Below are 57671 nucleotides of genomic sequence, written 5' to 3'. Positions count from 1 at the left end.
CGTTTCCATCGTTTTCTGAGCTCTCTTCCCCTTCGCATATTCAAACGAAAAGTAATAATCGGCAGTCAGTTGAAGCAAACGCTGAACCTCATCGTTTCTGGCTGAAGCACTAAGCAACCGTTTGGTTGCCGTACGTCCCGGACGACGTTTCCAGTTGCGCGGCTTGCCCCGCCCTCCGCATAGGTCGTAGTCGTCTGCAGCTGCAGCTGGCGTCATTCCACGCTGAAAAAAACGCCTGACAACTCGGTACAGCGTGTCCTGCGAGGCATGCACGACCTCTGCGCAGCGTGAGATGCGCTTAGCGCGCGTTTCGCGATGAAGCAGCTCTTCGAAAGCATCACCATGGATAGAATACGGCGCCGGTGAGCCGTCGTCACGGAGTGGTTGATCAAACGTGAGCAACGCCTTAATCAATTTCCAGCCCTTCGAACGAGTCGGATCTTTGGCTATTTTGCGATACTTGCCGGACCGCCTCGTGTGCACAAAACAGGTCTCGCGTCTACGCTCAGAGACGATGACAGGCAGTCCCGGCAGCTTCTCTAACGCATGCTCGGGCTCCACACTTGGAGACAACCTGAGAAGCACCTCGTCGGTTCTTAGTTTGAAAGGCTGAGCATGGTGGTGTGCAGCGGACGCCTTTTGATACTCAGTGTCGATGAGATGGGTCCATCGCTGCCGAGCGCCCGTCTTCAGCACAATAAATATACGCTCGCCATTGCGCTCTTTGAGCACATCGCCGACTGCGATCTCTGTCGGAAACGTTGCGCTTGGTGACATGATCACCCCCTACTCGTTCAGAGACGACTTCGGTCGGATGCAACCCCTGCCGCAGATGCCCAAATAGCTTCCAGTCGAATTCTGAGTGGGTCTACGGTATCCAGGTCGAAACGAATTAGCTTCCTTGCCGCTAGCTGCCGGAACGCCCTTACTCCCGACCCGGCAGGGATACCAAGCGAGCGGTCAACTTCACGACACGCCTCTAAAACGGACATCGGTGGGCGACGTCGAACAAGCTGATACAGGGCTCGTTGCGCGGTCAATTCTGCTTCGCTAAGGACGCGCCCCAGCATGTCGTTGGCCGCACGGAAGATCCACGCCAAGTTCTTCGACCTGTCTGCGTGCATGCCATAGGCCGCCACCGCCTTGTATCTCGCCCCGTCGTTCTCCCATGTCCTTCGTTCAATTTCCTGAGAGCGTGTCAACGGACGGATTCCCCGCGACCAAACTCCCTTTACCGAAAGCACCTCACGGTGGTACGAGTTTCCACTTTGGACGAGAAGCACTAGATCGGTACTCAGAACGGCAGGCTCGCCCGTCCGTCGATATGTTGGATGGTCGATGTTGAGCTCAGCAGCAGCCCGCTGCGTCTCGTCCCGATTGAGGGCGTACTGCTCAAGTATTGCAACGACATCAGGCCGCCACCATGCCTCAAGGAATACAGCATGCTCCGCCTCGGACATCAAATGGAGCTCGCCGGCAGCGGCCTTCTCACAAAATAGACGTGTCTTAATGCCCGAGCCAGGCATGTCTCTTGTGTGTATCCAGCGTCGGTACTCACCGGACGCCTTCGCCCGATCCTGTTCCGCGAGCTTTCGAGCAAGCGTACCTTTTCGCATCGCCAGCGTTCTGGAACTCATGATGACCCTCCTAGGTTCATCTGAACCAATCCGATCCTTACAAGCTCTTGGCGATACCATGCCAGTTCACGGCGGATCTGTTGGCCCCTCCGCGGAATGGAGTCTAGGTTTCACTGCAAGCATTTCAAGATCGACAAATGTTGCGCGCGCTTCCATGGCAACGTGGCATGATGCATATATCAGATCAATGCCCCCATCAAAACGGCCAGACAAGCAGGTCTAGAGTCGCTCCACTGCGTTCTGATGAAGGTCGCAGTCTTCGTTAACTAACGCGGTCCGTCGATAGCACGGACAAATTTAGATCAACAACGGGGGGCGTCAAAATTCGTAGTTGTTGTCTTCGCCAAGTGGCATACCGCCATTGACCTTGGGCGCGCCTTTCCACGCCAAACGGTGCTTTCCGGGAAGTTAACTGGAGTCACTGTTGACGACATGTGAATTTCACACGATCTTATCGGTACTCGACATTGCACCTGAAACGCCACGCCGACGACTCACTTCGCCCCGGATAGTTTCTCTCCTCACGCTTTCTGACGACATTTTGCGCTTACCAAGAAAATCAATTTATTGGGGAAATAGTTACGGGAAATATAGTAATATTATTTCTTGAATAATATACTGCATAGATCGAAACATCATCCTGTGATGCGGCGCGAAAATAATTCCGCAGTGCGGAATAGATTATTAATTTTCCTAATATCCTTTTAACAAACAACTGAAAAGCCGCGTTACCCCCAAAGTCCATAGCGGAGACTCGGGCGCACACGCGCGCCAGCTCATCTCCAACCAACAGCCAGACGCTGCTACTTAAATTGGCAAGGAGGAACTCGCGACCAAACACCCTGGCCCCCACCGTCGAGATGCACGGAGAGGCTATAGCTTGAAGTTGTCCGCACTAAACGCCCGACCGAACTGTCGAGCTCGCTGCACTTCGTCGCTATGCAAATAGGTCAGCGTCGTCGAGATTGAGGCGTGACGCAGGTTGTCGCGAACCCTGATCCACTCACCGCCTCGTGCACGTAAGTGCGACGCATGTCGCATCCGATGGAGGCTCGCGCGACGCAGCTTTTCAGTCGTCGCACGCTCCTCATCCTGGATAGCCTTCGCCACCAGCCAGAAAAACCTATGCAGCACAGGCTAAAGCCGAGTGCTGTCGATGCCGGCTCCACGCTCAGCGCGCCTGCCGACATGCGGCGTCGCCAAATGAAGGAAATAATATCGCAACTGACGGCACAAATACGTTGAGACGCCCTATCGGCGCCCCAAACTCGGCGCGTCAAAATACCCGTGCGAAACAAGATTTAGACGCGTTGCCTCTTCATCGACCGCACAGAAGAACCCACCACGCACCTTTTCCCATCCATATATTTGCATGTACTTCCACGTCACCAAGTTTTCACGGAGTGACGCTGTCTCCGGGCATGTCGTTCGTGTATCGATTGTCTCGACAAGTGCGACGGGTGCATGAACCTTCGTCCATGCTGCTCCGTGCCGCCCTCCATGCTGCCCTATCCGAAACGTTGGGATTTTTTTTGTGAGACCAACATAAAAATTCCCCCCCTCTAGCCGAAGTACATAAACATAGTGCGTCGCGTGATCCCGATCATCGATGTCCTGCCGGCCCGGCGAACAGTCGCCCTTCGCGGCCAAATCACTATTCCCCATGGTTTCCGCCAGAATCTTTGAGTTGTCGAACATATACTGTGGCTTGCTATAGGCGCAATCATCCCGAACATCATCAAATGAATACCCAAAGCACCATAAGCGGCCTATCGCTTGAAGTCCCCTGCACTGAACGCCTGATCGAACTGCCGGGCCCGCTTCACTTCGTCGCTATGAAGATAGGTCGACGTCGTTGAGATTGAGGCATGACGCAAGTTATCACGGACCATGATGAGCTCGGCGCCCCGCGCCAGCGCGTGCGACGCATGCGTATGCCGCATCCAATGAGGACTCGCACGACGCAACTTTTCAGCCGTCGCAGGTCGTTCGCCCTGGATAGCCTTCGCCACCAGCACGAAAAACCTGCGCAGCACTCGCCAGAGCCTCGTGCTTTCGATACCAGCACCGCCCTCTTCGAGACTCGTAACGAGCGGTGTCGCTGGGTTCCAGCGCGCAGGCGTGACCGGCAGTCCGCGCTGTACGAGATATTGTTCTAGTGCTGTCCGAGCGAGCGAGGGAAGCGCCACCTTGCCCAGCTTGCCGCCCTTGCCGAATACGTGCAGCCAGTGATCGCCGTGCTCGTCCCTGCGGACGTCACCGAGCGTTGCACCAACCAGCTCGCTCGCGCGCAGGCCCGTCGCATAGCCAAAATCCAACATGAACCGCAAGCGTTGCGCGGCCGGTACGCTCCAGCCGTACGACCATTCGAGACCGTCAGCAAGCGTCCGGATCAACAGCCATTCGCCCTCGGAGAACCCGCGAGACACGTCCAACCCGGCACGCTGTGCCTCGCTCTTGACTTTCACGCCAGCAAACGGATTCGCCAGCACGTAGCGTTGCTCGACTAACCAGCGAAACAGTGCCGACAGGACGTTCAGGGCGTACGCCGCCGAGCGGGCTGACAGCGGGCCTGTGAACGGCCGCCATTCGATGCTATGCCGCGGTCGCGACAGCCCGATCCAACGTTCGACAGGGGTTGGGCGGCGCAGGAAGCCCCGGTAAGCGATTGCGTCGTCGGTGTTGAGCGACGACAACGCGCGGTCTCGCTCGACGATTGCCCACAGAATCAGGCGTTCTGCCTCCTTCCGATAGGCGCGCTTCGTGGCGCCCGATTCGTGCAGCCTCAGCCAGGACTGGATCGCCTCGTAGTCGTTCGATGCGTTCAGCAGACAAGCGTCTTGGGGCGCACGAAACCGCCCTTGAGAACCATCAACGTCCTGCGGGACACGCAGTTGCTCCCACGGCACGACGTCGCCGGCCGGCGCCGCCACAATCAGTGCGCGCGCTCGTTCCGTCAGCGCCGGATGGGCGGCGAAGAACTGCTCAATGCGACGTGCACTGGCCACGCCAAGCCCGACAATGGCCACCCACCAGCGGCGTCGGCGCGGAATTCGCACGGTCAGGTCGGCCAGTGTCCGGATGCCGTGTGCGCGTAGTGCCGCGACAACGCGTGGCGGAAACCATGCGTCCAGCGGGTCGCTAATCAACGGCATTGGTACGGGGAGACTGCGTAACGTTTCTATCGCACGCACCACCGCGTCGGCCAACGCTTTCGACGGACTGTCGACGAAGACCGCCGCCAGATCCTCGCGGTGACGCCGCATAGCGAACTCGACCAGCCTCCGGCGGATGCGGCCCAGGATACTGCGCGACGATGTGCCAGTTGCCCTTCGGTCACCCAGATAGCGTACGACAGCAGCCCGCGCACCCAGGCCGGCATACCAGCCACGTAATGCGGCCAACTCCGCTTCGTCTGGGAAGTCGGAGTCGTCGTCGACAGGAAGGGGCTCACGCGTTTTCATGATCACCAGTTTAGAGCAGAAACGATGCTGGACCGATAATGTTATTTATCTGCCCATATGCGCCTAAATTCCAACAAATTCCTTTCAATCGTTGTGGTCAGGCGTCCGATGCGGTGGCTGGCTTTTCTAGCTTCCCTTCACTTTCGGCCCCGTCGCCCTTTCACTACGCTATACCCTGGTCTAACCGCACGGACGACATTTGACGACCATGATTGATTTCACGGAAGAACAGATAGCTGCCAGAGAGCTCCGAAACACCGCATACCACGAAGCGGGCCACAAGATGCTCTACGAGCGCTTCGGCGGCGCTGGCGACGCAGTCGTGTGGAAAAACGACAGTGGCAATCCAGACGAGAGCGCGTGGCTGGGCCAGTTCCGTCCCCGCACCTGCCCCGAGGTGATGCGCACGATTGCTTTGAACCACGGGTTTGCCGCTCCCGAGCTACCTGCAAACTGGAAGATGCTCGTCGGCATGGCCGGCCTGTTGGCCGAAGAAATCCTGAGCGGCGAGACGGATGATGCCGGCGCTATGGCGGATTCCCTGGTCCTCAAAATTTCGTTTGGAGATGCATCGGCCTCCGACCTCGCGCTCATGGGCGTCACGGACATCGAGAGCTGCGGATTGAGCTATGAGGTGGTCGACGAAGCCGTGCGGATGCTGCGCGAGGGATGGCCGGTCGTGCAGGAAGAAGCCGAGTATTTGATAAAGTCCGCCGCAAGCTGACCCGGCGCGCTACGGAATGGTGAGAGACATTACCCGCCTGCGGCATGTGATGCGGCGTTTTTTCGACCGACTACCCACGTGATCGGCCCGGACCATCCCGTGTTCACCGAAAAGTTGCGACGCGTGAACTCGCATCGGACCCGCCACACCCACGAAACACGCGCTCTCGCCCCACGAAGCCGAACTGACGACGGTGCACGATAACCTGCGTCATGCATCGATCGCGACCACCACTATTTAACTGCGAGCGCCGGACTGCTCAGATAAATCAGGCGTTCGGTATTCAATAGCTACTTGGTCCGCATCGACTCGTTGCCTCAGTTCGACCCATTGCAGCCCGTCGATGAGCTTCTCCGAATGTCTCGGCCTCACCAAAAACGGTCCTTACCGTCTCGACTACGCCCCGCGGGGGCCTTGACAACTCTTGTTTAAGAATTAGCTCTATTCCGTCGAACGGTGGCGCCAGCGAATATCGGATGGATCCGCACCGAGTGGAAAAGCTTTGCGGATGGAAGCCAAGCTTGGCATACTCAGCGAAACGAACTGAGGTGCCCTCGCGCGCGACGCAGCACCTTCCCGCCGTCACCGAAGCCGACTCCTTTTCGTTTTTCAGATCATGGTGGTTTGTTCGTTACACACTTTCCGATATTCTGTACGCTGAAAGCCTTCGTTTGCAGAGTCACGCCATGCGCCAAGCGAAGTGATAAAACGACACAAAAACTCGAACTGAAATGATAGAGACCAATCACGGCTTTCACTTTCGGCTTCGCCGCGGCGCATCAATCGGCGAGCTTGACGCCGAGTCAGACGGCGATTTTTTATCGTCCTGTTTCGTGGATACGGGAGACTTCGAGACGCTGAAAGACTGCCGATCTCCACACCGCATAATTGTCGGGCGGACGGGATCAGGGAAGACTGCACTGATCAATCATTTGATTGAAAATATAACGAACGTCATCGTAGTATCTCCGGAAAACCTTTCCCTTAATTATCTTTCAAATTCCGATATTCTTGTTACCCTGGAAAAAGCTGGGGTTAAGCTGGATATTTTCTACGGATTGCTTTGGAAGCATGTATTTGCCGTTGAGCTACTAAAGCGACGTTGCCACCTCACTAACGAAGAGAAGACACGCAGCTGGATCGCGGGGTTTATTCCTACACTGAAGCGAAGAGATCAAGCCAAGGAGCGCGCTTTTAACTACTTGTCTACATGGGGTGATACTTTTTGGCAAGAGACCGAATATCGGGTGAAGGAAGTTACCGAAAAGCTTGAGGGGGAAATCACGTCGAAGCTTGGGGCGGAAATCGGCGCATTGAAGGCGGATGTAAGCGGTAGCCTCAAAAGGATGGATGAGCGTAAGACGGAGGTTGTTAACAAGGCGCAGACCGTTATAAATTCGATTCAAATTAAAGCGCTTGCCGACGTGATCGCATTAATGAATGAAGAAATATTTACGGACCCTCAGCAAAAATATTACCTTGTTATTGATCGCCTTGATGAAAACTGGGTTGATGACGATCTCCGGTATAGGCTAATTCGTGCTTTGATTGAATGTGTGAAGACCTTTCGAAGTATTGTGAATGTAAAAATAATTGTGGCTTTGCGTCAAGATCTTGTTCAAACAGTGTTTTCAAGGACCCGCGATGCGGGGTTCCAAGAGGAAAAGTACGCTGCGCTTTTTTGCAACTCCGATGGGAAAAAGCCCTTTTGATAAAGATGCTCAATGAGCGCATTATACGGCTGGTGCGGGAGCAATATACTTTATCACCAATTGAGTTAGTAGATTTGTTTCCAAAAACGGTTGGAAAAGAGGCGTTCGTTGATTATCTACTAGAGCGAACTCACTACCGCCCGAGAGACGCGATCTCATTCATAAACGAATGCTTAAAGCGCTCAGAGGGTAAGGGGCAGGTTACAGTTCAGACAGTTCGAAATGCGGAAATAGAATATTCGACGGCACGGATGAATGCACTAAGTTTCGAATGGACTTCTCATTTCCCAGATTTCTTGGAATATTTGCCACTGATAGAGCAAATGCCATCTAAATTTAGATTATCTCAAATCCACAAAGATCGTATCAATGAGTTTGCTATTGCCAAGTGTTTCGACGGTGAGCATGCCGTCGACCCGGTAATTCGTGCCGGATTTGCGTTTATAAATAATGATAACATTCATGCGTTCCGTGTTGAGCTTATAAAAGCGCTTTACTCAATAGGCGTGGTGGGTCTAAAGCTGGCGTCTTTTAATAGTCAAATTTGGGCGTATATGGATATCAACGCGCCTGGTGACGGGCAAATCCGGGCCAACTCGGAAGTATTTATTCATCCCATGGCATGGGCGAGACTTGGCGTGAAGCCGAACTAGATAGAAGATGAGTGGGGCGTCACAGCGGTGAAACTTAAGCCCGCTCAAGCGGAAATCACCATCGGGCGTAGGTCAGTCCGCCGAATCGTCGGTCGTCGCTTTGCAAAATGGCAACTCGTCGCTCGTCAACAGACGTTCGCCAATCCGAGCGCCTCAACGGGATCAATGAAGCCTCCATTCAAAAAGACAGTAATTGGTGCCGCTACGGAATTGCCTGAAACTGGTGTATTTGACTCGGTGAAGTTCCCCGCTATGGTCGCCCCTATCGAACAGAAAATAAAAAAAGTCGGGCCGTTTAAGCTTTCGAAGGTGACGGACGAATATCCGTATTTCTCAGACCTCTTGAACCGAATCGTTCAACAATCGATTCGAGAGCTCCCAGACTTCTCCGACGATAGCAAGATCGCGGTAATGTCAGACTTCGGCGGCGAACACTCGAGCGCGAAGTTTCACACCTACTCGTTCCTTTTTCTTGCATACAATAAGGTTGGGCCATTCGAAGAGAAGATAAGGGAACTGCGGAAGAAGTATGGTCTGCTCGAACATTACAGCGAGTTTGCGTACAAAAATCTTTCATCAGGTGCAAAGGCACGTGCGCTTCCCGAGTATCTGCAGTTGGTCGATAGTTTCATTCACGGTGCGATCATTACAATCGCAATCGACAAGCGGATTGAGACCGTATTCGGTGCACAAAAGAAGCAGGCTCAATCGGTCATGGTGGCGCAACTGAAAGAGGAAGGCCTTGGTGAATGGCATGGCCCGGGAGCCGAAAAGGTTCTACGCATAGTCAACATCATCGCAGCATTTGCGTCGTTGCTGACACAAGAGAACCAGAGATTGCTCTGGTACAGCGACAGGGACCTGATCAACGAAGACGGTAAAAAGTGGAATTTCACGCACACCCAGAAAATCTTGGTCCGCGTGCTTGGCATGTACCTGTCGCACCGACTCGACGTCGTCGGATTTGCGAAGTCCTTCAAGGAGAAAGGCCATCTGGACGATCTGTTGAGCGTGCCTGATCTGGCTGCAGGTGTGGTACAGGATTTACTGCTTCAGAATGAGACCGGGGAAGATATTCCAGGCGGCGATGAAAAAGCGATGATCATGCAATGGATTGCGACGCCTGCGAGATATCTCTCGAAACTCACCATTCAAATAGTGCGGACGGCTGACGGTGGAATTGGCTTCGGACGCGTTGATATGGCCGTCAAGCGATAGCCCTGGCAGCAGCCGAAACGTGCGATCGTTCGGGTGAAAGGCGCACTTCCCCGTGGAGCGGAGATCGGGCCTCCAAAGCGCCGTGCCCGCCTAACACCGAATCCGCACCGGAAAGCAGTCACTGACGACCGACCGTTCATGGCCGATCTCGGCCGCTTCCACAGACCCGGTAGCGGCCGTCGACGGGGCAGCTTACGAGGCGTGGCCGGTGACGAACTTGTTTCTCCCTGTCCAAACCGTTGCCCAGCAAGACTCTGCCATCTTCGACAAGCGACACAATCTCGAGTTGACACATTTATTGTCCCAAGGGTGTCAGATTTAAGACGGACAACACGAGCAGACTACCGCTGGAAGGAAACAAAAGCAAAACCGCCAGTAAGCGGCGGTCTTCAAAACGATCGGCCGACGTCAACCATGCCGGCGTCGCAGAGAAATAGAAATTACTTCCTACTCTCACCATTGCGTCGGAGAGACAAAACCGTCGAACCTTTCAGAACATGCTCAATGGAAGAGTCAACTGCATCCAGCCCACGCCGTTCTTGCGCGCGGTGGATTGCAGCGCCGCAGAGAGCAGCACGTATTTACCGACGACATGAATGGCCCCGCATTCCGTAGCACGCGCCACCGGCACTGTCGTGATGAGATAGCCACGCTTGCGCAGCTCGGACACTCGAGCCCGCGGATCGATGATGTCAAGAAAACGCGTGGCCTCTACCGTCGTGACGCCACCGAAGACAGACAGCGCGCGCAGCAGGCGTTCACGCTGTCGACGCGCGCTATTGCCGGGATGTTGCATCAGGATCGCAGTCAATGCCGCTGCCATCTTTGCCGCTTTCGTTCGTGCCATGCTTTTCCTTCTGGTTGTACGCATGGACGCCATGATGGGCCAACATCCCGGAAACCCAGCTACGCGAATCTGGCAGTTAGATGGATGGAAAGCCGCCGGAGGAAATAGAGGGCGAAAACGCGCCCATTTCCTCCGCACCGTCAGTCCATTGGCGGTGGCTCAAAGCCAAACTCGTCGGCCAAGTCCGTGAGCGTCCCGACCATCACGGTCGCGGCTGTGCGATTGGTTAACGTTCCGAGCATACGCAGAGCGTCGGCCAGTTTGTCGTAGTCCGGTCGATTGTCGACGACACCTGCCCCGCTCGAAACCGGGTTCACGCTGACCCGGCTAATCAGACGATGCGCGACGCTTTCACTGTCGATGCTGGCCGCACGATCAGCTTCCACCCGCGCGGCGATTGCCTCCCTCGCCTCTGACGAGAGAATCTGGCGGATCGTGCGGTCGCTGGTCTCCTCCCAACCGAGCACCGTGGCGACCATCAGGAACTTCGTCGGAAATCCCGCGCTCAGCGCATACAGCGAGTGCGCCAAGCGCAGAACGAAGGCACGCCGGTCACCCTGGGGTAACCGGCCTGCAGTTCTTGGAGCCATTTGCGAAGGCTCTTCCCGGAGCCGGCGAAGGGGCTCGCGAAATGCCGGACTGCTGCCTTCAGCGATCAGCCAGGAGCCGGCAGAATCAAGTTTCGCCTCAAGGGCGGACGCCGTGGCCTGGAGCGCGCGCACTTGAGCACCGGTCGGCGCAATCTGCGCCTCGCGCGTATCCGAGCACGCCAGATATGCCTTCGCAACCTCCTCCGCCACCTTTACACTGAACATCGTTGTGCGCGTAATCGGCCTGGCATCGAAGAAAGTGCGGCTGTCGCGGTCTTGGCGGAGGTAGCGGCACCATTCGTCGGCCGCTCTCTTTCGAGGATGTAGAGCGAGGAACGCACGCGCTCGCTCAAGGGCATCGGAGAGGGACTGATTTTCAGTGTCAAGGACGGTCACAGCGCTTCCCGGTTCTTGTTGCGGGTCAAACGGATCTGAAACGGGAGGATTGTAACGCGGAAGGATGTTCATCCCATTTCGACGCATATTCGCGCGGCGCTTGAGAATCGGTATTCGCGTCGGCTCCCATGGGCCGACAGTGAGGCAAGGAACACGTTACCGAGCGATGTTGCCCAGGAATCTCAACTGCCCTGAGCTGCACCCCGGCGTCTCCCTGGCCATACTCCGCGTAGATTCGGCAGAGCGGACGCCAGCCGTTCCCCACCGCCGCCCCCATCGAACTAGACGTCGATTGGCACCAAAACCACCTCGATCGAGACGGCGCTGCCCCGAGCGTCGATCCAGAAAGTCGGCGGGCCGGCCGTAGGCAACCGAGCCCCGGAGAGCACGGGGTACGCCAGCCGAGCCCGGTCGCACCCGTAGCGCAACAGGTAGGCCAGCACTTGGCGGGCGTCATTGTCGGAAACGCCCCAGTCGGCACGGGTCGGGTCGAGCCACTTCCACTTCGCGTCGACGATGGCCTCGGGCGAATCTCTGTCGCGATTGGCGTTGCGCGCCCAAAGCGAGATGTCCGGCATTTGCCGGAAGACCCTTGCCGGCCCCGGGCCGGCCGGCTGGCCTGCGGACGCCCCACCCCAGCCGATCGTAGCAAGTTCGCGCGAGCACCCTTTTAGGGCGACAGCGACATCCTCGGGCGCCCTGGCCCGCTCGTAGCGGACAACCCAATGCTCAAAGAGGGCTTGCATATTGAAGAGCAGTGCTGGAGCCGACGCCGCCCCGCCGGCAAGCGTCGGAGAGAGCAGCCCGAGAAGCAGCCGCGCCCAGCGCAGCGCCTCGTCGTAGCGGGCGCTCTCTCGGCCGTGCTTGAGCCGGTCAATGAAGTCCGGCTTAACCCGGAGCGGGGAGACCCCACCAAAGAACGCCCGAACCTCGAGCCAGAGCCGCTCTGTGGTTCGGCTCCGCGCGTGCGGGCGCACGCGCTCGATTGCTGCGAGTAGCGCCTGGTTGTAGGGGTTGTCGACGGAGAGATCGTCATGCGTGCACCGCCAGTAGCCCGGGCGGGTTCGTGCCAGACGCTCCGACTCCACCATGTGGAGCCGCCCGCGGATCACCGGCTGATCGTCAGTGACCTCAATGTAGCGGGTCAACAGGCCACCCTTGGCGACGCGCAGCGCCTCACGCAAGAAGCTTCGGACGAAGAGCTCGAGCAGCGGCGTCCGGTCAACGTCCTGCGGTGCCGAGTCGATTGGGGAGATCGGCAGCTCGCCCCTAGCTTGCAGCAAGCGCAGCAAGGCGCGCCGCGCACGGGTGAGTGCCTGGCGCGCATCCTTGCCGCTCGCGTCGCGCAGGCTCGTCTCATCGGCGCCTTGGCGTTCGATCGCCCCCCAGATCTTTGGCAGAACCTCTAATGTGGCGCCCTCGGAACCGCCGTGTGACTGGCCGCCACCCGCACGGGCGTCCCCACGACCGATGCCAGCACGGGATCCGCGCCCCCTTCTGCCACCACTGCCAGGCAACAAGATCAGACCGCAATGCATAGCCAGGCTCAGCCGCGTCCCCTCGCGCTCGCAGAAACCCTTCTGCGTTTTGTTGAGCTCCTCCAGAGCGCCTGCTTCGGCTTCGGTGATCAACAACGTCCCAGTTTCGTCGCGACCCGAGAGTAGATTAAGCGAGCCCCCTTTCGCCACCCCCTGCGCACCCACAGCACTCTCGGCGGCCACAGCAGGCAAAGCGCTCACCCCGCCCGTGTCACTAGCATGCGCCCCTCGGAAGTCCAGCCCGTCCGCGCTGGGCCTGGGCCGCGAGGCATCCCGGGCTAGGCGGCGCAGGCGCGCCACCATCTCGTCGGGAGCAACGCGCAGCTTCTCGCGCTCGAAGACGGTCAGGTTGAGCATGACCATGGCGGAGCTCAGGCGACGCGCTCGTCGGCCGCGTCGGCCGGATTGCCGGTGTCGGATCCAACACCGCCAGTCTCAGGATCGCTGTCGTTAGCGGCCCGTGCACTGCCGGCCTCTTCCGCTGATGTCCGAGTTTTGCGGGCGCGATAGCGGAGCTCTTCATCATCCTCATATTCCTGGTCGATGCCAGGCTCCAAATCCGGCGTCATTTCTTGCGGTAACTTTGCGACGGCGGCGCCCAATTCCTCACCCCGGAGGTAGATCGCCAGAAAGCCAGCAGCGTCCCAGGTCGACAGATCCGTGTTGGGGCGGATCGACACGCGCAATTCTTGGTCATCGAGATCGGCCGAAGCGTCGAAAAGCGAGCGCGCGTCGAGCATTCGCTCCTCGAAGAAGACACTTTCCTTACTCGAGCCCGTAAGCGCGAGCTTGGCCTTTGAGAGGTCCTCGAAGAAATATTCCTGCAATAGCGGGATCACGCGGCGCGAGAACGCTCGGCGCAGGTCCCAGAGGTTGTCTACACCCATCAAAAGCGCGTGGCCAATTGCGTGGTCGCCATCGAGCAGGAACTCGATGCGATCGTTGATCGCTTGCAGCAGACGGCTCAGATCGATGCCGGCTGGACCTACTTTGGGCAACAGGCTCGAGTTTGCCGGAGTCTCGATGAACTCGAAGCGTCGGCGCAGCGCGCGGTCGATCGCCTGCACCGAGCGGTCGGCCGTATTCATGCTGGCCACGATATCCAGGTTCGCCGGCACGGAGAGGATTTCGCCGCTATATTGGAGCCGCGCTGAGCAACGGGCGGCCGAGAAGTCTAGCGTCGGGTTTGGGTCGCAACGCTTGCTCGGCTCCAGCAGCGTGATGAGTTCGCCGAAGACCTTGGCCACGTTCGCGCGGTTGATTTCGTCGATAAAGAGCGTATGGCGAACCATGGGGTTCTGGTGCGCCATCTCGCAGATTTCACGGAACGGGCCCCTGACCACGGCGGTGGTAATTGCGCCGTCCTTACCCGGTGCCGGGCGGTAACCCTCCACGAAGTCCTCGTAGGAATACGACGGGTGGAACGAGACGAACATAACGCGCTCTCCGGCCTCGTAGCGGCGCGCCCGAATGTCTTCCAGGGCCGTGGTCTTCCCGGAGCCCGGGGGGCCGAAGAAGATTCGATTGCGGGGCCGCCATGGCACCACCGGTTCCGACGCGTCATCCGCCTGCACGCCCGCGGGCTCCATGAAGTCAGTGACGGGCGAGGTGGTCATCGGACTTTGGGGCGCCACCGAGCCGCGGGGTGACCGCAGGAGGTTCGGAAACGTGAAATAGTCGATTACCTGTCCGGGGTGGGTCCTCTCAATGCGATGGCGCGCGTCAAGGAGCGCCTTGTCTCGCGGCACGCGGTGACGCATGGCCGCACGGGCGATGCCGAGATCCGGGTGTCGCGCGAGCGCCGATTTCGTCTTCTCAGAGAAGACGCGCTCGAACTCGTCAGGGAACATCAGGTGGCAAAGGACGTGGTAAAGCTGGCGCGACTTGGTCTCGTCGATCCCCTCCATCCACTCGCCGAAGGCCCAGGGGTCGGCGAGTAGCGCCTGGCGCTGCGCGAGATCCTTCTCAGCGAAGTCCTTGAACAAGCGCACCGCATAGACCAGTTCGTTCCATAGGTAGATGTTGTAGCCCGGCTTGGTTGATCCGAGCCCCCGCAGCGCGCGGTCATCGAGCAGAGGCGAGCTAGTGTCAAGCACAGGCACACCTTTGGATTCGGCCATCGCCCAGATCGTCTGTAAGCCCTCGATCTTGGTGGGCACGGTCATACTGCTCGAGGCGAGCGTCACAATCCAAAAGATCTCAGCGAAGAGTGCCGCGCTCTCCCCCGGACACTCGACATGGCCGATCTGGAACGGCAATTTATTCCAGAAGCCTCCCACGTCGTTGCTCAGGATAAGGTTCTCGACGTAGTGCTCGACCAATGGCTCAAAACGATCCGGCGTCCAGAGCGAGACGCCCCCAGGCAGGAACAGGGACTTGCCCTCCAGCAGCGCGACTCGCTTAAATGTGTTGACGGCCTCGTAAGTGAGAGGCGCCGTGGGATGGTCAGGGATATTCCGGCTCATGATCGTGGCAATTGAGCCGCCCGGCGGGGCGGCGCCTTATTGGCGATCGAGCATCATAGCCCGATGGACCCCGCTGGGGTTGGCGATTTAGTTCCTTCGCCGAGGCTACTGCACCCGGTCCGGTCAAAAACTCCGAAGTTCGTCCCTCAATGGCATTGGCCGGATACGCTGATTGACTACCCCTTCAAAGCTGCAGCCGTAATACCCCCAACGGTAGATGACCACCAATCAAAGCCTTTTCCCGAGAAAGCCAAGAACGAACCTCCCAGAAATACGGCAAAGACCACGACCATCCGCGCCGGCCTGAAATTGAATGTCAGGCCAACCAGCTTGACGGCCATCACGCCCCCAGTACTCTGAGCCATACTTTCCGCGCACTGGAAAACTGCCATCAACGCATTCGAAAGCAAGACACCCACAATCGCGGCCGTTCCAACGATGTTCTCGAGTACTACGCGATGTCCGTATTCCGATAAGCCGTTCCAAAAGTCACGCGCCTGCATATGAGTTGCCATCTGAATAACGTGCTCGTCCAATCGACCATAACCAAAGTTGAGCAAGCTCAAAACGATGATCGTAACAACAGGGTTGATAAACAATTTGACCATATCCCCCCATGTTCCCTCTTCAGTGCGAAGTCGCCAGAGAAATCCGATGACAAGAGGCAGGACGGGCAAACTCGACAGAAGCGCAGCCTTCGTCAGGACGTCATAAATTCCATCGATGTGTCGCACGTACAGCCAGCACATGACGATCGACACCACGGCTGCGAGGACGGCAATCTCTCCACCCGCGCTCCCGCCACCGCCACTACCGCCCGATCCGCCAGACCCTCCACTATTGTTAATCCGCGCGTTATTGGTAACGCTGATCGTGCGGTTACCATTTCCGACAACATTCCCATTTCCCACGATGTCAACATTTACGTTTTTCATACGTTATCCTTATTAATATGTCGATTTAAGTGCTCAAAATTCAGAGTGTCGTCTCACCAACGGCCATGCCGTTAAGGCATCGGCAGCCAGGCATCGAGCCACACCGAATCAGGCCGCGTATGCCCGAATATCGAGCACGTCGTACCGAATGTCGAAACCGGCCATGCAATCGCTGACGTACCGATGCACTCGCCACTCCCAACCTTCGGGCCCGCCGCCGCCGATGAGCATCAATGGGCGTGCAAGCTCTGCTTCCCGATGCCGGGCAATACCTCGCAGTGTTCGCCTGTCGAGCCAACTCATATGTGGCCTTCCATCAGGGTGCGTATGCCAGTCTCCCAGATAAACCGCGCGCCCCGATGATGCTGTGAAAATATCGTCGAGCCGACGGCACTGCCAGTCATGATCGGGATGAAATCGCTGGCGCTTGTGCCGAGCGCCTGGCCCCGGTCCGATAACGTGCTGAACTACCGGTTCATTGTTACTGGCGACATATCCAACTAGGACGCCCCCCGTTTCGAGCGGATACGCGCGACCAGCCTCGTCAATCATCTCGTCGAACGCGGGCGCATCAATCCAAAGCTGGCTCATACCCGCGAGCTGCAGACCAGGCAGTCTTGTCTCGCAGACAAAACATAAGTCGTCCAATCAGGCGCAATTGACATCCCTTCGCTCTGGATATCGGCAACCGCGACGTCCCACGAAAAGTCTGGATATCCGTCATGCGCTCCCGCACATAGAGTCGCGACCGCCAAACGGCTGGCGAGGTTGGCAATCGCATCACTATCGATCCCTGCACCAATGAACGTGGGTTGGGAACACCCGCCGGGCTGGATTTCATCTGTGCCGGCATCTGCCGGCAGTCGGATCGTTTTATCCTTGAGACCGCGAAGAAAACAATGCCAACAGCCGTTCGAACTGCCCGGCCTCACTCGACCGACGATGCCGCCTGCAGCGCCGTGCGTCGTCGTCAGCCAAACATACGGCTTCCCGAGCTCACGAGCGAGATCAGCCAGGAAATGACTTACCCGGTGATTCGCGGCTGCGTCAATGACGATATCTGCCTCGGTCGCCAAGTTCCGGAGGATCGCATATTCAGAAACACGGTTGTCTCCCGGGAGTGAGGGTATTCCGATGCGGAGATTAAAGCCGCGCACGGTCGTGTATGGATATTCATTGCCGATGTGCGACGCCAGGGCGGTCGTCTTCTGGAGACCCGCATACTGCCATCCCAACGCCCACCGCACCGTATTTCCGACCTGCAAGTTGTCGCAATCGACGAGTTCCATCCGGCCGATTCCTGCCCTTGCCAGTTGGAGACAGACGGGCGATCCCAAGCTGCCTAGCCCAACAATCAGGGCGGCCTTGTCGCGCATCGGTGTCAAAAATGGCGCGCGACGCAGCCAAGCGTGCTGGCCTCCCCAATCCGCTCGTACAAAGTCCACGCGAACGTCGGCCGGACGCGATCGCTTTCCTTCGCGCGTCACACATACGGACAAGAATATCCAGTCATCTGCGGAGTGCCGCCAAGACACTTCGTCCGGATAAACCAGACCAACTACGATGACGTCGCCCCGTTTCGCGGACGAAAGCATTTTTCCCAGTTCGGGAAGCTTAGCTTCTATCTGGCGGAACACATCTTGCGTGGCGGTCTCGAAGGAACTGACCTCCGGCCTTCTCTCCAGCCTCAGCCAAAAACCGTTCGAACGGACCGCGAAGGCCGGTATCTTCGCCGCGAAAGTCACGAGCGGCTTGTTGTGCATGTCGCTCATCGACGCAACGACGCCATTGACGAAACACCGATCCGACCATCCGGGCGGCGCAGCACGAAGCAGTAGGTTAAACCGCCCTGCTGACACCTCCGCCGGCGGGGTTTCGTCCGGAACGATGACCGCACATTCCACCGCATACGGCAAGAACGACGACAAAGGCTCGCCAACGTGATCCTCAGCCTTCGCGACGGCCTCAGCAGCTGCGCTACTGTTGTTAACTTCCAGAATCGCTGGCAACTGCTCCTGGATAAGCGTCACCAGCGAATCGTGCCCGGGACGCCACTCCTCTCCCTCTCGCGCCAAAAGACAGAGATTTTGCCCGAGAGGGTGCTGGTGGCGCTGAAACCGACCGGGATTCGTCGTCACCGCTGGCACGAAGTACGGATACATATCCGGGTAGATTGCCGTGAGCGCCAACACCTCATCTCCGTGCGGTACGTCAACATGCACCACCAGTTGCCCCGCGTCCATCGCGGCTGCGTCAATCGACCAACGATATCCCAGTCGCTCCAGCGCCTCCTTCTCCCTGGAGAACGCAGCCGGATAGCGGTCCCACCAGGCTTCCATGATTAACCCACCGGCCGATGACCAGGAGGCTTCGGCGCACCGGATCCCGGGTCCGGCCGCCCCGGCGGGTTCGGCGGTGGTTGGTGGCCATGATCATGATGGCCGTGATGCGCGTGGTCACCATGGTGACCGTGCTTGGAACCGTCTTCATGGCCGCGCTGTTCGTGCGCGCCCTTCTGGTCATGCTCGCTCATAGTCGCTTTTCCTGATAGATCGCCGGCAGCATCTGTCGATGCTGATCGGCCGCCATCTACGGCCGATGGAACCATTCTATCCGCCCACCAGGAAAACACAACTACTTTTTATGACCACATATTTTAAGTGACGACATAAAATCAATCTTAGCCTACAATGCGGTGCGGAGGACTACCTATATGAATCTGCCCCGAGACACCCAGCGCGAGCGGCTGTACTACATCGAATTTCTGGCCCTATTTTCTGGACAAGTGAGCAGGAAGGATCTGACTTTCCGGTTTGGGATCAGCGAACCTGCTGCAACCAAGGACCTATCGCTCTACGCAGAGCTAGCCCCTTCGGTGCTGAGATACGACCTGCGCCGGAAATGCTACGTTTTTGACGGCGGACAGCCATACTTCGAACACAACGTCGAACAGGCTCTGCATGCGTTAGCGGGCGACGGCGCTGTCGATTTCGATCCTTCGAGAACAAAGCGAATCCCAGGTTGGGTAAGCACAAGCATCAAGCGTCAGGTTCCGCTGGAAATCGCTGCGACTCTCACCCGCGCCATCGATCAGCGACAGTTTGTTGTTGCTGAGTACACCTCACTAACGACTGGATCTCACCCCCGAAAACTCTCACCGTTGGCTCTCGTGAATGACGGCCTACGCTGGCACATTCGGTGTTTCGACCACGAAAAGGAAGAGTTTCGGGATTTCGGGCTCACGCGATTCGCGAGTGTCGAGGAACGTGGCGGTTCCGATGTCGACTTGTCAAAAGATCGTGACTGGAACACCGAAATAGTATTGCGTCTTACCCCTCACCCCCTGGCGCTTCACCCAGAAACGACATGCGCCGACTATGGCATGACGGATGGGGCCAAAACGGTCACGCTCCGTGCTTGCCTAGTGGGGTATTTTTTGCGTCATTGGCATGTTGACTACTCCCCAGACGCATCCGGTAACCCGCGCGCGCAACAACTCTATCTCGCGAATCGGAGTGAAGTGCTTGACGCCGGCACTCCGGCATGGGCGCTGCAACCGTAGGAGACTTCCTTTCATCGGTTTCGCGGAATCGCAATTTGGACCGGCCAGAGTTTCATAGACAGTCACGAGCCGTTTAGCGCGTAGCGCCGCTCAACTCTACAGGTGACAGGTCGTCGGCAGAACCATGCCGGCGAATCGGGTTGTAGAACATCTCAATGTAATCGAATACGCCCGTGACAGCAGTAGCCCTGTTCGGGTACCGACGAACCGGCGTGGATCGCGCAGTATGCGGAGCAACTGGCCCTGGATCGGGCGCCGATGCATCCAGACTGATGCCAACGCCCGTCACCGCGCGAACCAGTAGCGGGTATTCCGTTCGCTTGCCACCCTCATTCATAGGCAATACGACGCGGGCCGAGCCATAATCAATGGAAATTTTCGCCAGACAGCTGGAAAATCAGAATTCGTCCGGCATCAAATCAACCGCGCCCGGAATGCGACGCGTCGACAGCAGCAGATTAACCGCAATTGCGAACCGCTCGATTTCTTCGAACAGCGTACCGATATCTGCGTGTGTAACAGTCACCGGCTCACCCGTCTTCGTCCGCCCGCAGCGGTGGACAATGTCGTGGCGCTTGAGCAGTGCGGGCTCAAAGGGTTTCACGCTCGGAAGGCGCACGCCCAAGCCTTGCTGGAAGATTGGCGCCACACTGTCCCACCGATGCCAGACCAGGTTCTGAAGGTAGCCGAGCACGTGCTCTCGCAGCTTGTTATGCCGAGCGAAAATATCACCCAGTTTCATCGGCTCATCGCTAAACACTTTCAGCTTGGTAACGACGCTTTGCAACGCGCTGTCATCATGCTTAAACCAGAACTCCGCGGTTTCCCAGAGGAATGATTCGAGTACTCCGAGCGCATTGCTGAACACGAGCATATCGGCGAGTGACTTCGCGTGAGGACTACCTGTCAGCGTCAATACCTGCCGTGCCTGCTGAATCCGATCTTGCAAACGCGACATCGGTTCATTTGGCGTATCGACATCAAGGTCGAACCGATCGTCGTAGTAATCGTCTGCCGGAACCGCGCGAATCGGCGCCCACTCGTGACCGACTCCGCTATGCAATTCGTCAACTACTTCCTCGATGACGTCGTCGTCAACAACGTTTGCGAATCGGCTAGGAATCTCATCGGCCGGATCGTATGGCCCACCGTGGATATATTGGTAACCACCTTCGCGCCCGTTATAGGGCGTGTCTTCCGCAGGATCGCAAAAACGGGCGAGGAACCACTCGCGGATCGCGGTAAGTTGCTCGTCGCGGTCCGCTGTTTCAAGCCAGGCGTCGCACGGGTCAAACGGTCCGTCAACATCGAAAACATTTCCATATGCTTCGGGCGGCAGATTCGACAGTTCGCTATCGTCCAGGTGGTCATTCCAGCCCATTTTCGCGTTTCCCTAGTCGGGTTGTCGGCAATTCCTGACTCGATCGGAGTGTACGTCGTCGAAGTCACAATTCGGCGAGCGTACCAGTGCAGTCGACGCATACTACCGCATCTCGGTGGTCGAATTCTCGCCCCAATGGGCTACCGAGGCTGGGCGTTGTCGCACTTCCAGAACCTGTCCGCATTTTTGTGGGCGAGGCGGTTGAACAACGCGTTATCCGAGCGCCTGCGCAGTTCGTCCGGGCGCACGATGCAAAGCAGTTGACCCCAAACGATCAATTGCTCGCAGCCTTGATGCGTTCGAGCACGAATTCGCCGTAGGTCTTGAAGTCAATGCCGGGTTGGTTGGCGCACATTATGTTCCATATCCTGGCGTTGTTCGGGCTGAACTTGAAGTCGCCATGGGTGCTCGTGCCGACCGCATATTCACGGTTCATGCCGCCAAAACCATTGCGGGCGAAATACTCGACGCACGACACCAGGACCTTGTCGTTGTCGGGGATGAACACCGAATGAAGTTTGAACGAGTCCGGGTCCCGCAGACTCGTATAAATGTCCCAGATTACCCCATAGGTGATGACCTGCATCTTCTTGCTTTGCTCGTCTCGCTGCCGCTTTTCCTCTTGCTGCCGTACCTCTTCCTGGCTTGGCGCGGCAGCTGCCGGCGATGAGCGTGAGCCCCAGCCTCGAATGAGGCCGCTCAAGGTGGTGAGAATGCAGACGACCAGCACGAGCCCGATGGCTTTGTGTATCATTTTCCCCTCCCACTACCCTCAGAAAGCCGACCGCAAGACGGCTTTATCAAACGCGAGACCTCGCGCCATAAAGGTCTCGTCAGGCACGCCACTCAGCGTCAAAACCTGCCACGTGCCACCCCGCGCATCAGCAAAGACGAACAGCACCCCGGCTGCTTGGCCGGCCGATCGCACAAGGACGGACCACACTGTGTGGCCGTCAAAATTGCTCGACTTCGGAGGATTCGTTGGCCAATATCCGTCCAAGTGCCTCGAGGCATACGCGGCGAAGACCTGCGGGCTCATCCTGGTTCGGTCCCGGCCAACTACCGCGACGTCATTTGTGCCTTCGTAGTTCAGGTAGGTCGTATCCGGACGGGCATCGGTGGGCGGCGTAATCGGATGCCAATGGCTATCGAGAAAGGCCGCCCGTCCCAGACCATTGTCCCAGGCGGTGAACGTCGTGGCTGGCGTTGCAACCGTCGGCGCTGGCACAGGTTCGGCGGGGATGGCCGCGGGCGGGGCGGCCGGGACGCTTTCGGCAACCTGGCTAGGCTGCGTACTGCGCAAAGTGGAGTCGATAAGTTGGTCGCCAAACTCGTTCGCGTCCTGACGACCCATCGCCATGTTTATCGTGACGAACCCGATGAGGGCTACCCGTGAGGCACGGCGCCAGAACTGATGGTCAACATTGGGCGCGCATCGCCAGGCCACCCAGATCCATGTCAGCCAGTCGGCTACCAAGACGCCCCCAATGCAAAACACTAGGGCAAGCGGCGTGCCGAGTGGGTCCCTGAGGATGACGCTCTTGAGCCATGCAATCACAAGGTTATTGACGACAAAGAGAGGTGCCCCGATGAGCCACCATACTTTCCACAGGCGCTCTTCCCCCCTCCACGCTCGCTTGAGCATTTCCATGTCGCCACCCCGTCAGCTTTTTCATTCTTCCCGTGGTATTGATTATGTGGGGTGAGCTTGCAGGTCGTAGCGCCTATGCGTAAATCCTCTCCCCTATCTCCAAGCGTGCCATGCGATGTGTTCCAGTGGTATTGGCGTAATCCATTGGCTGAAAATCGGTTGTAACTTCATCAAAGGGTATGACCGTCGAACCGTGCGGCGGCAATATAAAACGGAATATGCAAGAGCTTTTGCTCTACGTCTTAGTGACGTTCAGCAAACGGCTGGAATTGAAACCCACCAAGCCGGTTACAGCCTTTCGCGCGCTTGCTAGATCGAACTATGAAAATCAGTCAGCTGCTCATGGCCTACAAATATGCGGCGCGCAAGCTGCTCTTGAGCGGCGTGCCCCACAAATGTCAGGCGTCAACACTAGGCACGCGCGTTGAGCGGACAATCGCGCCACTTTGAGCGCTCGATCGCAAGCTTTTACTGTGTTTGTGAGCAAAAGCTCAGTGCAGGTGGATGCGCTCAGTGGTCGCAGCCCGCAACTAAGCGGAGGCCAATATAAGCACTGCCATGCCACGGCCATGCAGCTATACCTGCCAAGCCCACTCATCCACGTATCCCATGCAACTCAAAGCAGCTCGAGAAGCCCACGCTGGAACCGTCGACGCACTGGTCTCTTTCATGACCGACTGCCGGATCGACGCATCCAGCCTGACCGCCGCAACGCTTTCCCTCGCGCTTGAATACGTCTACCAGCCCCACTCACGCTTCTGGCGGGACTTCAACATGGCATTCCTCGTCCGAGCGCTCACTCTGTGTGTCCCTGATTGGCGCGCCGCCACCAATAGCGCGGGTCATGCCTCAGGAGGAGCGACCAGGCTGCTCGCGGATGTCGAGGAATACACGCGCGCCAATGCCTTCGACGAAGCGAATGCCGAAATGCTGCGGGCGCTGCCCGGCCACATGCGACCAACGGATGGCGCCGCCGCGTTCGACTGGATTTCTGCCCAGCTAGCCAGAAAAGGAATGACGGCGGAACTCGAATTCGCGCGGCGAGACGGCGATGTCTGCGGTGACGGCGCGCTCGATGTGTTGCATTGCATCGAGGAAGCCGTAGCCGGGCGAACCGTCGAAAGGACTGGGACGCTAGTGGCAAAGGTGTATCGCGACGCGGCGATGAAGGAGCATGCAGCTCACTGAGCAGCCAGGACGCTACGCGCAGCGCATCGTTCTGGTAGCGATACACAGACGTGCCGCCACCAGGACGGGAGCGCGGGTGGCGCGTACCATCCGCGATGCCATCATTACGCAGCATCGCATGTCTCAAGCCCGGTAGAGTCCAAATTTCTGAAGCTCAGCAAGCACAAGACGCGGCAGTGTCAGCAGCTCTCTGTTCATCGAGCGAAGCCGGAGCCGCAACGCCGCGGGAGAACGGGGTGCCGACCGGAATAGACGACTCACTTCCTTCGCAGCTACCCGCGACAAGCCAAGACTCATCGCTTGAATCATCACGGGGTCGGATGCCCCCAGTTCAAGGAAAAGCGGAACGGCCGGAATTTCCGATGCAGCATTGATCCCACGCTTGGAAAGTGCATACTGAAGAATGTTGATGTAACACCCCAGATACTTGACGTAGTGGAAACGCAGAAATTTATCGATACTTTTCAGCGTTTCTCGAATCACCGTCCCCGAATTGACGGACTTTTCATCCCCATCCTCCTCCCTCTTCCTGATCTCGTAATCGATCTGTATTTGGATGATATTTTTTAGACCCGTACCATTCATCCAGAGAAGAGAGAACCATCCGAAGAAATTTTCTTGCTTATTTTCCACCCCTTCGAGATACGTTCTCGAGATACGCATGATTTCAGTCATACGTTCCTTGGCACTGTCAGCCATTGGATGAGGTGGAATGAGGTCACGGTATTTACCACGCTTTATCGAACCTTCGAAGAAGTCAAATAGAACTTGCTGCCGAATAGGGGAAATCAAATTGTTCTTGGCGATGATTTCGATCGGAAGCGTCACCTTGTCAAGTTGGTCATAGATTGCCCGCTTCACTTCGCGAACATCGGACACGTCTTGGCCGAACGTCGCACGTCGAATCGTCTCATCGAAACGATCAAGCTTGGCGTCAATAAAAAGCCTGCAGAAGACGCTCTCAACGAACTGATAGTCCTTACTTCCTGACGGGTGCTTCGGATCACGCGCATAGTCGACAATCTCGCCTTGCCTAGACTTCAGAGCATGGGAGAGAGAAGACACAACCTCACGACGCTCGTTCTCGTCGACCGGCTTCGATTCCCAGTCCTCGTATTCGATCAAGAACACGTTACCGTGAGTGTCCTTCTGCATGCGTCCAGCGCGACCAGCAAGATTCCAGAAATCGCTTCCATTGATTGGCTTGCCTTTTCCCTTCGTTGGTTTGTGCAAAAAGATATTTCGCGCCGGCAGGTTGACACCTTGAAGCAAAGTCGAGGTGCAGACAAGATACGGCAGTTTATTTTCGCGGAAGTATTGCTCAACTGCCGAGGAGATGGCAGATGGCATGTGTCCATAGTGATACCCAACCCCGTTCAGGACCGAGCTTACGAGCGCGTATTCCGGATGCACATGCTCAGCGACGAATTCCGACAAGACCTCGAGATCGGCGCTTGCGGGCACTGCATCAGTCCTGTGCTTTGAAATGGCCAGCGCAATCTTTTCTGCTGAATCTGGCCCACCAACGTAGACGAGGCTTTGCCCGCCTCCACCAAGTTCTATCGCCGCATCTATCAGTCGCTTGTCCTTGGTGAGAAATCTACGCTGCGCTTTGTAAGTTCCGATCTCTAGGGGCTCGAGGCCGGGGCGATGCAGTCGAAGAAAAATCTCCTTTGCTCTGGCCTGGAATTTCACATAGATGAGGTTCTGCCTAACCGGCTTCAGGTCGCTCTGGATAGACAGCAGACGCTTCAAATCAAGGAGCCCGTTCATGGAGGCTGCCGACTTCGAGTTCGGCGTAATAAAAAGCAGCCTGACGTCCGGTGAACGTCGGATGGCCTCCTCCAGGCAATTGAGCAGTAGCATGCCCCGCTCATCATCGGCGATCTGCTGCGCCTCATCAACGATGATGATCGCGGGCTCAAGATCAGACCGGTCGAGCGCAGTCCTCAAGCGCTCCTGCGTGTACACAAGGACGCGTGACTGAGCATGGTTGAGCTCATCGTCAATAAGGGGCACGCTCGACACAACCACTTTTTCGCCCAACGATGCGAGCGATTTCCCGAGTGAGGCAGACACCTCTTGGATGAGCGAGCGCGTGGGGACAAGATAGACGATGTCCTGAAATCCATCATAGGACTCAAGCGCGTCAAGAATGAATGCTTGGAGAACAAACGATTTGCCTGCGGACGTCGGCGCAGAGACGCTCAGATAACGGTTACTCTTCAGTCCATTCCAGATGTCTGCCTGGAAATCCGTGAGCACCGCTTTCTGCCCCATCACCTCGATCGTGTTGTCTGCCTTTCTCAGCCCTTCATCGATCTGTAAAGCCCATGGAAGTGCCTTGCTCGTCGATTCTGGGAGCAAGAAATCGGACGCTGGGAAATTTCCCAGCGTCGCAAGAACGTGACTGCACACCTCCCTTTGCTCTTCAGTCAAGTGCAACGATGCCAAGGCATATGCAATGTCTTGTGCAAGCATCCAGTTCTTTGTGTCGCTCGCCTGCGCCAGAATAAGCGCTGATTGTGCGAGTTTATAGACGACATCGACGCTCAGAAGAGCTTCCTTCCCGACTACATCCGATAGGCTCGCCCGTTGCAGTGCTTCGTAAGCAATTTTGAATCGTGGCGCTTGAACTACCCGGGTCGCCAACAAGTTTCCGAAGTTACTCACTTAGCGCCCTCTCAAATTGGCTACGGAAGTCATCAACGGAAGGAATCGGAAACATGAACAGATCAACGCTTGCGAGGTCAATGCCTCTCGTCGAAAGATTGGAGGATGCTGTCCCAATTGCCTTCTTCGCACCAGATTCGTATAGTTGCCTGAACTTCTCTTCAGCTTCTTGCAAACTCAATGAAGCCACTTCGTTGTATTGTTTAGCATCAAACCCTACCAGAACTGCAAATCGCTCAAGACGGCGATTTCCCTCTTCAGTTTCGAAAGGATTCAAGAATTTGATTAGATATTCTTTTATATCATTCGGAAATCCATCAAGATCGATGTGATTCAACGTCAATAGAAGCTCATGATCATATCGGCCGCCTACGTTCTTCACGAACTCCTCGAGTGATTCTGCCGCGTCCGCCACCGCACTTGAAAATGACTTGTGTAGCTTTGATTCTCCAAACACGGTGACCAAAGTATTCCTCTCGTCATCCCAAAATGCATGAACTCCATCGGTCCCATGAACCGGCATATTCGCATTCGTCTTCAATCGCATCTTTGACAGGACAATCGGCGCCTGCAAAAAATGCTCGATAAGCACGAACAAAAGAAGTTCTCCTCCCTCCCCCGACCTTGACTGATTTTGGCGCGCATCCATGAACAGCCTTCGGGCTCTCCGGGCAAGCCTATCCATAGCAGGCGCATCGTAGGGAAGATTCTTGTCTGCGAGTTTCGCCTTCCTCCTTTCCTCCTTCGCGATGCAGAACGCAGTAATCTCCCCCATGAGCATCTCGATGAGCGGCCCTACGGTCGGCTTTCCATTCCGAAACGCCGGATAGAGGAAATATGCGTTAAATTCGGCATCGTGACCCGTGTCGACGGTCAAACGTCTGATCCGCTCGTCGACCAAATGTCGCCCGATCAAGCGGCGGATGTGCTTCGACACGTCACTTCCAGACACGGGCGACTTTCTGTTCATGTTATGCGTTTACGTTTCTCGTGAGGCTACTGCGCTTAGTCATCGACAGCTCGGTTTCCGCTGTTATGTATTTCTGCCGGAATACTAGGAACGCGCCCGAAGGCTCCCGGCCTCTATTCATTTCGCTAGCGTCTCTCTTGCGCCAATGCGACCATAGACTTTCCGTTGAATCACCCACAGACACGGGTAGTTCACGGGCAAGCTGAACAGCGCCCCCATGTGCATAGGTACGGTGCAGCCCGCTTCGCAAGAAGCTAGGCGATACTGCAACGAGGTTATGTGACGCTGCAATTCAGTATTTCATGGTATATCGGCAACACTAGCCCATCCTAAAGGCAATGCACGTTACTTTGCCTACCAATCCTACCCCAAAGACGCCCAATCGTGCTGCCAAATGCATGCCGCCGCTTATTCGAAGCTTGCACTACTACGCCCTACTCAAGTAGCTTTCTCAAACTCAAGCATCAAAGGACACCAGCCGAATACTACGGCCTGAACTCCGGGAAGATAAGGTACAGCTCTCGCGAGAGTGATTGACTGTTCGCGGCCCACAGAAATTGTGAGTGAGCAATGACAGGAGGGAAGCGAAGCAGCACTCGGATGGCCGCCCCGCCCATAGCAGCGTCAAAAGCGCTTTACAGAATGATGTCCGTGATCTCGTTGAGCGGCAAAACAACCGGCTCGCCGCTCTTGATCGCCGCTCGTCCTTCGGTCGTCTTGTACAGGGGATCGGCCTTAACGTAATCGCTGAAGTCGTAGCCTGTGGCCTCCGCCAGGTCGGCAATTGCCACCTGGAACGTACGGTAAGCCCCTAGAACCACCCCCTCCAGAGCCTCTGTACGCGACCGCTTCTCAAGCAGATTGCGGATAAGCTGCCCTTGGCTCAGCACATAGGCGGTGGCGTGCAGCGCCTTGTCCTTTTCGTCCAACGTGGCCACGACCTTCCAGAACTCGAGCGGCGCGATCGCTCCGTCAATCTCGATCTCCTCCTCGTCTCCATCCGGGTCCCGCAGGATTGGACCAGTAAAAACACAGGCCTTGAAACCATGTGTCCGAGCGTTGTCAAGAATGTAGTTCTCCAGCCCCTGCCAAAGTGCTTTGCCCTGGTTCAGTCGTGAGTGTTGTGCAGCCGCGTTCACGTAGTGAAACGTGTCGTCGTTCGCGAGCTGAGCCTCGGCAGCTTCGCCCCAATTCGGGTCCTCGCGCCGCACCATGTGGCCGCGGTCGATTTCGCCGTCCTTGAAGTTCTGCGCATCGAGTTGGATGGCCCTCGGAATGCGCTCGTCGGCAAACCACCTGTCAGTGCCACGCTTGATCCGCACCGCTGCCTCACCGTCAATATTGACCGCGGTAATCAGTGGCAATTTGAGCTTCGCAGAATACTTCACGCCGAAGTGCGTGTAGCGGAGTTCGTTTGCCTCGGGTGGATTGTCAGAAGGCTTCGCCAACTCCGTGGCCAAATGATCGGGAAGACCCGGCCAGGGAGTCTGAATCACCCGAGCGCGTGGGCTCTTCCTGAGAAACTTCGTGTTGAAACCTTCCCTGTGCTCGAAGTGCGAGGCTGGGTGACTGCCATCCTTAGCCTCTTCGCTTACAGGTTGTAGAGCAATCGAGACTGGCCGAGTTCCATCGAGCAAAGCGCTGAGAGTTTTCGCGCTAACCGCGGTGTTAGCCTTTCCGTAAACACCGGAGAAATGCAGCCCGACAACCTTGCCGTCCTCAAGCCGAATCACGGGGGAACCGGAATTGCCGCCGAGGCTCGTGCAATCGTACGTCAGAATCCCGCCATCCGGCTTCCGAAGGATCTTACCCGGCGCAAAGCGCTTGACCTCGTAAAGGTCACGAAAATAGCGTGCCTGTGCGTCAGCGTCGTTGCGGGAATCGTACGCCGGGTAACCAATCAGCGCGACCAGGTCACCCTTCTTCAATTTGACTTCTTCGCCGACAAGCTGAAAGGGGGTGGGCAATTTGAAATCAGCAGCTTCAATCCTCAGCAAGGCCACGTCAGCAGACGTGTCATCGGCCAGATATTCAACGCGAGTCAGTTCGGCCGTGCGGCTGTTGTCGTCGACCTTGCTCTCGACTTCCTCACCAAAATCGATGGCGGCTCCGTAGCGAGCACCGGAAGGTGCACGCATGAAGACCGCTGAGCCGTCCGCCTTTCGGCGCGCCACGATTTGAGCTACGTGGCGGTTCGTCACCACCAGCGCGCTCTTTTTCTTCTGCTCCAGCACCCAGCCGGTACCGCCCCACGCCATGTCGTGGTTGCGGAATTCGATGCGCCCGACGGACGGGACCCATTTTTCGACGCCTTTGATGAGGGTTGCGGTCTCCGGCGGCAGTTCCGGCAGATCCTCCAACACCACCGTATCATTTCGAATGAGCAACGGCGGGCGTCCAATTAACGCCACAATCGCCTCGAGCCCCCAGAGCGCCATTGTTCCTGCCACTGCGACCGATTCCAGCGACTGCCCGTTCTTCAGCGCATCCACGCTGGATCTCGACAGAGCCCCCATCAAGGAGCGCGGAAGCCGACCCGCGTCGAAGGCAGCACGCACCGCAGTCTCCATCTCCGGTGTCAGCCGCTTCTTCAGTGCCTCGAACCGCTCATTGTCCGCCATAGCATCTCCCTTCAGAGTTCACGGTGCACGAGAAGCACCGCCAGTGGCGGCACGAAAGCTGCTGGCGCACCGTACACCAGCAGCCGCCGAGTAATGACGTCAACCGCCTCACCCTCCGCCACCAATCTGGCTCCCTCCGACAATGCCCCGCGTAGCCGTCGCTGCAAACGCTGCAGCAGCGCGTCCGTTGGAAGTCCCACGGTCCAGATGTCAAGTTGCTCCCGCGCACGGCTCACAGGGTTTGGCGCTTCCATGAGTTCACGCAAACGCCCGCGCAAGGTTTCGTCAAGCCGCGGCAATCTGCGCCATTCTCCGCGCCGGATACCGATCGACCAGTCGCCCGCCATGGTTCGTCGCCAACGTTCTGCGGCGCGACCAATGAGCCCGAGATCTTCGTTTCGCAAGACGAAGCTGGTCGCCCCAGCCCACTCGGCGAACAGACCAAGGTCTGCCAGCCATGCGATTTGTCTGCCTGTCCGCGACACGTTGAGCTCCAACTGCCGGTCCCCAAGCAGCCCTCCGTTCCTCGCAATTGCCTCTGCTGATGACTCTGCTGCCCCGCGCAGATCGGCGCTGCCCTCCGAAAACAAGAGGTTGTCGGCGAAGGTCGAGTACGGAGTAAGCGTGGCGAGAATCCGTCCGGGAAGTAGCCCTGTCGCATCCTCAGCGTACCGAGCTGCTTGCCCAAGCCGCTGGCGGCCAAGCTCATCAGCATGTGCCGCCTCGCGCCCCTCAACACCAACCCAGCGCTCATTGGCTGCTGCGGCCAAATCGCTCTCGCGAGATTTCCTCTGCGAGAAATGGAATGGTTCTGGCAAATTCGCGAGGAGCAGTGCGAGCGCGCCGTGGCGCGCGCAGTTGTCGGTCGCTGCAGTTGCCGTACCTTCAAGCCGCGACATCAATGGCCGCCACGAACGCCACTGCCGGCGCAGTCTCTCTGGCTCGAACTCTGCCCGCATCTCCAGTCGCGCTAGTGCAAGCGGCTCGGGCAAGTCAGCGAGATCCTCGTCTGACTCATCGAAGCGGTTGCGCTCGCGCAGCCAGAGGCGGGCTTTTGCCCACTGGCCTGATCGCCACAGGAACGTGCGAAGTGCGTCTGCAGCCTGAGAGCGAACGTCCAATCCGCCAGCATCGAGCATGCCTCGCACGAGATACTCGCCCTCACGCCAGTCCTGACGCTGGATGATCGCCAGCAGTTCACGCGTAACACCGGCATCGTCCCCGCTTGCGCCGACCGTCGATTGTGAACCTCGGAACTGACTGGTTCGCTCGCCACGGGTTGCCAGCACCAGATCGGCCGCGGCGCGAGGTAACTCGTCAAGGGCTTCCAAGTCGAATTGGGCGGCGACTTTGAAGGGCACGCTTGGCGCGGCACGCCCGACGCGGGTCAGTTGCAGTTCGTGGTACACCGCCTCGACTTCCGCCCAGGGCTGCGGCTGCGCCGCGAACCAGCGCAAGGCCGCGGCATCGATCCGAGCCGATTGCTTCGGCGACGAGTTGTAAAGCAGAGGCAGCAGCAACGTACGCATGTCGCTGCGGTGCTTGAGGAAGCCCGGAGCACCGGGGTCGTTCTCGACCAGCCAGTGGTGGGCTGCCAACTGATTCAAGAGTTCGCTTGCCCGGTCCTGGGTGATGGCCCCAAGGCCAAGCGTTGGAGCCATCACCCTGCGGATGACGTCAGCGTTGATCCGTCGAACGATCAGGCCGGGATGAGCGAGCCGCCTCAAGTCGGGTTCATCAATGCGTGACAAAAGCATTCGATAGAGGAAGGCGGCACTAACCTCGCTGCCACGCTTGCGCTTCGGTAGGTGCTCAACGCCTAACCGTCTGCCTATCTCCGCGGCAAGGCGAAGCTTGAGCGGATTGCCTTGCGCGATTTCAAGCATCTCATTCTGGAGGCCCGACGGCGTGCCCAGTTTGGCCAGCAAGGCCCTCGCCGCATCGGCTTCAAGGCCAAGAAGTTCCATGCGAGTAACCCGTCGAGTTCCCCAGTCGGCGGTTGTACTACCGGATCCTACGCTGCCGATCTGCTCGAGGCTGTCAAGCGCGTCGCCCCGGCCGGCCGCAAGCACACACATCGGCTTTACACCACTCGCCACAAGGCTGTCGAGCCAGCGAAACAACGTAATGGGGTGAGTCTCACCTCGGCCGCGCAACACTTCCAGCGTATCAAGCACAACCAACACCGGTCGTCCCGCCGCGACCACAGTCTCGCCGAGCTTTGCCACAAGTGATTCCGGCCCACGTTGGCGGAGACTGGAATGCCGGTTCACGTCCAGATCAAAGACAGTTCCTGCATCGAGCCGCGCATTCAGCAGGTCATCACCGGTGGCGCCCAGTTGTTCCGCCAGTTGGCGCGCCGCCTCCATAGTCAGCCCGAGTTGATCTTGCACGTCGAGCCCTGCTCGATCGAAGTCGAGCCGGAGAACTAGCGGATTATCGCGCTCGTGGTAGCGGCGCACCGACTCAGCAAGCAGTGTCGACTTGCCGATGCCTGGTCCGCCGGTCACGAGCAAGCAAGCGACCGGAGCTACTTCGATGGGACGCGATAGCCATTCCGCGATCCCGGCGGATTCACTATCGCGCCCGAAGAAGCCTCGTTCAGCGATGCGACGTCGGTTCTCAGCTCGGTGGAATTCTGACAGGGCTGAACGTGCCGACTGCAACAAATCATTGGAGGGTGCGACCTCGCCGGCGCGGTCGAGCGCCACGATGACACGCTCAAGCTTTGCTTGGTCACTCTGAGCATCGATGATGGCTCGGATGTCGGCGCGCGCAAGCGGTGGCTCATCGAGCAGAACAGCTAGTAAGTCCGTAGTTTCCGAGTCGGGGACACTCTTGCGCCGTTCGACCACTGCTGCGACGAGTTCCGATGGGGCTAGCGATTTGAGCAATGAGTGTCGCGCCGGCGTACGCATCAGCCAGTGGCCGCCGGCACCAATCGGGCTCGTGTCGCAAACTTCAGCAAGACGAGTTGCCACCATGGCGAGGCGGTCCAGGTTGTCACGCGATGTCCACGGCTGAAGGGCTTGCTTCGGCACGAATGGACCGGATAAAGCGGCGAACAGCCGAGCGTAATCAAGCGTGAGGTCGTCTGCATTCATACGTGGCCTCCTTCGTCGCAGAGCTGCTTGAGCCGCGGCTGCAGGCGGGAAGCGATTTCGGTCCGTAGGACGCTGTCATACCTGCCGTTGACGGGGTGAAGGTCCCTCAGTGCCTCGTCAGTCCATTCATTGACGCGCTCGGGACTGATCGCACAATTCATGTCCTTGGCAGCAGTTTGGATGAGGTTACGGACATCTTCTTCACGTACATCGGTGAGGTATTCGACAATCAACCCGGGTGCGCCTTCGCCCTCAGCGTCGAAGCGCGTTTCGAACTGAACGCCCGGCATCTGAATAGCCTCGTAGCCGGCGAGGACGAGGCGCAGGTGCTCAAGCCGAATCGCTTGATCCACGAATGCGGTCAACGCCCAGCGGGACTCGTCGCCAAACACCACCGACGGATGGTCGAAGAACACCCAGAGTCTGATGCCCAACTCTCGTGCCTTCTCGTTGAGAGCCTGCGCCAACCGCAGGCTGCGGTCGGCGACCACGGCCTCGGGCTCAGTCTGATCCACCGCGACGCCGTTCTTGGCCTCTGGCTCTTCGACCTGCACGCCAGCGGCTGACGCCCGGCGTGCAATTTCGCTTGGCAGATCGTGAACCATGGCATCGAAACTGACCCGGACCAGCTTGGTAGCAGGACTTCGCGCCACCAGCTTGTCCAGCATCTCGAATGAAAAAGGAAGACCCGACAAGTCGTGTCTGAGGTCGACGCGGCGAATCCACATGCCCCGAGCACGTGTCGGCCCACGCATGGCAGCATGATAGCCAATGAAAAAACCGTCGCGGCCCACCACCAGACCGCTCTCCGGTGAGCCGTCGAGCGACCACAGTTTCTCGGGCATCTCGTCGTCTGCGATCGCTTCACGCACAATGCTGTCGAAGCGGACCAGCGGTACCAAGCGACCGCCACCATCTGCGCGCCCTTGGTGAATACCGGCTAGCGAAAAACTCGTGTCGAAGCATCCTCCGCCCGACGAGCCGCCCCGCGTACCCCGCACATCATAGCCCCACCGCGCCGTCAGGTTGCGCAGCTTTCGCAGGTTGGTAAATTCCACACCACGCCACTCGCCTTCCGGATATGAGATCAATACAACTGCCGCGGGGCCTCGATACTCGTACGCTGGCGACGCCAAGGTGGCGAACGTCAAGTGGATGCCAACAGGTTGCTTCAAGCGCAGTAACACAACGTCGTGACGGCCTTCGACCTCAGCATCGGATTTCGGCGCGCGTCCACCCTCAGGAGGCCACTCAGCATCACCGCAGGGAGACGCGCCGGGAAGCATGACTGCCGGGATCGTACGTCCGTCCGTGAGCACCACGTCAATCTCAGGACGCTCCCCTGGCACGTCGCTCGGTCCCGCCACTGCGGTCACGTGCCACGCCGTCAAGACCGAGCTGGGACCAACTAGGATACCGGTACCTTTGACGCCGCCGCCTACACGCACTTTGCACCGAAAGACCCTCGCCCTGGCCAAGAAGTCAGGGAGCTTTACATCATCGAACATTAGTTGTTGGTGGTCGAGGTCCCAAGCCTCGCCGACCAGACCACGCATGCGCAGCGCTTCGACGAAGGTTGCCAGGTAGCCCTTGCGCTTGAGAGTCGCCACCCAGACCTGCGCGCGATCATCACCAATCAATTCCGCTGCGGCATCCAATCCTTCCGCACTCGGCACATCTTCTTCGCGCCCCACGCGAATCTGCGCCAGCGCCTCGGCAACCTGCGCACGCGTGTCTGGATTGCGAACGACGAGCTCGATGTCCTCATCCTCAAACATCAGCTCGGACACATGGTCTGCCGTCGCCATCAGACAACGGAACCCGTCAGTGCATTTTCAAATGCCGCCGAGTGACCGTCTTCGCCGCTGGCGACCACCGGACACCGAGTCGGCATTCGAATAGCGTTCTCACTGTCACTGGTTTCCCATTTCCGGCACATACCGAAAAAATGAGATGTCGCTACACCCCGAATTACCGAATGGTCTCGTCCAAACATCTCTTGACCCCATTGTATTTGTATTGTTGTGCGACGCTTACGCGCCCGTACAAGCCAAAGGCGTAGCTGCGTTCATCGAACTGTCACACATCTGGTCGGTCGACTGTAACCCCACAGCAACTATAGCAGCGGATTCTGTTAATCGTCCCGCCACAACGCACATTTTCTCTCCCATGTCGACTCGGCAAGCAAGCCGTCCAACCCGGCAATCTCCAAAATCTCTCTGAATAGCAATGGGAATTGAGAAAGTGCTCGTCGGTGTCGAATCATGCCCCTCTCTGCGACGTATACTGACAGCGACCCACTGCTTCAGGGTTGCCGCGTGGCTGGTCGGGCAGACAACGGCAGCGGCCACGGGATACCCCGGGACTGTGGGATAGTCTTGAGACCCCGGGCGAGGTGGCGAAGTTAGCGCCTCGAGACAAACGGCTGACGGGTGACGCTGGCTCCGAGGTGCATCCCCAAGATGCCCGTGAGTTGGGTCTGAAGGCCTCTATAAGGATGGGGCTGGGCTCAACTCCACCAAGGTGCATATCTGAATCAAGGCATGCATCCTTCAAGAGAAGCAAAACACTGTAAGGTGAGACAAGCTGGGTTAACCAGTTGAAGATCGTCGCAATGTAGAGTTTACGTAGAGGCAAAGTGTTCGTACATCCGGAGTGTAGATGCTGAACCCGAACGAATTTCTTTATTTCGCATACGGCTCGAACATGAGCGTTGAGCGTCTTGTCACGCGATCCCCATCGGCTCGTGTGGTTGCAACTGGATTCTTGACCGGCTATCGCCTCGTGTTTGACAAGTTCAGCCGCAAAGATGGCTCTGGCAAATGCGATTGCGAAAAAACTGATGCGAGAGATGACCGCGTGTACGGGGTTCTGTATGCCGTTACCGACACCGACCGCCACGCGCTCGACGAAGCAGAAGGTGCAGGTTTTGGATACGACTCGCGACACGTCGATGTTGAAACCGAGCAAGGCATGCTTCCGGCTGACACGTACATTGCCACCAACAAGCAGCCAGGGCTCCACTCATACCACTGGTACAAGAACCACGTCCTGGCCGGTGCGCGGCAGGCACATCTCCCCGCGAGCTACATCGCTGCCATCGAGCAAGTCGATTCTGTAGACGACCCCAACTCGGCTAGGGCAGCGCGAGAAAGCGGCATCTACAATGTGCCGACCTCATAGCAGCGGCTGCATAATACTTACCTGGCACTGCACGAGATCGGCTGCGGCGAGAGTATGGATCTCGAAGGTGCATCTCAGGATCGGGAGCCAGCGCAGGCGAGTGCAGTTCCAGCCACGGTTAGCAAGTCCGGTTGGCGACTTCACGTTCGCGTCATCAGCTCTTAGCCGGAGGCGGTGGAGATTTCACAAATCTCGGCTGGCCGTTTAGCCTCGCATCAAGTTCGCGCCTCGGCACCGGTATTGCACACGACATCGAAGCTGTAACGCTTGGACGGAATGCGCAGGCAAGTTTCCTCCACTCCGATTGAAATGGCCTAGGAGTTTGCAAGCACCACCCAATGGATGGCCACCTGAGCTTGGAGCCGCGCCGATGTACGTTGCTCCGACCGTCACCCACGATCTGGCAAACCTCGGCCCCCGGCCATCGTATTTTCAGTGCCGCGACTAGTTCCAAATTGTCATCACAGACCAACTTAGTCTCGCTTTACGGCACGGACATCAGCACCGAATAATGCCAACTAGTAGAACTAGCCAACATCCTGGCTTGCCGGCGGCTGAACTATTTCCCTGTCCTGTCCGTGCTGAACGTGCACTGTGAGATAAGCGATGCGAAACTCAAATGTTGAACAACTGTTACTGAAGTTGCTTGGGCCGAAAAAAACAGAGTTGCTTTTTGCGACCCTTAATTTCCCGATCGTGCTTAATGACTGGGAAGACGGCACAGTCACGCGCGCCGAACTGGCGCAGGCGATGAATATGGCCCTCTTCGAAGATCTGCTGGAGCGGTCACCCAATGGACGAGCCTATACGAGCGACGCGATCGCCAACGGTGGCTCCGTATACTTTGACCACGGCGCTTTGCGCACAGTGCGATGGGCCAACAACGGTGCCCTCCCCCCCGGCGAAGCCGCATTTACCCGGATTCTTCGGCCGCTTGGCTTCAAGTTGAACGGCCGATACCCGCTCGACAAGCTCGGGATGACAGGCCGTGCGTACGCGCACGAAGACGCGCCGGACGAGATCGCACAATTTTTCGTGAGCGAACTGCACCCAGAGCGATTCTCCGAAGAATTTCAGCAAGCCGTCACAAACGTAGTCGGCACGTCGAAAGACCCCTTGACGCCCCTTGCCGTTTCTCAACTTTCCGATCTCGAGCGTGATGGGTCTGTTTCTCTCGCGACTGCACACGAATTGCTCCCGGTCATCGTTGGTGCGTTTGCAAGGCAGCATGATGTCCCACGCGAGGCAGACTACGAAACGTTGCTGCGCGAATCTGCCGAGATGGCATGGATCGCGACCGAAGGCAATGCATTCAACCACGCGACGGATCGTGTCGAAGACGTGTTCAAGTTGTCGGATGACGAAAAGGCCAAAGGTCGACCGATGAAACCTGAGGTCGAGCGCTCACGTTCCGGTCGCGTGTTTCAGACTGCCTATCGGGCCGATTCCGTCCAACGCGAGTTCCGCACTCGGGACGGCAGTTTCGTGACGCGCAATGTCCCCGGTTCGTTCTACGAGTTCATCACGCGCAAGCGTACGTTTGAACAGCAATCTCGTCGTTGGGAGACCGATCTGCGTTTCGACGCCGGCAATGCAACAGGGATCTTCAAGATGACGGCAAACTCAGCAAAGCAGGGCTGATTTGCCGACGATGTGATAGCCAGGAAACCCACTGAGCGCATCTATCTGCGCTCAGACTTTCTGGCTCACACCGATTCCAATGACCACATCGTGAACTTCGACAATCCGAACAAAGGTCAACAGAAAAAGCGCAGTCGCGTGAACTCGGCGATGATCTCGTTGAGCGCTGAATACTTGGTGATGGGTCACCTTCTCCGCAGGAATATTCTCACTCATAAGGCCCCGCTAATAAACAAGGCCTACGATCTCGTCTGCACGCTCCCATATCGATCCGGTATCCCGAAGCCAATACGAATACGGATAGAGAAGCGCTACAGGGCCGATCGTGAGTGCATCATCTCGATTACAGAGCGTTCAATTGACGCCTTTGACTTCCTGGTGCTTACCTGTCTGAACGTTGACTACAGCCCGTCGTCGAACGAGAAATTTGCGTCGACAGATTACTCGCAGGAACCTACGTTCTACTCCCTGCCCGCCGATTTTCTGAGGAAACATCATGACAGGAACGGTGATCAAGAGGCGGTCATTCTGCATGGCGTCGACATCGAAGCGTACAAGGGTATGAGAGGCTTTGAGCTCATCTCCGAGGCACTGGGTATTTCGCAACGTTCGTAGCAACTGTCTGTTATCGCTCCGCGAGAGCGCTTTCCGTGGAACGCGGTTTCGATCAGACCTTCCGATCTCGCTCAGGGCAGATCGTCTTTGAATCGGCACGGACTGCAAGCCACCAACGCAACATATCGTCGCCGCTGAGACTACGTTCTCCGCGGCGATCCCTACGAGCGCACGCCTGATGCAATAAGGGGGCGACATGCGCCCCGCCCCATGGGAACGTCGAGTTAAATGTCCGCGTGCGCGACGCCAGCCTAACGTGCTGCGAACTTTGCCTTCAGCGCCGCGATCGACGACGCCTGCGCCTCCTCATAAAGCGCGATCTCATCGAGCACCCGATCACCAAGGTCTGCTTCGAAGGCAGCTTGCGCCGCGGATGCCGAGTAGCTCTTCTGCTCGGTGCCACCAAGGTTCGATTGGAAAATCCCTGCCGCGCTCACAGGCAGAAAGTCTTCGTATGTGATGGGCGTTGCGTCGACGACTCCCTGGCTCACCAGAGCATTCAGATCCCACTCGTCGAATTGCCGGAGGGCCGCTTCGTCCTTGAGGGTGAACTGGAAGAACGCCAATCCTTGCGCAAGGATCGTGGGCAAATCGTCCGGGAATTCCACGAATGCTTGCTCCAGGCGTGTCACGTAGTCGGGAGCCGAATTGCCAGCGTTGCTCATGTCGCGCACCTTAGCAAGCAACTGGTCATAAAGCTCCCGGCCCTTGCGCGTCAGCGCCATGCCGCGCTGTTCGATCTCGCCGAATCGGGCTGTATGTGAGCCAGCCTGATTGCCCTGCCCCTGGAAAACAATCGTTTCCTCCAGCGCCTTAAAACTAGTCTGCCGCAACAAAATCGGGTGCTTGCGCCTTGGAGGACCTTCGATCACGTCCTTGGCTCCGAGGCCCCGGGTAACCATCTCCTCCTGCGCGGCATCGATGTCCAGCGTTCGGGGCGTAAGATGATTAATGTGGGGTCCCTTGAAGCACACCACATCTGCAATCAGCCGATGGGCATCATGCAGTCGTTCGTACGTGGAAGCGTCGATGGTGGATTCGCTGTGCCAACGGAACGTCTCCAGGACTTCGGTAACGAACTCTGCGGCCTCCGATGCTGTGAGGCCGCCCGTCGACTCGAAGCGCTCGGTCAATTGCAGCGCCCGGGCCGTGAACACCTGACGGCGCCCGAGAATGGCCTGCGCCTCTTCGCGCAACTTCGCGTCCTGGAGAAGCTCAAGGCGCAGAAGTGAGGTGAAGACCCGGAACGGATTCTTCGCCAGTGCATCGGCTCCGACGGGGCGGAACGCCGTGGAATGCACCGGCACCCCCGCAACCGACAGATCGTAGTAGCCGACCGGCTTCATGCCCATGACCGCGAAGATCCGGCGTAGGGTCGAAAGCTCCTTCGGTGTACCCACCCGGATTGCGCCGTGGCGCTCGACCGCTAGGCGCTCCAGTTCGTTCTGGCTTTCCAGTGACTGACGCAACGCGGGTTCGGCTCCGAGGGTGCGCTCGTTGACTACGCTGACCAGATCCAGCAGCGTGCTGTATTGGGGTACTTCTTGGCAATACATCTCGGACATTGCCGTGGAGAACAGCGTCCGAATCTCGTGTGGAGGAAGAAACGAAGGATGCATTCGTAGCCTCAAGTGGGGGAAAGGGCGGAGGCCGCTCGCTGTGCCTCCAGCAGCACTTCGATCGGATGGCGAAGCCGCTTGTCGCGCAGACGGACGACCTGACTGCGGCAGGAGTAACCGGTGGCAAGCAACTCGCCGACATCGCTGCCGTCGATGATGGCAGCCCATGACTGCTCGAAGATCGCTTGAGAAGTAGCGACATTTCGAGTCTCGTGACCATAAGTTCCGGACATGCCACAGCAGCCCGTGGGGCGGGTCCGCAATCGTAGCCCCATGCGTGTAAACAGTCGTCCCCAGTCGCTGCTACTCGAAGGGATATTGGTCTTTTCCGTGCAGTGCGCCAGTAGCGAATAGGACGGGCCAGCAATCTGTCGCTCCGCATCTGGAACGACCTTCAGCAACCACTCCTGCGGCAAGAGCACATCGATCTGCTCGATGCCCGGGACTTTCCGATATTCCTGCCGATAGACCAGCGTCATCGCGGGATCGAGGCCCACGAGCGGGACACCGCTTTTGGCAAGGTGTTGGAGCAACCCCGCATTGGCCTTCGCGGCACGGCCGAATGCTGGCAGGAATCCCTGAACCTGCAGGGGCTTGCCATTTGGACGGAACGGGGCCAGGTAGACCGTGTAACCTAACCGTGAAGCGAGCTCAATAAAGCTCGCCGCCACCGGCGACTCGAAGTACCGGGTGAACGCATCCTGCACGAAAACCACTGAGCGGCCCCTTTTCTCCGGCGCCAACGCATTCAGTGCGTGTGTGGAAGCAGTCTGCACCCCCCACTGCCGCATCATTTTTGACCACGCGAAGCGACTGAGCAGTGGACTGTCCACCATGCCCGCGTTCTTTTCGAGCCAACGCTGGACGGGAACGGTCGACATCAGCGCGTTGTAGATTCGTGGTACGCGAGCGAAATACGGGATGGTGTATTCGAGCGAACCGATCAGATAGTCCTTGAGTGGCCGCAGATACCGGGTGTGGTACAACTCCAGGAAGCGCGAACGGAACTCCGGCACATTGACCTTGACCGGGCATTGGCCTGCGCAGGATTTGCACGCCAGGCATCCCGCCATCGCGTCGTAGACCTCGTGCGAGAAGTCATCTGCGCCCGCAGCGCTGCGGGCGCGCGCCGAATTGCGTGTATTGCGCCAGCGTGCGGGCAGGCTCCGGAGAAACGAGGGGGCCTGCCGCTGCGCCTGCAGCACGTCAACGCCGGCGGCGCCTTGCAGTCGCAGCCACTCTCGAATGAGCGAAGCACGGCCCTTGGGGGACTGCACGCGATCGCGCGTCGCCTTCCAAGACGGGCACATCGCATCGTCGGGATCGAAGTTGTAGCAGGCGCCATTGCCGTTGCAGTGCATCGCCGCTCCGTAGCTTTGCCAGACCCGCTCGTCGATCTGGCGATCGGCATCCCCGCGCAATGGCACCTCGTCTACGCGCAGCAGAGCCAAGTCCGCTGCGGGCGTAGCGATCTTGCCGGGATTGAGCTGGTTGTATGGATCGAAGGCGGCTTTTACGGCCTGCAAGGAAGGGTACAGTTCGCCGAAGAACGTCGGCGCGTACTCAGAGCGCAATCCCTTTCCGTGCTCACCCCACAGAAGCCCACCGTACTTCTTTGTCAGGCGCGCAACATCTTGCGTGATCGGCCGGATCAGGGCCGCCTGCTCGGGATCCTTCATATCGAGCAGTGGGCGCACGTGCAGCACGCCGGCATCGACATGGCCAAACATGCCGTACTGCAGTCCATGCCCGTCGAGCAGTTGGCGAAACTCGGCGATGTAGTCGGCCAGGTTCTCGGGCGGCACCGCGGTGTCTTCGACGAATGGCTGCGGTCGCGCTTCGCCTTCGACATTGCCCAGCAAGCCGACAGAACGCTTGCGCATGGCATACACAGTCTCGACCGCGTGTGTACCGACGGCCAGCGTATGCCCGAGGCGCGTAACACTGCAATCCGACTTCAGGTGCTCCTCGAAGGCCCGCACACGTTGCGCCAACTCGATTTCGTCGTCGCCAGAGAGTTCGACCAGGTTAATCCCTTGCGTCTGAGTCTGCCCATCGCTCGGGAAGTATTGCGAAACGCTTTGCCAGACGATGTCCTTCATCGCCAACGACAGAACTCGCGAATCGACCGTCTCGATGGACAAGGGATGGAGCGCCATGAGAGCCTGCGCATCGCGCAGCGCCTCCATGAAGCTCGCGTAGCGCACGTTGACCAGCGTCGAATACTTGGGAATGGGGAGCACACCCAGGGTCGCTTCCACCACGAAGCCCAGCGAGCCCTCAGACCCGCACAGCAGGCTGTTGAGATTGAACTGCCCCTGCCCGTCCCGCAGGTGCGCCAAGTCGTACCCGGTAAGGCAACGGTTGAGCTTAGGGAAGCACGCTGCGATGCGTTCGCCCTGTTCCGCCTCGATGCGACGGGCAGTCCTATAGCCTCTGCCGACCGGGCCGTCCATCGCGCACACGAGCTCAAGCTCGGTCTCGGACAATGCTGCGCTTTCGTGGCGCGCGCCGCCAAGGTACACACAGTCCAGGCTGACCACGTGGTCGCGCGTCTTGCCATAGGTACAGCTCCCCTGGCCGCTCGCATCGGTGTTGACCATGCCACCGATCGTCGCCCTGTTGGACGTCGACAATTCCGGCGCGAAGAACAAGCCGTGCGGCTTCAGCGCCGCGTTGAGTTGGTCCTTCACGACACCGGCTTGGACCCGCACGCGGCGCGCAGCCACATCGATCTCGAGGATGCGATTCATGTGGCGCGACAGATCGACCACGATGCCATCGGTAAGCGATTGCCCATTGGTGCCCGTCCCACCGCCGCGGGGCGTCAGGATGATGCGCCGGTACGCTACCTGCGCAGCGAGTCGGGTCAAGCATTCGACGTCGACCGCGCTGCGCGGGTACACGACCGCCTGAGGAAGTCGCTGGTAGATGGAGTTATCCGTCGACAGAACCGTACGCTCGGCGTAGGACTCCCCAACCTCTCCTTGGAAGCCGACTTCCTTAAGTGCGTGGCAGAACGCCTTGTAGGTCTGGGCAAGCGAGACAGGAGGTGCAATGGGTTGGATCATGCGCATATTTTGAGTATCGACACGTTCAGCCTTAATCACGCAAATAACCGGATGTCCGTCCCGCCGAGCTCACAAGGTACTTCTGTATGTAGGTCGAGAAGGTATAGAACGACAGCGACCCGCCGGCGGTCGGCACGAGTACCGTCAGCACGGCCCGCTTGCGCGTCATCAGGCCCGCGTGGTCAAGCATCTGCAGGCCAAGGGCCGTGGCCTCGTCGAGGCTGCGGCCCTCCCTCCTTACCTTCCGTCGCGTTACTTATTCAAGATGCTGAGTGCCTGCTCCAGATCAGCAATTAACGCTGCCTCCGGCTCTATGCCGATCGAGAATCGCAACATGTTCGGGGGCACCACGCTGTCCGGCCCCTCCACTGAGGCACGGTGCTCCACCAGGCTTTCGACACCGCCCAGGGACGCACCGATAACGATGACCTTGAGCGCGCAAGCGACCTTCTGCGCCTGCTCCGGCGTGCCATCGATCAGGATGGACAGCATGGCACCGAAGCCGTTGGTCATCTGGCGCTTGGCAATTTCGTGCCCCGGATGCGATTCGAGGCCCGGATACAGCACCTTCTGCACCAAAGGGTGCTTCTCGAAGTGCTTGGCGATGGCCAAGGCGTTCGCGCAGGCCCGTTCGAAGCGCACATAAAGGGTGCGCATACCACGCATGAGCAACCAGGTTTCGAACGGTCCGAGCACCGCCCCGGAGAGATTGCGAATCAGAATGATCTCCTCCCAGCGCTCGTTGACCTCTTTGGTGATCAACACGCCGGCGAGGACGTCGCCATGTCCGTTGAGGTACTTCGAACACGAATGGAACACGATATCCGCACCGAGCTCCAGCGGTCGCGTGGTCACGGGCGGCGACACGCTACCGTCCACGCACAAGATACCGCCGACTTCGTGCACCGCGGCGGCCGCATCGGCAATGTCGATGATGTCCCAAGTCGGGTTCACGGGAGATTCGATCCACAGCAGTGCCGTATTGGGTCGAATGGCCTCGCGCAATGCACCGGGAACCGACTGGTCAAAGAAGCTCAGCTCGATGCCGCGTCGCTCGGCGATGCGGCGCATCCACTTTTGCGCGCCGTGGTACATCACTTGGGGGGCCAGCATGTGCTGGCCAGCCTTGATGGTTTCAAACACCGCCGTCGCCGCGCCCAGGCCTGAGCCAAAGAGGCGGGCTTCGGCGCCACCTTCCAGCTTCGCCAGAATTTTTTCGGCCTGGATGGTGGTCGGATTGCCGTAGCGGCCGTAGCGGATATTGCCGATCAACTCGTAGTTCTCGTCACGCGCGAATGTGGTCGACGGATGGATCGGCGGAATGACAGCGCCCGTGCGCTCGTCAACGAAATGGTCCAGCTGCACCGTCAACAGGTTGCGCTGCAGGTCCGGGTTGCTATCGTGGCTCATGGTGAGGTCTTTAAACGGAGAGGAGGTGAAGTGCCTCGCCTTCAGGCGAGTTCGAAAATGGCTTCGATTTCGACGGAAATTCCACCAGGCAAAGACACGGTGCCGACCGCAGAGCGAGCGTGGTGTCCCGCATCGCCCAGGGCCTGCGTCAAAAGCTTGCTGCACCCGTCGATCACCTTTGGCTGCTCGGTGAAATCCGGCGTGCAATTGACGAGTCCGAGAACCTTGACCACACCGACGATCCTGTCCAGATCACCGACAGCGGCCTTTGCGGTGGCGAGGAGTTGCAACGCAATTGCCTGGGCATCTTCAGCGCCTTGCGCGGTGTCGTAGCCCGCACCCAGCTTGCCCTTACGCAACGCGCCCTGCGCATCGCGCGGCCCCTGTCCTGACAGGAACAGCAGATTGCCGGCCTTGTAAAAGGGCTTGTAGCTTGCCGCAGAAGGCGACAGCACCGGCAACTGCAAGCCCAATTCGGCCAAGCGTTGTTCAACTTTGCTCATGGTTACTTTCAAGATTACGAAATGGTGTTAGTCAAAGCTCACTGACGCTCGATCCCCGTTTCCTCGGCGGTCGTCTTCCAGCGGACGCCGCAGTCTCTAATTCAGCTGGGCAAATGGCCCACCTGCCCTTAGAAAACCAAGACCGTCGCACTTGAGTGCAAGTCTGCTGAAGCTGGGCCAAACAAAAAAGCGATATTTGTCTATGATGTATACTTCCAAAAACAGATACATGAGATCGTGAGCACATTCAAACAGGTGGAGGCGTTCGTAGCCCTTGCCGACACCGGATCGATTTCCGCTGCCGCACGCGCACTCGGTATCGCCCAGTCCGCTGCGTCCACGCAGGTCTCAAACTTCGAAGCCCTATTTCCACGCCCCTTGCTGGACCGGTCAGGGCGATGCCCGACCCAGACTGTGGATGGCGCGGAGGTGTTGATGCGCGCGCGCACCTTGCTGGCGCGGAGAGACGCCTTCCTGTTCGCACTATCCAGCAAGGAACTGCCGATCAGGCAGCTGCGCCTGGGCGTAACTGAGGTCGTCGCGCTGACTTGGCTCAACGCATTTCTTCAAGCGCTGCGCACCGAGTTCCCCATGGCAGAAGTGAAGCTCAAAGTAGGCGTGAGCTTGCAACTGAGAGACGAGCTGCGCTCCGGCGAGTTGGACGCAGTGATCGTTCCCGACTCCGTACGCAATCACGGCTTCTTCGAGACCCGGCTGGGCTCCATCGAGAACCAGTGGTATTGCAGCCCTGCTCTGCACCCAGGGCCAAAGACGCTGCAACTGAAAGATCTGAGTCGCTTCGACCTGTTGTCGCGCGGGTCGCTGTCTCGCTCCGGGGTGCTACTTGAAGACTGGCTGCGCGACAACGGCATCACACCCCGGTCCGTCATTTCCAGCAGCAGTCTTATGGCGGTTCTTGATCTGATGGTGTCAGGACTTGGTATCGCCCACTTGCCTGAACCGCTGGTTCGAGAGCTGTTGGCACGCAACCAAGTGGTCGAGCTTCGCGTGCGACCGCGTGTTCCGGCCGTGGACTACTTGCTGTTGTTCCGTGAGGGCAGTTCCACCCAACTGCATAAGCGCCTAATCGAAATCGCCTCTGAAGCATGCGATTTCAGCGCCAGCTCGAAAGAAACCCTTATTGGCGCCGTGCAGCCTCCTCGGGAGCGCGCCCGATGATCACCATCAAGCAGATTCAGGCGTTCTACTGGACGGCTCGGCTGGGCACGGTCCAGAAGGCGGCGTTAAAGCTGTCCGTGACTCCATCGGCCGCCGCCAAACGAATACAGGAACTGGAACGTCTAGCCACCCATCCGCTTTTCCAGCACCAAGGCACCCGGTTGATGCTGACGGATCATGGCCGAAGTCTTCTGGCGCAGGCTAACGGCATTCTGAAAGCCCTGGCTTCGCTAGAGGAACTCAGGAGCGAGGAGAGCCGCATCAGCCGCACCTTGCGCATCGGCATCACCGAGCTTTCCGCATTGACCTGGTTTCCCGCATTCGCGAAAAGCATGCGTGCCGCCTACCCCGACCTCAGGCTACATCCTGAGGTCGACCTGTCCGCGGTACTCCAAGGAAAAATCCTGAGCGGCGAGCTTGACGTCGTCGTCATTCAGGATATCTATCTCCCACAGGAACTGGAATCGATTCCAATCCAAACGGTACAGTACGGCTGGTTCTGCAAGCCGGGGCTGCTGCCAACAGACCGTATCGTGTCCCTCGATGAGGTGGCTGCGTACCCAGTGATTGAGCAAAACGCCGGATCAGGCTTGACGGCCCTGACTCGCCGCTTGTTTGCCGGAATGGGCATCGACATCGAGCACGTCTTCGGCAGCAACAGCTTGACGGCGCTGGCTGGCTTGGTCGAGGCCGGAATCGGGGTAGCCTGCCTGCCCGTCAAGTACTTCCGGCCCGCTGTTCGGCAAGGGCGCATGACCCCCATCCGCACCACGCCTGCTGTCCCTGCGGCCACGTACCATCTGGCGTTTCGGCCCGACGATCAGTCGGCGTTACGAACCAAGATTGCAGCGATCGCAAAGAAATGCGCGGCGTCAAAGCCGTCTACATCATCAGTCAATGTCGATGATCGGCAGGAAAGCCTCTGATCGAGCGCTGAATATTGAGTGGAATTCCTCTCCGGACGGAACCAAGTTGCGTTCGATTTCGTTGGATCGGCCATCCAGCCTCGATTCCGATGAACCAGACCTTCACCCTGCAGCCGCAACAACACCCCGCGCACTGCGCGAGGGGCGCCACCGCCCGTCGCCATAAATCTGACGTAAGCGTGAATTTGAGCACGCCTGGCCTCCATTGCTGAAGTCACGACTTCACGGAATCTGTCTCGTCCAACGGTTCCTGGTTTTCGTTTCCGTCGAAAAAACGTGCGGAACGAATGCTTCCGAATCCGCCGTCGCTCCAGTTGTATTCCGTTCACTCATGACCTGATACCAAAGTGTCGATTTCGATTGCTTTTATGGAACCTTAGCCTTGCTCATCGACGACACCGAAGCGTCTTGAACGGAGGAGATCTCGATAGGAAGACGAATCACACGCCAGCAATTCCACCCTAGCCTTTCCCCTTGTCAGACTGTCGGCGAACGGATCTGTGCCCTATGGCCGTCTGTCGACGCGTACGCATTACGGATCACATCATGAGACTCAATGCACTCTGCTTCTTGAACCTGCTTGTCGCAGCATCGACTGCCTCGTTCTCTTTCACTGCACAAGCAGAAACCCAGACGGTCAAGCTCGGTTTCGCAGGCCCGTTGACAGGAGCGCAAGCTCAGTACGGCAGTGACTATCAATCGGGTGTCCAACTCGCAATCGACGATTTCAACGCGACCCGTCCGACGGTCGACGGCAAGGAGACGACCTTTGCCCTCGTCCCCGCCGACGACCAGGCGGACCCGAAGACCGGAACAATCGTGGCACAACGACTCGTCGACGACGGCATCAAGGGCATGCTTGGTCATTTCAATTCGGGCGTGTCGATCCCTGCGTCAGCCATCTATGCCAAGGCGGGCATCCCCGAAATCGCAGTCTCAACCGCACCCGCCTATACGCGCCAAGGCTTCAAAACGACGTTCCGGATGATGACTTCGGATACCCAGCAAGGCGGCGTCATGGGCAAGTACGTCGTCGAGAAGCTCCAGGCCAAGCGCATCGCGATCGTGGACGACCGAACCGCCTATGGCCAAGGGCTGGCCGCCGAGTTCGAGAAGGGTGTGAAAGCCGCGGGCGGAAACATCATCGCCCATGAGTACACCACCGACAAATCGACGGACTTCAAGTCGATCCTGACGGTCCTCAAGGCTGCGCATCCGGACTTCATCTACTACGCGGGTGCCGACTCTCAGTCGGCGCCGATGGTGAAGCAAGCCAAGAGTCTCGCCATGTCCAGCGCCTTTGTGTCGGGCGATATGTCGAAGACTGACGAGTTTCTCAAAGTTGCTGGTCCTGCAGCCAACGGAACATTTGTTTCGCTCCCGGGTCTCCCGCCCGAGCGTATGCCTGGCTGGGCTGACTTCGAGAAGCGTTTCAAGGCGAAGTTCGGTACGAAACCGGGCACCTACGCGCCGTACAGCTATGACGGGGCAATGGCGATGATGCGTTCGATGGTTGCCGCCAACTCGTCCACCCCGTCGGTCTACCTGCCCAAGCTGGCGAAAATCGACATGAATGGTGTTACGACGGACCATTTTTCGTATGATCAGTACGGTGATTTGCGTCGTGCCGTCATCAGCGTGTACAAGTGCGAAAATGGTGTGTGGGTACCGAAGGATGTGATCAGCAGCAATTAAGAAGTTAAGAAAGTAGTCCAAACGCGAGGGCGGCCCCACAGACAATCGTGCGGCTGCCCTTACGCGTTGTGTCCAGATATACAGAGCAACACATTACTGCGAGAGATCGTATGGCTATCCCCCGCCGATTCCTCCCCCCGACCGCCATGCTGGCTGCCTTCGAATCAGCTGCACGTACGGGTAGTTTCACTCAGGCCGGCGTCGAGCTGAATTTGACGCAGAGCGCAATCAGCCGGCAGGTCCGAGCACTCGAAGAGCGCCTCGGTGCCGACTTGTTCGTTCGGGAACGCCAAGCCGTCAAACTAACTGAGGCCGGACTAAGTTACGCGCGTGAAATCCGCGAGGCCTTGAAGCACATCGGTGACGCTTCGATGGCGATACGGGCAAGCCCGCGGGCCACATCGCTGAATCTGGCCATTCTTCCCGCATTTGGTTCACGATGGCTGATCCCCCGATTGCACTCGTTCTTTTCTGAGAATCCCGACGTCATCATCAACTTTTCCACTCGCACTACGCCCTTCGAGTTCGAGGCGGAGCCGTTCGATGCCGCGATCCACTACGGCCATCCGGCCTGGATGGATGCGGAGTCGATGCCCTTGATGGACGAGACCGTCATACCGTTGGCAAGCCCTGCTTTCGTGGAGGCGCACAACTTTGCCAGCCCGGAAGATCTCCTCACTGCACCACTTCTTATCCTTCGATCGAGACCTGATGCCTGGGAGCGCTGGTTTCTCGCCAACGGGGTCTACTACGATTCAGTCAACGGACCGCTATTCGACCAGTTTGAGGCAATGGCAGCCGCCGCGAAGGCTGGGCTCGGCCTTGCGCTGCTGCCTGCGTTTCTCTTCCAAGAGGAAGTATCGAGAGGAGAACTGGTGGCGCTTTCCGAAAAGGCGACGCCCACGGACGGCTCCTACCATCTGGTATGGCCACAGAACCGCCGCGACAATCCAACGATGATTCGGTTTCGCGACTGGCTTGCACGGGAAGCCGCCGCCGAACCTGCGGTAGTCCATGAGGTAGTGCCGGATCCCTATCCGATCCCTTCGAGAAGGCGAAATACTGACGCGTAGCGAGACCTCAAGGCCCCATGTTCGGCCTGCATTCCCGAATGACATGACATCGTACAGATTTGTCTCTTTGAGCAAATTAAGGTGATCGGTATCGTGCTCTTACATAACTCAGGAGCACCTGATCATGGTTGAAACAACGAAAACTCACGGACTTTGGGACGAAACCGCGATTCGGGCCCCCTTCACCCCGACTCTCAGCGGTGACCAGTCGGCCGATGTCGTAGTGGTAGGCGGTGGCATCACCGGCATGTCGACGGCGCTGCACCTTGCAGCTCAAGGCGCAAAGGTCGCCGTCCTCGAGGCCCGCGAAATCGGATTTGGCGGCTCTGGTCGCAATGTAGGCTTGGTCAACCCGGGCATGTGGGTGCGGCCGGACGATATCTGCAAGGAGCTCGGTCAAGAAACCGGCGAGCACCTGATCGACGTTCTGGGCAAGGCACCCGGACTGGTGTTTGACGTCATCAAACGCTATCAGCTCGATTGCGAAGCGGTGCATAACGGCACGCTCCATTGTGCGATCGGACAAACCGGGCTCGACGAGATTCGTGATCGCGCAGCGCAATGGCAACGTCGCGGTGTTGCTGTTCGGCTTCTCGACGCATCGGAAACCGCCAGGCGCGTCGGTAGCAGTGCTTTCACCGGGTCGCTGCTCGATGAACGAGCTGGCACGATTCAACCGCTTTCATACGTGCGCGGACTCGCTGGTGCGGCCCAATCGGAAGGGGCCAATATCTATACCGGTAGCGAAGTGTTGAATGTGGAGCGCGTCGGCAGCCGCTGGAAGCTCAACACCCGATCCGGCTCGGTGACAGCTGACTGGGTCGTCACTTCGACGAACGCCTACTCAGGTTCGCTCTGGCCGGCGCTGCGCGATGAGATCATCCCGGTGTATTACTTCCAATGTGCCACGGCGCCGGTTCCCGAGTCCCTTCGCCGGACGATCCTGGCCAATCGTGAAGGTTTGATTTGTACTCGCACGGTCATCACATCGCTAAGGACTGATGCCGCGGGCCGTCTGATCTTCGGTAGCCTCGGGTCGCTGCGAAATATTGGCTCCGGGGTACACCCTGCCTACGCGAAGCGCACCCTTCGTCGCATGTTCCCTGAACTCAAGAACATCCGGTTCGAGCATGAATGGTTCGGGCGGATCGCAATGACGGCCAATCATCTACCGCGGTACCATGAGCTGGACCGTCAAGTTATTGGCTTCCACGCCTATAACGGGCGCGGTATCGGAACCGGAACGATGTTCGGAAAAATCATGGCCGGTCACATTGTCGACCCCCGTCAGGATATGCCCCTCCCCGTGACGCAACCGGACGCGCCTGCGCTGCGTAACCTGCGGTCCGGCTATTACGAAATGGGCGCGGTCGCAGCACACCTCGTGTGAGGGCCGGCGGTCGCGTCGAGGCCGAGATCACTCCGGAATAGGTCGAAAGAGGCGAATGCTTCTTTCGACCTTTTTGTGTATCAACGGATCACCTGCTGATCCATCGCGGCATCAGGTGGCAACGGAGCGCCGTAGGGTCAATGGCATCTGCTCATTTCCGTACAAGCGCGGTTCTCGCTCCGCCACGAACGGTGATCACCACGCCCCAACCGCTACAGATCCGCGAGGTTACTTCCGTGAGCACAAAAGTCGAAGCGCAGCTCGATTGGAGTTGGCATCGCTCCCATAGCAAACAAGCGTAAGATTCCGCCGTCTACTCGTAGATCTCCCCGGCCATACGAAAAACGGCCGAGAGAAACATATGCTTCTCTCGGCCTCGTTACAGATCAGGTGGAGCACCCCGTCTCACACTCAATCACCTGACTGTCACATCGATCGCGTCAATCTCAGTCCTTGACCGGCACCATGTAGTTCACGATCATGCGGCCGCCGTCCGGGTAGATCGTCTGCCCAATGATGTACGAAGCATCGTCGCTTGCCAGGAACGAAACCACGCTCGAGACTTCTTCCGGTTCGCCACAACGGCCGATCGGCGTCCGTGCCAGAATGTTGCGACGAGCCGTATCGCTCGCCATGATCGAGTCCTTCACAAGATCCGTGAGAATCGTGCCCGGGCCGACCGCGTTCACGCGAATGCCGTGCTGAATAAGGCCGACTGCCATCACCGCCGTCAGCTGCTTCATAGCGCCCTTCGAGACCGCGTAGGCGACAGCGTTCGGAATTGCAATGTTGGCGTTGACCGACGACATATTGATGATGGAACCGCCACCGCCTTGCTTGATCATTTGCCGCGCAACGGCCTGGCCAATCAAAAATGCAGACTTCACGTTGATATGCTGCGTACGGTCGAACATGTCTTCCGGGAAATCGACAAAATCGGCCAGATAGATGATGCCGGCGTTGCTTACCAGGATGTCCACGCGACCGAACACGGATACCGCATGCGCAACCAGTGCGGCTGCCCCCTCGGCATTGATCGCCGACAAGTCGCTCGCATACGCCGCCGTGCGTTCGCCGAGACGATCGACTACCGCATCAAGCTTTTCCTTCTGAACATCGACCAGCAATACTTTCGCGCCTTCCGAGAGGAAACGTTCCACGCACGCAAGGCCGAGACCCTGGGCCGCTCCGGTCACGATGACCACTTTATCTTGATGTTTCATTTTGCAATCCTCACTAGATATATCACTTAACTGACCTCTGGTCAGCAGCAATCCAAAAAACTATCTACTCAGTGGTAGTGGCAAACGTACTCGAGCATTTCCTTGACTTCAATTTGGAAGCTCGATTCCGCCGGTACGACGAAACGTTCGTCCGCCGTGTAAATCCGCCACTCATCGCTCCCAGCGACTCGCACGCGGCACTCGCCGGCTACGATCTCCATCGTCTCTCTCCGTTTGACGTCGAAAGTCAGAGTTGACGGGAAAATCACCCCCAGGGTTACTCGGCTGCCATCCGGGAACATGACAAGACGGCTCACGCATTTACCGTCGAAGTGAATATTTGCGGTCTTCAGAACCGAGACCTTGTCGTACTGTTTCATTTGAGAATCCTGAATCTGGAGTCAAGTTGAAAGGCAGCCAGGCTCACCCAACCCGGCATCATCATCCGGCCGGATCGACTGTTTCGGTCTCGAGACCAGTCGACCGGCTTCGGATGATTCTCAGTGCCCGCCTTCTTTAACGGCCACTGGTCGGTGCGCCATAGCCGCCGCCGCCGGGGGTGTTGATTTCGAACACATCGCCAACACCCATCTGGGCTTCTGCGAGATGGTCGAGTTCCTCAACCGTCCCGTCGCTGCGAATGATGCGATTCACCCCGACTGCCCCCGGATGCCCGCCGTGTGCACCAAATGCACCGTACTTGCGACCATTCGAGAGAATGCTGGCCGTCATCGGTTCGAGAAAGCGAACCCGTCGAGTCGTGCCATCCCCACCCGTCCAGCGCCCTGCACCACCGGAACCACGGCGAATTTCAAAGCTGTCGAGACGGACCGGATAGCGGAACTCGAGTACCTCAGGATCCGTCAGGCGTGAGTTCGTCATATGAGCCTGGACAGCCGACGTGCCGTCGAAGCCCTCGGTATCCGACTCGTCGGCAAGGTTCGTCCGCCCCGCACCGGTTCCGCCACAGATGGTCTCGTAGTACTGCACGCGATCGTTGCCGAACGCGAAGTTGTTCATCGTGCACTGACCAGCAGCCATCACACCGAGTGCACCATACAAGGCACTGGTCACGCACGTCGAGGTCTCGACGTTCCCTGCCACGACCGCAGCAGGCGCGACCGGATTGAGCATCGACGCAGACGGAACAATTACCTTCAGCGGCTTCAGACAACCGGCATTCAGCGGGATGTTGTCGTCCACCAAGGTTCGGAAGACATACAACACTGCTGCCATACAAATAGCCAGAGGCGCGTTGAAGTTGTTGTGCTGTTGTTCGGACGTACCAGTAAAGTCGATGACAGCCGAGCGCTGCGCAGCGTTCACCTTGATAGCCACGTCGATATGCGAACCGTTGTCGAGTGGCAAGCTGAACGCGCCGTCGCGAAGGTTCGCGATGACACGCCGGACGGATTCTTCAGCGTTATCCTGGACGTGACGCATATACGCCTGGACAACTTCGAGACCATACTGATCCACCATCTTGCGCAGTTCCTGGACGCCCTTCTCATTGGCCGCGATCTGCGCTTTCAGGTCAGCCACGTTCTGTTCCGGGTTGCGGCTCGGCCACTGACCACTTGACAACTTGGCCAATACTTCAGCCTCGCGCAACGTTCCGGCTTCAACGAGCTTGAAGTCGCTTTGGAAGCGAACACCCTCTTCTTCAATCGTTGCCGAGAACGGGGGCATCGACCCGGGCGTCGTGCCACCGATATCTCCATGGTGCCCGCGGCTGCCGACATAGAAGATCGGACGGTCTACGTTATGGCCATCGAGAAAGACCGGCGTGATAACGGTGACGTCCGGAAGGTGTGTGCCGCCGTCATAGGGATCGTTGATAGCGAAAACATCCCCACGCGAAGTGTTCTCCTTGTTCTTCTCGATGACGGAACGCACACTCTCGCCCATCGAGCCGAGGTGGACCGGCATGTGCGGCGCATTAGCGACCAGGTTTCCGTCGGTATCAAACAGCGCACACGAAAAGTCCAGCCGCTCCTTGATGTTGACCGAGTGAGCCGTGTTCTGCAGTTGCAGGCCCATCTGTTCCGCGATGTTCATGAACAGATTGTTGAACACCTCGAGCATGACCGGATCCACCGTCGTACCAACGGCAAACTCGTTGACCTTGGGCACACGGCGCTCGAGTACGAGATGATCCAGCTCGGTGAGATTTGCTTGCCAACCCGGTTCGAGCACGGTCGTCGCATTCTTTTCCGCAATCACGGCCGGACCAACGACGAAGTCGCCAGGCGTCATGTCTTCGCGCACTACCAGCGCGGCGTCATGCCACTGACCACCCGAGTAGAGGCGGATAGTTTCGGTTCGCTTGGCTTCACGCGGCTCGTGAACCGCGTGACGGATTTCCTCCGGCGCGTCCCCACCGAGGCTTGCTTCAACCGAGATCGCTTCGACGATCAGTGCTTTGCCCTGCATCAGGAACGCATAGCGCTGACGATAAGCAGCCTCGAAGTTCGCAACGATTTCTTCGAGCGTACCGAAGTTCACGACCAGTGCCGAATCGCTACCCTCATAACGTACGTGAACGCGGTGACGCACATTGACCCCACCAGAGCCAACCATTTGCCGCCCCAGCTCATCCGAAGCAGTATTGCCGATCGCGTCCAGCTGCTCAGCAATCACGGGCAGCGATTCCGTCTTCAACGGAAGCTCCACCGCTTGCTCGCGAATGACAGTCTGATCGGCAAGGCCCATCCCGTATGCGGAAAGAACACCGGCCAAGGGGTGTACGAAGACCCGTGTAATGCCAAGTGCGTCGGCGACGAGACAAGCGTGCTGCCCGCCTGCACCACCGAAGCACTGCAGCGTATAGCCGGTCACGTCGTAACCGCGCGCAACAGAGATTTTCTTGATGGCGTTTGCCATCTGCTGCACGGCGATCTCGATGAACCCTTCCGCTACGGCTTCGGCGCTGCGTCCGGTCTGACCTGCAAGCGTCTCGAACTTATCTCGAACGACCTCCAGTCCGAGCGCCTCGTCCGCCCCGGGGCCGAACACTTTCGGGAAGTAACGGGGTTGGATTTTTCCAAGCAAAACGTTCGCGTCCGTGACAGCAAGCGGACCACCACGCTTATAACTTGCCGGACCCGGGTTCGCGCCCGCGCTTTCAGGACCGACGCGGAATCGGGCACCGTCGAAGGTCAGCATCGAACCACCGCCAGCAGCAACGGTATGGATGCTCATCATGGGCGCGCGGACACGAACACCTGCGACTTGAGTCTCGAACTCACGTTCGAATTCGCCGATGTAATGCGACACGTCGGTCGAGGTGCCGCCCATGTCGAATCCAATCACTTTTTCCTGACCGCCGAGTTGTGCAGTCCGAGCCATCCCAACGATGCCACCCGCCGGGCCCGACAAAATCGCATCTTTGCCCTGGAACGAGCCAGCGTCAGTCAGGCCGCCCGATGACTGCATGAAGAACAGCCGGACGCCCGGCATCTCCTTCGCAACCTGGTCCACATAACGACGCAGAATCGGGGACAGGTAAGCGTCTACCACGGTCGTGTCGCCGCGGCTGACAAACTTCATCATCGGGCTGGTCTCGAAAGACGTGCTCACCTGGGTAAAGCCGACTTCGCGCGCGATACGTGCCGCTTCCTTCTCATGCTCCGGATAGCGGTAGCCATGCATAAATACGATGGCGGCGCTGCGCAGACCATCTGAGTATGCGCGCTCCAGGTCCCGGCGCATCGTCTCAGTATCCAACGCCCGCACGACCTCACCATCCGCGCCGACACGCTCATCGACTTCGATGACGGTGCTATAGAGCAATTCGGGCAAAATGATCTGACGATCGAACAGTCGCGGACGGTTCTGGTACGCCACGCGCAGTGCATCGCGGAAACCCGCGGTCGTCACCAGCACGGTCGGCTCGCCGTTACGCTCGAGCAAAGCGTTCGTGGCGACGGTGGTGCCCATCTTTACGCATTCGACGTGGTATGAGGAGATCATCTCACCCGGCTGAAGCCCCAGCAGCTTGCGAATCCCGGCTACGGCCGCATCGCGGTACTGCTCCGGATTCTCCGAAAGGAGCTTATGCGTCACCAGGCTTCCATCGGGCCGTTTCGCCACGATGTCGGTGAACGTGCCTCCGCGATCCACCCAAAATTGCCATTTACCTGAGTTCATGTGTTTGTCTTCGTCCGGTTGATGAATGATCGGGTTGATACACCTCTTGGCAGAGGTGCATCTGCGAACTGAGTCCGCGGACAATGGGCCAGAATTGCCATCTGAGTCTGCAATCGAGGCGGCTTCAGACGGCATCCACGACATCATCGCGTCGACGCCACTGCTCCTACTTGTGGAGTTCGCCAGCTCATGCTCGCGTATCCGCCGGGATGGGCCTCATGGCTAGGGAAAGCAGCACCCTGTTGTGATGACCCATCACGTTGAAACCGAGAATACACAACGCGAAATTGTGCTTAAAGCGACGAATTCTCAATCGTTCATTACATTCAGGAATGCCTCCCGGGCGACATAGTCGACGAGGACTCAGCCCATCGATCCCTGATTTGACAAGGGAAGCAAGCGCAACCGTGAAAGATCGGAGGTATCGGCAGCGGAGCCACAAGGAGTGGCCTACCGGGTCGCTATTGTCTTGATCAGTCGGTATTGTGTGGCCGGTTATGAGGACCGGACGGAGTGAAAAATGGTCACGCAGGTACAGTGTGATCGGCGTCCGAGTGTGGCTGAGTACCGCTGCTCCCCAGTGCCGCCGAACCTGTCCGCATTTTTGTGGGCGAGGCGGTTGAACAACGCGTTATCCACGCGCCTGCATAAATCGCTCGCCGAAC

At 58.1% G+C, this 57671-nt stretch carries 39 protein-coding genes and 2 pseudogenes (1 of these 41 running past the window's edge); 15 read left to right on the top strand and 26 right to left on the bottom strand.

The window, feature by feature from the left end; all coding sequences use genetic code 11:
* From DIE22_RS33830 to DIE22_RS33815, 4 genes and pseudogenes are all read right to left on the bottom strand, one after another.
* Window positions 1-777, bottom strand: the beginning of a protein-coding gene (locus DIE22_RS33830) for a DDE-type integrase/transposase/recombinase (RefSeq protein WP_124607128.1). Its footprint begins 1647 nt before the window's first position; only the first 777 of its 2424 coding nucleotides appear in the window; its start codon is at window positions 775-777; its stop codon lies off the left edge, out of view.
* A 17-nt stretch (window positions 778-794) separates the two neighbouring features.
* Window positions 795-1637, bottom strand: a complete 843-nt coding sequence (locus tag DIE22_RS33825; protein ID WP_124607127.1) for a TnsA endonuclease C-terminal domain-containing protein — start codon at window positions 1635-1637, stop codon at window positions 795-797.
* Between the two features lie 873 nt (window positions 1638-2510).
* Window positions 2511-2837, bottom strand: a pseudogene (locus DIE22_RS39110) (integrase); the annotation flags it as partial.
* Between the two features lie 569 nt (window positions 2838-3406).
* Window positions 3407-5101: a phage integrase family protein gene (locus tag DIE22_RS33815; RefSeq protein ID WP_185640753.1), complete on the bottom strand. Its 1695-nt coding sequence runs from the start codon at window positions 5099-5101 to the stop codon at window positions 3407-3409.
* Window positions 5102-5309: 208 nt separating this feature from the next.
* On the opposite strand from DIE22_RS33815, the gene DIE22_RS33810 reads away from it, so the two are divergent.
* The 5 genes and pseudogenes from DIE22_RS33810 to DIE22_RS33800 all read left to right on the top strand — a co-directional run bounded on the left by DIE22_RS33810 (window position 5310) and on the right by DIE22_RS33800 (window position 9408).
* Complete coding sequence (locus DIE22_RS33810) at window positions 5310-5825, top strand: hypothetical protein (protein WP_124607125.1); 516 nt, start codon at window positions 5310-5312, stop codon at window positions 5823-5825.
* A gap of 81 nt (window positions 5826-5906) precedes the next feature.
* Window positions 5907-6066 (top strand): annotated as a pseudogene (locus DIE22_RS39105) (site-specific integrase); the annotation flags it as partial.
* 490 nt (window positions 6067-6556) lie between these two features.
* The gene (locus tag DIE22_RS39100) at window positions 6557-7537 is read left to right on the top strand and encodes a P-loop ATPase, Sll1717 family (protein ID WP_260426836.1); all 981 of its coding nucleotides are present in this window, start codon (window positions 6557-6559) and stop codon (window positions 7535-7537) included.
* Between the two features lie 5 nt (window positions 7538-7542).
* Entirely contained in the window at window positions 7543-8190 is a 648-nt protein-coding gene (locus DIE22_RS39095; RefSeq protein ID WP_409410208.1) for a P-loop ATPase, Sll1717 family, read from the top strand.
* 27 nt (window positions 8191-8217) lie between these two features.
* Window positions 8218-9408 (top strand): hypothetical protein, encoded by a 1191-nt coding sequence (locus DIE22_RS33800; RefSeq protein ID WP_221623914.1) that lies wholly within the window; start codon window positions 8218-8220, stop codon window positions 9406-9408.
* 490 nt (window positions 9409-9898) lie between these two features.
* Here DIE22_RS33800 and DIE22_RS33795 read toward each other — a convergent pair whose 3' ends face one another.
* The 7 genes from DIE22_RS33795 to DIE22_RS33765 form a co-directional block, all read right to left on the bottom strand.
* Entirely contained in the window at window positions 9899-10255 is a 357-nt protein-coding gene (locus DIE22_RS33795; protein ID WP_260426834.1) for a helix-turn-helix domain-containing protein, read from the bottom strand.
* Between the two features lie 140 nt (window positions 10256-10395).
* Window positions 10396-11313, bottom strand: a complete 918-nt coding sequence (locus tag DIE22_RS33790; RefSeq protein ID WP_124607124.1) for a hypothetical protein — start codon at window positions 11311-11313, stop codon at window positions 10396-10398.
* A 209-nt stretch (window positions 11314-11522) separates the two neighbouring features.
* Complete coding sequence (locus tag DIE22_RS33785; RefSeq protein ID WP_124607123.1) at window positions 11523-13142, bottom strand: McrC family protein; 1620 nt, start codon at window positions 13140-13142, stop codon at window positions 11523-11525.
* Between the two features lie 8 nt (window positions 13143-13150).
* Entirely contained in the window at window positions 13151-15244 is a 2094-nt protein-coding gene (locus DIE22_RS33780) for an McrB family protein (RefSeq protein WP_124607122.1), read from the bottom strand.
* Window positions 15245-15420: 176 nt separating this feature from the next.
* A complete protein-coding gene (locus tag DIE22_RS33775; RefSeq protein WP_124607121.1) occupies window positions 15421-16179 on the bottom strand; it encodes a hypothetical protein in 759 nt (252 codons plus the stop codon).
* A gap of 108 nt (window positions 16180-16287) precedes the next feature.
* The gene (locus DIE22_RS33770) at window positions 16288-16770 is read right to left on the bottom strand and encodes a Mov34/MPN/PAD-1 family protein (protein WP_124607120.1); all 483 of its coding nucleotides are present in this window, start codon (window positions 16768-16770) and stop codon (window positions 16288-16290) included.
* Window positions 16767-18518 (bottom strand): ThiF family adenylyltransferase, encoded by a 1752-nt coding sequence (locus DIE22_RS33765; protein ID WP_124607119.1) that lies wholly within the window; start codon window positions 18516-18518, stop codon window positions 16767-16769. Before DIE22_RS33765 ends, DIE22_RS33770 begins: the two co-directional genes overlap by 4 nt.
* Window positions 18519-18892: 374 nt before the next feature.
* Between DIE22_RS33765 and DIE22_RS33760 the strand changes: the two genes are divergently transcribed.
* Window positions 18893-19741: a WYL domain-containing protein gene (locus DIE22_RS33760; protein ID WP_124607118.1), complete on the top strand. Its 849-nt coding sequence runs from the start codon at window positions 18893-18895 to the stop codon at window positions 19739-19741.
* A gap of 397 nt (window positions 19742-20138) precedes the next feature.
* Here the strand turns inward: DIE22_RS33760 and DIE22_RS33750 are convergent, their stop codons facing one another.
* The 3 genes from DIE22_RS33750 to DIE22_RS39085 form a co-directional block, all read right to left on the bottom strand.
* Window positions 20139-21122 (bottom strand): hypothetical protein, encoded by a 984-nt coding sequence (locus tag DIE22_RS33750; RefSeq protein ID WP_124607116.1) that lies wholly within the window; start codon window positions 21120-21122, stop codon window positions 20139-20141.
* Between the two features lie 274 nt (window positions 21123-21396).
* Window positions 21397-21876, bottom strand: a complete 480-nt coding sequence (locus tag DIE22_RS33745) for a hypothetical protein (protein WP_124607115.1) — start codon at window positions 21874-21876, stop codon at window positions 21397-21399.
* 18 nt (window positions 21877-21894) lie between these two features.
* Complete coding sequence (locus tag DIE22_RS39085; protein WP_260426833.1) at window positions 21895-22773, bottom strand: hypothetical protein; 879 nt, start codon at window positions 22771-22773, stop codon at window positions 21895-21897.
* Window positions 22774-23382: 609 nt separating this feature from the next.
* On the opposite strand from DIE22_RS39085, the gene DIE22_RS33730 reads away from it, so the two are divergent.
* Window positions 23383-23961, top strand: a complete 579-nt coding sequence (locus DIE22_RS33730) for a hypothetical protein (protein ID WP_124607114.1) — start codon at window positions 23383-23385, stop codon at window positions 23959-23961.
* 123 nt (window positions 23962-24084) lie between these two features.
* Here DIE22_RS33730 and DIE22_RS33725 read toward each other — a convergent pair whose 3' ends face one another.
* From DIE22_RS33725 to DIE22_RS33705, 5 genes are all read right to left on the bottom strand, one after another.
* Entirely contained in the window at window positions 24085-26634 is a 2550-nt protein-coding gene (locus DIE22_RS33725) for a DEAD/DEAH box helicase (RefSeq protein WP_124607113.1), read from the bottom strand.
* On the bottom strand, window positions 26627-27571 hold the full coding sequence (locus DIE22_RS33720) for a DUF1837 domain-containing protein (protein WP_260426832.1): 945 nt from the start codon (window positions 27569-27571) through the stop codon (window positions 26627-26629). Before DIE22_RS33720 ends, DIE22_RS33725 begins: the two co-directional genes overlap by 8 nt.
* 668 nt (window positions 27572-28239) lie before the next feature.
* The gene (locus DIE22_RS33715; protein ID WP_124607111.1) at window positions 28240-30225 is read right to left on the bottom strand and encodes a DNA/RNA non-specific endonuclease; all 1986 of its coding nucleotides are present in this window, start codon (window positions 30223-30225) and stop codon (window positions 28240-28242) included.
* Between the two features lie 11 nt (window positions 30226-30236).
* Window positions 30237-33329: an ATP-binding protein gene (locus tag DIE22_RS33710; RefSeq protein ID WP_124607110.1), complete on the bottom strand. Its 3093-nt coding sequence runs from the start codon at window positions 33327-33329 to the stop codon at window positions 30237-30239.
* A complete protein-coding gene (locus DIE22_RS33705) occupies window positions 33326-35119 on the bottom strand; it encodes a trypsin-like peptidase domain-containing protein (RefSeq protein WP_260426831.1) in 1794 nt (597 codons plus the stop codon). Before DIE22_RS33705 ends, DIE22_RS33710 begins: the two co-directional genes overlap by 4 nt.
* Before the next feature lie 871 nt (window positions 35120-35990).
* On the opposite strand from DIE22_RS33705, the gene DIE22_RS33700 reads away from it, so the two are divergent.
* The 3 genes from DIE22_RS33700 to DIE22_RS33690 all read left to right on the top strand — a co-directional run bounded on the left by DIE22_RS33700 (window position 35991) and on the right by DIE22_RS33690 (window position 38768).
* Window positions 35991-36512 carry a gamma-glutamylcyclotransferase family protein gene (locus DIE22_RS33700; protein ID WP_124607108.1) on the top strand — a complete coding sequence of 174 codons (522 nt, stop codon included), beginning with the start codon at window positions 35991-35993 and terminating at the stop codon, window positions 36510-36512.
* A 606-nt stretch (window positions 36513-37118) separates the two neighbouring features.
* Window positions 37119-38153 carry a DUF1338 domain-containing protein gene (locus tag DIE22_RS33695; protein ID WP_124607107.1) on the top strand — a complete coding sequence of 345 codons (1035 nt, stop codon included), beginning with the start codon at window positions 37119-37121 and terminating at the stop codon, window positions 38151-38153.
* 90 nt (window positions 38154-38243) lie between these two features.
* Window positions 38244-38768, top strand: a complete 525-nt coding sequence (locus tag DIE22_RS33690; protein WP_124607106.1) for a hypothetical protein — start codon at window positions 38244-38246, stop codon at window positions 38766-38768.
* Window positions 38769-39019: 251 nt separating this feature from the next.
* Here the strand turns inward: DIE22_RS33690 and DIE22_RS33685 are convergent, their stop codons facing one another.
* From DIE22_RS33685 to DIE22_RS33670, 4 genes are all read right to left on the bottom strand, one after another.
* On the bottom strand, window positions 39020-40387 hold the full coding sequence (locus tag DIE22_RS33685; protein ID WP_124607105.1) for a VOC family protein: 1368 nt from the start codon (window positions 40385-40387) through the stop codon (window positions 39020-39022).
* Window positions 40388-40395: 8 nt separating this feature from the next.
* Window positions 40396-43458, bottom strand: a complete 3063-nt coding sequence (locus DIE22_RS33680) for an FAD-binding and (Fe-S)-binding domain-containing protein (protein ID WP_124607104.1) — start codon at window positions 43456-43458, stop codon at window positions 40396-40398.
* 252 nt (window positions 43459-43710) lie between these two features.
* Window positions 43711-44868 (bottom strand): trans-sulfuration enzyme family protein, encoded by a 1158-nt coding sequence (locus DIE22_RS33675; RefSeq protein WP_124607103.1) that lies wholly within the window; start codon window positions 44866-44868, stop codon window positions 43711-43713.
* 41 nt (window positions 44869-44909) lie between these two features.
* Entirely contained in the window at window positions 44910-45371 is a 462-nt protein-coding gene (locus tag DIE22_RS33670; protein WP_124607102.1) for a RidA family protein, read from the bottom strand.
* A gap of 237 nt (window positions 45372-45608) precedes the next feature.
* Between DIE22_RS33670 and DIE22_RS33665 the strand changes: the two genes are divergently transcribed.
* The 5 genes from DIE22_RS33665 (at window position 45609) to DIE22_RS33645 (ending at window position 51634) form a co-directional block, all read left to right on the top strand.
* Entirely contained in the window at window positions 45609-46550 is a 942-nt protein-coding gene (locus tag DIE22_RS33665) for a LysR family transcriptional regulator (RefSeq protein ID WP_124607101.1), read from the top strand.
* The gene (locus DIE22_RS33660; RefSeq protein ID WP_185640752.1) at window positions 46547-47476 is read left to right on the top strand and encodes a LysR family transcriptional regulator; all 930 of its coding nucleotides are present in this window, start codon (window positions 46547-46549) and stop codon (window positions 47474-47476) included. Before DIE22_RS33665 ends, DIE22_RS33660 begins: the two co-directional genes overlap by 4 nt.
* A gap of 546 nt (window positions 47477-48022) precedes the next feature.
* Complete coding sequence (locus tag DIE22_RS33655) at window positions 48023-49171, top strand: branched-chain amino acid ABC transporter substrate-binding protein (protein ID WP_124607099.1); 1149 nt, start codon at window positions 48023-48025, stop codon at window positions 49169-49171.
* A gap of 110 nt (window positions 49172-49281) precedes the next feature.
* Complete coding sequence (locus DIE22_RS33650; RefSeq protein WP_124607098.1) at window positions 49282-50244, top strand: LysR substrate-binding domain-containing protein; 963 nt, start codon at window positions 49282-49284, stop codon at window positions 50242-50244.
* Window positions 50245-50368: 124 nt separating this feature from the next.
* Window positions 50369-51634, top strand: a complete 1266-nt coding sequence (locus DIE22_RS33645) for an NAD(P)/FAD-dependent oxidoreductase (protein WP_124607097.1) — start codon at window positions 50369-50371, stop codon at window positions 51632-51634.
* A gap of 446 nt (window positions 51635-52080) precedes the next feature.
* Here DIE22_RS33645 and DIE22_RS33640 read toward each other — a convergent pair whose 3' ends face one another.
* From DIE22_RS33640 to DIE22_RS33630, 3 genes are all read right to left on the bottom strand, one after another.
* Window positions 52081-52857 carry an SDR family NAD(P)-dependent oxidoreductase gene (locus tag DIE22_RS33640; RefSeq protein WP_124607096.1) on the bottom strand — a complete coding sequence of 259 codons (777 nt, stop codon included), beginning with the start codon at window positions 52855-52857 and terminating at the stop codon, window positions 52081-52083.
* Window positions 52858-52925: 68 nt separating this feature from the next.
* Window positions 52926-53237, bottom strand: coding sequence for a pyrimidine/purine nucleoside phosphorylase (locus DIE22_RS33635; protein ID WP_124607095.1), 312 nt, complete (start codon window positions 53235-53237; stop codon window positions 52926-52928).
* 136 nt (window positions 53238-53373) lie between these two features.
* A complete protein-coding gene (locus tag DIE22_RS33630) occupies window positions 53374-57006 on the bottom strand; it encodes a hydantoinase B/oxoprolinase family protein (RefSeq protein ID WP_124607094.1) in 3633 nt (1210 codons plus the stop codon).
* Between the last annotated feature and the right edge of the window lie 665 nt (window positions 57007-57671).

This window comes from Burkholderia sp. Bp9142 (assembly GCF_003853415.1).
Classification (GTDB): domain Bacteria; phylum Pseudomonadota; class Gammaproteobacteria; order Burkholderiales; family Burkholderiaceae; genus Burkholderia.
The sequence above is the reverse complement of the archived record's forward strand: the minus strand, read 5'-3'. Positions and strand labels throughout refer to the sequence as shown.

Bases quoted from the DNA above. Each gene is read 5' to 3' on its own strand.
- DIE22_RS33745 (WP_124607115.1), bottom strand. From the start codon at position 21,876: ATGATACACAAAGCCATCGGGCTCGTGCTGGTCGTCTGCATTCTCACC.
- DIE22_RS33810 (WP_124607125.1), top strand. From the start codon at position 5,310: ATGATTGATTTCACGGAAGAACAGATAGCTGCCAGAGAGCTCCGAAAC.
- DIE22_RS33775 (WP_124607121.1), bottom strand. From the start codon at position 16,179: ATGAAAAACGTAAATGTTGACATCGTGGGAAATGGGAATGTTGTCGGA.
- DIE22_RS33640 (WP_124607096.1), bottom strand. From the start codon at position 52,857: ATGAAACATCAAGATAAAGTGGTCATCGTGACCGGAGCGGCCCAGGGT.
- DIE22_RS33825 (WP_124607127.1), bottom strand. From the start codon at position 1,637: ATGAGTTCCAGAACGCTGGCGATGCGAAAAGGTACGCTTGCTCGAAAG.
- DIE22_RS33815 (WP_185640753.1), bottom strand. From the start codon at position 5,101: ATGAAAACGCGTGAGCCCCTTCCTGTCGACGACGACTCCGACTTCCCA.
- DIE22_RS33795 (WP_260426834.1), bottom strand. From the start codon at position 10,255: ATGGCACGAACGAAAGCGGCAAAGATGGCAGCGGCATTGACTGCGATC.
- DIE22_RS33675 (WP_124607103.1), bottom strand. From the start codon at position 44,868: ATGAGCCACGATAGCAACCCGGACCTGCAGCGCAACCTGTTGACGGTG.
- DIE22_RS33750 (WP_124607116.1), bottom strand. From the start codon at position 21,122: ATGGGCTGGAATGACCACCTGGACGATAGCGAACTGTCGAATCTGCCG.
- DIE22_RS33715 (WP_124607111.1), bottom strand. From the start codon at position 30,225: ATGGCGGACAATGAGCGGTTCGAGGCACTGAAGAAGCGGCTGACACCG.
- DIE22_RS33685 (WP_124607105.1), bottom strand. From the start codon at position 40,387: ATGCATCCTTCGTTTCTTCCTCCACACGAGATTCGGACGCTGTTCTCC.
- DIE22_RS33790 (WP_124607124.1), bottom strand. From the start codon at position 11,313: ATGAACATCCTTCCGCGTTACAATCCTCCCGTTTCAGATCCGTTTGAC.
- DIE22_RS33700 (WP_124607108.1), top strand. From the start codon at position 35,991: ATGCTGAACCCGAACGAATTTCTTTATTTCGCATACGGCTCGAACATG.
- DIE22_RS33710 (WP_124607110.1), bottom strand. From the start codon at position 33,329: ATGAATGCAGACGACCTCACGCTTGATTACGCTCGGCTGTTCGCCGCT.
- DIE22_RS33680 (WP_124607104.1), bottom strand. From the start codon at position 43,458: ATGATCCAACCCATTGCACCTCCTGTCTCGCTTGCCCAGACCTACAAG.
- DIE22_RS33760 (WP_124607118.1), top strand. From the start codon at position 18,893: ATGAATCTGCCCCGAGACACCCAGCGCGAGCGGCTGTACTACATCGAA.
- DIE22_RS39100 (WP_260426836.1), top strand. From the start codon at position 6,557: ATGATAGAGACCAATCACGGCTTTCACTTTCGGCTTCGCCGCGGCGCA.
- DIE22_RS33645 (WP_124607097.1), top strand. From the start codon at position 50,369: ATGGTTGAAACAACGAAAACTCACGGACTTTGGGACGAAACCGCGATT.
- DIE22_RS33635 (WP_124607095.1), bottom strand. From the start codon at position 53,237: ATGAAACAGTACGACAAGGTCTCGGTTCTGAAGACCGCAAATATTCAC.
- DIE22_RS33650 (WP_124607098.1), top strand. From the start codon at position 49,282: ATGGCTATCCCCCGCCGATTCCTCCCCCCGACCGCCATGCTGGCTGCC.
- DIE22_RS39085 (WP_260426833.1), bottom strand. From the start codon at position 22,773: ATGGAAATGCTCAAGCGAGCGTGGAGGGGGGAAGAGCGCCTGTGGAAA.
- DIE22_RS33670 (WP_124607102.1), bottom strand. From the start codon at position 45,371: ATGAGCAAAGTTGAACAACGCTTGGCCGAATTGGGCTTGCAGTTGCCG.
- DIE22_RS39095 (WP_409410208.1), top strand. From the start codon at position 7,543: ATGCTCAATGAGCGCATTATACGGCTGGTGCGGGAGCAATATACTTTA.
- DIE22_RS33770 (WP_124607120.1), bottom strand. From the start codon at position 16,770: ATGAGCCAGCTTTGGATTGATGCGCCCGCGTTCGACGAGATGATTGAC.
- DIE22_RS33630 (WP_124607094.1), bottom strand. From the start codon at position 57,006: ATGAACTCAGGTAAATGGCAATTTTGGGTGGATCGCGGAGGCACGTTC.
- DIE22_RS33785 (WP_124607123.1), bottom strand. From the start codon at position 13,142: ATGGTCATGCTCAACCTGACCGTCTTCGAGCGCGAGAAGCTGCGCGTT.
- DIE22_RS33730 (WP_124607114.1), top strand. From the start codon at position 23,383: ATGCAACTCAAAGCAGCTCGAGAAGCCCACGCTGGAACCGTCGACGCA.
- DIE22_RS33660 (WP_185640752.1), top strand. From the start codon at position 46,547: ATGATCACCATCAAGCAGATTCAGGCGTTCTACTGGACGGCTCGGCTG.
- DIE22_RS33765 (WP_124607119.1), bottom strand. From the start codon at position 18,518: ATGGAAGCCTGGTGGGACCGCTATCCGGCTGCGTTCTCCAGGGAGAAG.
- DIE22_RS33655 (WP_124607099.1), top strand. From the start codon at position 48,023: ATGAGACTCAATGCACTCTGCTTCTTGAACCTGCTTGTCGCAGCATCG.
- DIE22_RS33780 (WP_124607122.1), bottom strand. From the start codon at position 15,244: ATGAGCCGGAATATCCCTGACCATCCCACGGCGCCTCTCACTTACGAG.
- DIE22_RS33695 (WP_124607107.1), top strand. From the start codon at position 37,119: ATGCGAAACTCAAATGTTGAACAACTGTTACTGAAGTTGCTTGGGCCG.